Raw genomic sequence first — 57671 nt, forward strand, 5'->3', positions numbered from 1 at the left:
CGACGGTGCGCCCGTCCAGGACACGGGCCAGGGACCGTTCCAGATGCCGGGCCGCGCGCGGGTCGAGGAGCGAGGTCGCCTCGTCCAGGACCAGGGTGTGCGGATCGGCCAGGACCAGGCGGGCCAGCGCGATCTGCTGAGCCTGGGCCGGTGTCAGCGCGAGTCCGCCGGAGCCGACCTCGGTGTCCAGGCCGTCGTCGAGCGCGCGGGCCCAGCCGTCCGCGTCGACGGCGCCCAGCGCCGCCCACAGCTCGGCGTCCGCGGCGTCGGTGCGCGCCAGCAGCAGGTTGTCGCGCAGCGAGCCCACGAAGACGTGGTGCTCCTGGTTGACCAGGGCGACGTGGGAGCGGACGTCCTCGGCGGGCATCCGGGACAGTTCGGCGCCACCGAGGGTGATCCGGCCGTCCCGGGGGGCGTAGATACCGGCGAGGAGCCTGCCCAGCGTGGACTTGCCGGCGCCCGAGGGTCCGACCAGGGCCAGCCGGGTGCCCGGTTCGACCTCCAGGGAGACCTTGCGCAGCACGTCGACGCCCTCGCGGTAGCCGAAGTGCACCCGGTCCGCGTGCACCTTCCGTCCGTCGGGAGCCAGCGAGGCGTCCCCGGCGTCCGGCTCGATGTCGCGGACGCCGACCAGCCGGGCGATCGACACCTGTGCCACCTGCAACTCGTCGTACCAGCGCAGGATCAGCCCCACCGGATCGACGAGCATCTGCGCGATGAGGGCGCCCGTCGTGAGCTGGCCGACCCCCATCCAGCCCTGGAGCACGAAGACGCCGCCGACCATCAGTACGGAGGCGAGCACCGTCACATGGGTGATGTTGACGACCGGGAACAGCACCGACCGGAGCCACAGCGTGTAGCGCTCCCAGGCCGTCCACTCCTTGATGCGCCGCTCCGACAGGGCGATGCGGCGTTCGCCCAGCCGGTGCGCCTCCACGGTGCGGCCGGCGTCGACCGTCTCGGCGAGCGCGGCGGCCACCGCGGCGTATCCCGCGGCCTCCGAGCGGTAGGCGGACGGCGCCCGCCGGAAGTACCAGCGGCAGCCGACCACCAGCAGCGGCAGGGCCAGCAGCACGGCCGCGCCCAGCGGCGGAGCGGTGACGACCAGTCCGCCCAGCAGCAGCACCACCCACACCACACCGATGGCGAGCTGGGGCACCGCCTCGCGCATCGCGTTGGCGAGGCGGTCGATGTCCGTGGTGATCCGGGACAGCAGGTCGCCGGTGCCCGCCCGTTCCAGCACGCCGGGCGGCAGGCCCACCGACCGGACGAGGAAGTCCTCGCGCAGGTCGGCCAGCATCCGTTCGCCGAGCATCGCGCCGCGCAGCCGTACCTCGCGCACGAACACCGCCTGGACGGCCAGCGCGAGCACGAACAGGATGACGGTCGTCCCGAGACGCAGTTCCCGCGTTTCGTCCGAGACCCGTTCGACCAGATCACCCAGCAGCCACGGGCCCGCCATGGAGGCGAGGACCGAGACGGTGTTGACGGTGACGAGCAGCACGAAGGCCCGCCGGTGACGGCGCAGCAGCTCGCTCACGTAGGCGCGGACGGTCGACGGGGCGCCGACGGGCAGGGTGTCGGCCGTCGTCGGGGCCGCCGGGTCGTACGCCGGAGGGGCCAGGCCGATCATGCGGTCTCCTCGATCTCTTCCAGTTGTCCGAGCGCGTCCCGCAGAGAGCCCTCGCCGTTCTCCACGGGCGTCCCGGCCGCCGCGGCCTGCTCCTGGTCCGTCTCGCGGGTCACCACCGACCGGTACCGGGGCTCGGCGCGCACCAGCTCGCGGTGGGTGCCGACGGCGGCGACCGCGCCCTCGTGGACGAGGACCACGCGGTCGGCGCGGTCCAGGAGCAGCGGTGAGGAGGTGAGGACCACGGTGGTGCGCCCGGACCGCAGGTCCTTGAGCCCCTCCGCGATCCGGGCCTCCGTGTGGGAGTCGACGGCGGAGGTCGGCTCGTCCAGGACCAGCACCTCCGGGTCGGTGACGAGGGAGCGGGCCAGGGCCAGGCGCTGGCGCTGGCCCCCGGAGAGGGACCGGCCGCGCTCCGTGATGCGGACGTCCATCGGGTCCTCGGCGGCCGACGACGCCTGGGCCAGAGCCGTCAGGACGTCACCGCACCGGGCCGCCGCGAGCGCCGCGTCCGCGGTGACGTCGCCCGAGGCGGGCACGTCGAGCAGTTCGCGCAGCGAACCGGAGAGCAGCACCGGGTCCTTGTCCTGCACCAGGACGACCGTGCGGGCCCGGCCGAGCGGCAGCTCGTCCAGCGGCGCGCCGCCCAGGAGCACCGAGGCGCCGGGTTCCTCGGGGTGGCCGCCCAGCCGCTCCGCGAGGCGGCCCGCCGCGTCGGGGTCCCCGCACACCACGGCGGTCAGGACCCCGGCGGGCACCAGGAGCCCGGTGGCCGGGTCGTACAGGTCCCCGGAGGGAAGGGACGCGGCGGCCGCCGGCCGGTCCGCAGGACCGGGGAGGTCCGGCGCCGGAGCGTCGTCCTCCGCCCGCCGCGGCTCGCTGCGGGGCGCGGTCCGCTCCAGTGAGAGCACCCGTGCCGCGCGTTTGGCGGACGGGCGGGAGAAGGAGTACGCCATGGCGATCTCCTCGAAGTGGCGCAGGGGGTAGGTGAGGACCATGACGGAGCTGTAGACGGTGACGAGTTCGCCCACGGTGATGCGGCCCTCGCGGGCCAGGCGCACCCCGTACCAGACGACGGCGATCAGCAGCAGACCCGGCAGCAGGACCTGGACGGCCGAGATCAGCGACCACATGCGGGCACTGTGCACGGCCGCCCGCCGGACCTCCTGGGAGGCGCGGCGGTAGCGGTCGAGGAACAGTTCCTCGCCGCCGATGCCGCGCAGCACCCGCAGACCGGCCACGGTGTCGGAGGCCAGCTCGGTGGCGCGGCCCGCCTTCTCGCGCTGCACGTCGGCCCGCCGGGTCGCGCGCGGCAGCAGCGGCAGCACCGCGAGTGCCAGCGCGGGCAGGCCCAAGGCGACCACCACGCCGAGCGCCGGTTGGTAGACCAGAAGGGCGACGCAGACCAGCACGACGGTGACCGCCGCCGCGGTGAACCGGGAGACGGCCTCCACGAACCAGCCGATCTTCTCGACGTCGCCGGTGGAGACGGCCACCACCTCTCCGGCGGCGACGCGCCGGGTCAGCGCCGAGCCCAACTGGGCGGTCTTGCGTGCCAGGAGCTGCTGGACCCGGGCCGCGGCGGTGATCCAGTTGGTCACCGCGGCGCGGTGCAGGAAGGTGTCGCCGAGCGCATTGCCCGCGCAGACCAGGACCAGGAGGCCGCCGCTGAGGGCCAGCCGGGTGCCGGAGCGGTCGACGACGGCCTGCACGGCGACACCGACGCAGAACGGCAGCGCGGAGACGGAGCAGAAGTGCAGCAGTCCCCAGGCGAGTGCCCTCAGCTGCCCGCCGAGCTGGTTGCGTCCCAGCCACCACAGGAATCGGGGACCCGAGCGTGCGTCCGGCACACCCGGGTCGGGATACGGAAGGTCTTGAATCTGCATGATGTCCCAGTGGTTCGGGTCAAGGGCACAGCGCCGCGGTGGCGGCGGCGGGAGTCGTGACAGGTTCGCCGCGCGGAGCAGCCGACGGCAACCGGTTTTCCGCCGCCGTACCGGCCGGACAACGGGATTGACGACGTGAGAGGTGACGGGAAGCCAGTGGGACGACCGGGCGGCCCGCTCGCGCGCGGGCTCGGCTTCCGGGTCTCGCGCGGGGCCGCATCCAGTACCTTCTCGACCCCCTCTCCGGGCCCGTCCCACGCGCCCGACACGCTCCAAAGAGAAGCGAATAAGGCTATTTGGACCAATGTCGAGTGGATCGTCAGGTCCGGCGTGTCCAGCATGGGTTCATGCGAAGAGGCGGTGTAAGACGTGCGATGGTCGCTATGACGGCCTGTGGATTCTTCCTGACGACTCTGGCCGCGTGCGGCGGCGAGCGGACCGAGGTCCGCCACGGAGACGTCCCGAGGCCGGGTGGCCCTTCGGGGTCCGCCCGGCCCACTCCGACCGTGAAACCGGCCCGGGTCCCCGGCGTCGGTGAGCGGATGTGGCAGCGGGTCCCGGCAGGCACCCGCCAGATCCTGACGGTGTACGGGGACGGCAAGAACTCCCCGGACGGCACCGCCGTGCTGTACGAGAAGCACGGGAACGCGTGGCAGCGGGTCGACAGCTGGCCGACGCACAACGGCAAGCAGGGGTGGAGCACGGACCACCGCGAGGGCGACGAGCGCAGCCCGGTGGGCGTGTTCACGCTCTCCGACGCCGGTGGTCTCCTCGACGACCCGGGCACCAGGTTCCCGTACACCCAGGACGAGGACGCGTTCGCGTCCCCCTACTACTGGGACGAGGCCCACTGGCACGACTTCGACTACGTGATCGCCATCGACTACAACCGCCGGACGGGCACCCGGCCCGACGACCCGACCCGTCCGCTCGGCCAGCGCAAGGGCGGCGGCATCTGGCTGCACCTGGACCACGGCGACGGCACACTGGGATGCGTCAGCCTCCCGGAGTCCGCCATGGAGTACCTGCTGCGCACGCTGGACCCGAAGGACAGGCCCGTCGTGGTGATGGGGGACAAGGACGACCTGAAGGCGTAGCCGCCCGCGGCGGGGCGGCCGGCGGACTCAGCAGCGGTGCCCGCGTGCGGGCACCGGGCCCACGAGGGTGTCCAGCAGGTCGCCGAGGACCGCGCGCTGCGCCGCGGTGAGAGGGGCCAGGATCTCCTCGGCGGCGGACCGGCGCGCACCGCGCAGCTCGCGCAGGGCGGTGCGCCCGTCGTCGGTCAGTTCGATACGGGTCACCCTGCGGTTGGCCGGGTCGGGGACCCGGCGCACCTTCCCGTTCGCCTCCAGTCCGTCCACCAGGGTGGTCACCGCGCGCGGCACGACCTCCAGGGACTGGGCGAGATCCGCCATCCGGGGCGGCTCGCCGAAGTGCGCCAGCGTGCGCAGCAGCCGGGACTGCGCCGGTGTGATGCCGAGGGCGTGGTCCTCCAGGTGGCGTTTCTGGATGCGGTGCACCCGGCGGGTGAGCCGGAGCAACTGCTCGGCGAGGGGGCCGTCGGGGTCGGGCATGGTCATGCGGGAACAATATCAGGACGCCGCTCATTATGAGCATAGGTAACAATGAGCTAGCATCCGAAAGGCCCGCCGCCGGCCGTGGTCCGCCATCCATGACCACAGTCCGCGCGGACTGCTGGCCGTCTTGACCGCAGACCGCGCAGCCAGCCGACCGCGCGGACCGCAAACCGGCGCGGACCGCAGACCGCGGGTCCGGCCGAGCCGTACGTCGCACCCATCCCGTAGGAGCCCATGCACCCCGACCGTCATCCCTCCTGGACCCCGTCCACCGACGCGCAGGAACAGCCCCGGCAGGTCCGCCGCATCCTCGGACTGTTCCGCCCCTATCGCGGCCGCCTCGCGGTCGTCGGCCTGCTGGTCGGCGCCGCGTCCCTGGTCTCCGTCGCCACACCCTTCCTGCTGAAGGAGATCCTGGACGTCGCGATCCCGCAGGGCCGCACCGGTCTGCTCAGCCTGCTCGCCGCGGGCATGATCGTCAGCGCCGTGCTCACCAGTGTCTTCGGCGTGTTGCAGACCCTGATCTCCACGACCGTCGGCCAGCGGGTGATGCATGATCTGCGCACCGCCGTCTACGGCCGCCTCCAGCGCATGTCCCTGGCCTTCTTCACCCGCACCCGCACCGGCGAGGTGCAGTCGCGCATCGCCAACGACATCGGCGGCATGCAGGCCACCGTCACCTCCACCGCCACCTCGCTGGTCTCCAACCTCACCAGCGTGGTCGCCACGATCGTCGCGATGGCCGCGCTGGACTGGCGGCTGACCGTGGTCTCGCTGCTGCTGCTCCCGGTGTTCGTGTGGATCAGCCGCCGTGTGGGCAACGAGCGCAAGAAGATCACCACCAAGCGGCAGAAGCAGATGGCCGCGATGGCCGCCACCGTCACCGAGTCGCTGTCCGTCAGCGGGATCCTGCTCGGCCGCACCATGGGCCGTTCCGACTCGCTGACCAGGTCCTTCGCCGAGGAGTCCGAGGGCCTGGTCGACCTTGAGGTCAGGTCCAACATGGCCGGACGGTGGCGCATGGCCGTCATCACCATCGTCATGGCCGCCATGCCTGCCATCATCTACTGGACCGCGGGCATGGCCCTCAGGTTCGGCGGTCCCGAGGTCTCCATCGGCACGATCGTCGCCTTCGTCTCGCTGCAACAGGGCCTGTTCCGGCCGACCGTGAGCCTGCTGTCGACCGGGGTGCAGATACAGACCTCGCTCGCCCTGTTCCAGCGCATCTTCGAGTATCTCGACCTGCCGATCGACATCACCGAGCGCGAGCGCCCGGTCCGCCTCGGCCAGGTCAAGGGCGAGGTCCGTTTCGAGGACGTGACCTTCCGCTACGACGGCCAGGGCACCCCGATCCTCGACGGCATCGACGTCACGGTCCCGGCGGGCAGCAGCCTCGCGGTCGTCGGCCCCACGGGCGCGGGCAAGTCCACGCTGGGCTACCTGGTTCCCCGGCTGTACGACGTGAGCGCGGGTCGCGTCACCCTGGACGGCGTCGACGTACGCGACCTGGACTTCGACACACTGGCCCGCGCGGTCGGCGTGGTCTCCCAGGAGACGTACCTCTTCCACGCCTCCGTCGCGGACAACCTGCGCTTCGCCAAACCGGACGCCACCGACGAGGAGCTGCGCGCGGCGGCGGAGGCGGCCCAGATCCACGACCACATCGCGGCCCTGCCCGACGGCTACGACACCGTCGTCGGCGAGCGCGGCCACCGCTTCTCCGGTGGCGAGAAACAGCGCCTGGCCATCGCCCGGACCATCCTGCGCGACCCTCCGGTGCTCATCCTCGACGAGGCCACCAGCGCGCTGGACACCCGTACCGAGGCGGCCGTCCAGGAAGCCATCGACGCGCTGTCGGCCGACCGGACCACGCTCACCATCGCCCACCGCCTCTCCACCGTCCGCGACGCGGACCAGATCCTCGTCCTCGACTCCGGCCGCGTGGCCGAACGCGGTACGCACGAGGAACTGCTCGAACAGGACGGGCGTTATGCGGCGCTGGTCCGCCGTGACGCCCGCCTGGAACCCACGACGTGACACCCGACCTGAGCCGACGCTGTGACACCCGACCTGAGCCGACAAACTGAAGATATGCCGGGTTTGTGAACTCCGGAGCGTTACCTTTCCCGCATGCAGACGAACACTCCGTCACGGAAGACCGTCACACTGACGCGCCGGGGCCGGCTGGCCCTCGTCGTGTCCGGGGCCGTCCTGGCGGGCACCGCCGTGGCGGTGCCGCTGCTGACCCTGCGCGAGGACGGACCGGTGCGCCCGCACGCGCTGGTGATCCCGGAGGGCTGGCGGGCCGCCCAGGTGTACGCCGCCGTCGACCGGGCGCTCGCCCTGCCGTCCGGCAGCACCCGGCAGACGGCCGCCAAGGGCGGACTCGCGCTTCCGGAGGTGGCCGAGGGCAACCCCGAGGGCTATCTGTTCCCGGCGGCCTACCGGATCGACGACCGCTCGACCCCGCGGTCGCTGCTCTCCGCGATGATCGGCGCCGCGGCCAAGAAGTTCACCGCGGCGCCGCCGGGCGCGGGCCCGCAGCGCACCACGATGAACCTCCACCAGGCGGTCACCATCGCGAGCATCGTCCAGGCGGAGTCCGCCACCAAGGCCGACATGGGCAAGGTGGCCCGGGTGATCTTCAACCGGCTGGAACAGGGCATGCCCCTCCAGATGGACTCCACCCTCACCTACGGCCTGGGCCGCACCACCGTGCGCACCACCGCCGAGGACACGCGGATCGACAGCCCGTACAACTCCTACCAGCGGATGGGGCTGCCGCCGACCCCCATCGACAGCCCAGGCGAGGACGCGCTGCGCGCGGTGTACAACCCGACCCCGGGCGACTGGCTGTACTTCGTCACCGTCAAGCCGGGCGACACCCGTTTCACCGCGGACTACACCCAGCACCAGCGCAACGTGGACGAGTTCAACGCCCGCCGGGAGAGCCTCGCGCGGCAGCGCACCGGGCAGCGGCAGCAGCAGGGGCAGCCGGAGCAGGGCACCCACAGCCCGCAGCCGGCGCCGAAGTGACCGGGGACGGCGTCCGGAGACCTCAGGCGGCGACGGCCGGATCCCCGGCCGGCAGCCGCCGGATGTCGCGGACGGCGGCGCGTCCGGCCCGGTTGGCGCCCACGGTGCTCGCCGAGGGACCGTAGCCGACGAGATGGACGCGGGGATCGGCGGCGACCCGTGTCCCGTCGAGGCGGATGCCGCCGCCCGCCCCGCGCAGCCGCAGCGGCGCCAGATGGTCGAGCGCGGCCCGGAAGCCCGTCGCCCACAGGATGACGTCCGCCGCCAGCCGCTGTCCGTCCGGCCACTCCACTCCCTCGGGGGTGATCCGGGCGAACATGGGCCGGCGGTCCAGGACGCCGTCGCGCAGTCCCTGCCGTACGGCGTCGTTCAGCGGGAGACCCGTCACCGAGACGACGCTCCGGGGCGGCAGGCCCTGCCGGACCCGTTCCTCGACGAGCGCGACCGCGGCGCGGCCCGCGTCCTCGTCGAAGGGCCCCTCGCGGAAGACCGGCGGACGGCGTGTCACCCAGGTGGTGGCCCCCGCGTACGGCGCCAGTTCCAGCAGGTGCTGGGTCCCGGACGCGCCGCCGCCGACCACAATCACCCGCTGTCCGGCGAACTCCTCGGGCCCGGCGTACCGCGCGGTGTGCAACTGCCGTCCGCGGAAGGTCTCCTGCCCCGGGTAGCGCGGCCAGAAGGGCCGGTCCCAGGTGCCGGTCGCGTTGATCAGCGCCCGTGCCGACCAGTCGCCCTGCGAGGTCTCCACCAGCAGCCGCCCGCCCTCGCCCTCGCGCACGGCGCGGACGTCCACCGGCCGCCGCACCCGCAGGTCGAACACGCGCTCGTACTCGGCGAAGTACGCGCCGATGACCTCCGAGGAGGGCCGGGCGGGGTCGGCGCCGGTCAGTTCCATGCCCGGCAGCGCGTGCATGCCGTGCACCTTGCCGTACGTCAGCGACGGCCAGCGGAACTGCCAGGCGCCGCCGGGGCCGGGGGAGTGGTCGAGCACCACGAATCCGCTGTCCGGCGCGAAGCCGCCGCGCCGCAGATGATGGGCGGCGGCCAGGCCCGCCTGACCGGCCCCGACGACGACCACGTCGACCTCACGAGTGCTGTCCACGCCAGGACCAACCGCGCCGCGGGCACGGATCTTCCCCGGGATCGAGGAGGATGGGCGCATGTCACATGCCTTCACCACCCACGTGCTGAACGTCGCCTCCGGCTCGCGGGAGCGGGTCGTGGACCTCACCCGTGACTGCGAGGAGTTCCTGCGGGAGACCTCCGACGGCCGTGACGGTCTGCTCAACCTGTTCGTGCCGCACGCCACCGCCGGTATCGCCGTCATCGAGACCGGCGCGGGCAGCGACGACGACCTGCTGGCAGCTCTGCACACCCTGCTGCCCGCCGACGACCGCTGGCAGCACCGCCACGGCAGCCCCGGCCACGGCCGCGACCACGTCCTGCCCGCCCTCGTCCCGCCGCACGCCACCCTGCCGGTCGTCGGCGGCCGCCTGGAACTGGGCACCTGGCAGTCGGTCTGCCTGGTCGACACCAACGTCGACAACCCGAACCGCCAGGTCCGGTTGAGCTTCCTGGCCTGAGACCTCCGGCCTGAGCCGTCCGGCCTGAGCCGTCCTGGCCCGGGGCTGCCTGGCGCGCTCTCAGTGTGCCGGGTCCTTCTCCTGCCGTACGGTCACCACCGGGCAGGCCGCGTGCTGGGCGCAGCGCTGGCTGACCGAGCCCAGCATCGCGCGCGCGAAGCCGCCGCGGCCGCGGCTGCCCACGACCAGGATCTCCGCGCCCTGCGAGGCGCGGACGAGGACCTCCGACGGGTTGCCCTCGACGAGGTACTCGCGCATCCCGTCCGGCCGTCCGTCGGCGAAGACGGCGCGCAGCGCCTCGGCGAAGCGGTCCTTGGCCTGCTCCAGGTCGAACGTCGGGTCGATCGCGGGTCCGGTCCAGCCCGCGTCCGACGGTGTGTCCCAGGCGTGGATGGCCTCCACGACGCCGTCCACCAGTTCCGCGTACCGCACGGCCCAGCACAGCGCCGCGTAGGACGACGGCGAACCGTCGACACCGACGACCACCCGAGGTCGCGGTCCAGAGGGCTGCATGGCCACCTCACTCGAACGTCGCTGTCCTGCTGCGGGCGGCCCCGGAGTCCGCGGGCCTCACCTCAACGCTGCCCGGCGCGGCGCGAGCGCGCCAGCCGAGCGCGCGCGGGCGGAGCGGGCGCGGGGCCCGGGCGGGCGCGGGACACAGGGGGCGCGGGCCGCCGCAAAGCCGCCCCGGGATTCCGTCAGGCTTTCCCCAGTGCTGATACGTTTCCGCGCCTGGCGGTACGTTTTTTCTGAGTTGATTCACCGTTTGATTAACTTTTTGGAAAACAGCCCCCGGTCTTCTTTCCCCGCCGCAGGCTAGCACGAAGCGGAACCCGGGGTACCGCGCGTCCTGCGACCTTCACGCAGATGAGTGGACGTCCAGATCGCCCGTTTGCTGATGTTCCGGGAAGGACACTTTCCGAGGTGACGGGCGGAGGGATTTCGTGGACTGTTCTGAAGAGTTAAATCGTGCAAAAGAGTTCCAGCGGGAATTCTTCTGGGATGTCATCGCCGGCCACCGCGAACGGCTGATGCGCCTGGTGCGCCGTCGGCTGCCGAATGCCCAGGACGCCGAGGACTGTGTGCAGGAGGCGATGCTCCGGGCCGCCGCGCACGGCAACCTGGACCGCGAGCGGATCGGGCCGTTCCTGACTTCGGTCGCCCTGCGTCTGTGTGTTGATCACTATCGTGAGCAGGAAAGACGTCGTCGGCTGCTGCGGCGCGCGGCCGATGCGCGCACCCCCGAACTGCCGGACGAAGGCGTGTGCGACCAGGACTTCGGACGCTGGCTCCTGCGCCAGGCGGATCTGCTGCGCGGCCGGGAGCGCCAGGTGGTGCTCGCCCGCGCCCAGGGCATCTCCACGCTGGAATTCGCGCGCATGCACCAGATCTCCGTCAAGGCGGCGGAGGGTGCTTTCACCCGTGGGCGGGCCCGGTTGCGCCTGGTGTGCGCTCGCGCGTTGGACGGTGCGGTGGCCTGAATCGGGAAATCGCCGTGCGCCGGGCGTACCGGACCATGAAAGGCGAGACGGCCATGTTCATGAATTCCTTGTGAACAATTCGCGGAATGCGCGCGAAGCGTCCGTTCGGATTCCAGGAGAGAAATCCTGGATGTCGGAAAGAAGCCCCCCCGGATCGTGAGAGGCAGATCTTTCGGTCCGGGAGGCGAGTGAAAGGGAAGTGACCGTGGGGAAGAACAACACGCAGGACACCATCAAGGATCTGATCGGCGACATCGCCGACAGCACGAAGAAGGCCTTCGACGAGATCCTCGACCGGAAGGACGACGACCGGGACTGCCGCGACTGGTTCGGCCCGGTCAACCCGTACCAGGCGCTGAGCGGGCTGCCCGGCGACGTGCTCCGGACGGTCAGCGCGCTGTCCGCGCTCGGCGGTGTCGCCAATCCCGTCGCGGCGCTGGCCCAGGCCGCCAACGCCGCGACCGGCGGCGCCCCCCATCCGCTGGCCGCGCTGACCGGCGCCGCGGGCAACCCGCTGGCGGCGCTCGGCCCGGCGGCGGCCGCGAACCCGCTGGCGGCCCTGACCGGCGCGGCGGGCGCGGTCAACCCCCTCGGCGCCCTCACCGGCGCCGGCAATCCGCTCAGCGCGCTCGGCCAGGTCGCGGGCGGTGCGGCCTCCGCCGTGTCCGGTGCCGCGGGCATGGCGGAGGGGCTGGCCGCGCTGCCCGGTCAGCTCTCCCAGCTCACCGAGCTCGTCGCCAATCTGGCGAGCGTCCTGGAGAGTGTGCAGAAGGTGGCCGGCCCCCTCGCCGGAGCGACCACGCCCGTCGCCCGCAAGGCCACCTGAGCCCGCACCGCACCCGCGGCCACCGGCGCCCACCCGCGCCACCGGCACCCGACGGCGTCCACCAGGCGGGGCGGCTCTTCCGCCGCTCCGCGAGGCCCCGCCCGGTGGCCGTTCCCCGGGCCCGCCGGTCCGCCCGGAGCCTCCGGGCGGACCGGCCGGGACACCGCAGGACGGACCGGCCGGGACATCGCCGGACGGTGGCACGCGGACATGCGGCGCACATGACACATGCGGCACATGCGGCACATGCGATCCGGCGTGCCCTGCGGACTCACCCCGTCACGCGGACACGCAGACACGCGACATCAGGAGGAAGTGGCACATGAGTGCCCCGCTCGGCAGCCGGCTCCGGCTGGTGGTGAAGGTGCTGGGAAGCCTGGTCACCGACGAGGTCGGCCAACTGGCCCGGACCAGGAAGCAGTTCGGCCGGGGCTCCCCGCCGCAGGACGCCCCCTCGGCGGGGGAGGGCGCCCGCCGCGCACGAGCGGTCCGCCGGGCACTGGAGAGCCTCGGCCCGTTCTACGTGAAACTCGGGCAGATCCTGTCCACCCGGCCCGACATGGTGCCGCCCGCCATGATCGCGGAACTTCAGAACCTCCACGACCAGGTCGACGTCCAGCCGTTCTCCGTCTTCGAACCCGTCCTCCGGGAGGAACTGGGGCCGGACTGGAAGCTCTGCTTCGACGACGTCGACACCACCCGTCCGCTCGGCGCCGCCTCACTGGCCCAGGTGTACCGCGTGCAGCTGCCCGGCGGACGGCCCGCCGTGGTCAAGGTCCAGCGTCCCGGGATCCGCGACACCGTCCGCGCCGACATGGCCCTGATGCGCAAGGCGTCCCGCATCCTGGCCCGCACCGCACCCCGCTTCAACGAGGTCATCGACGTCGAGGCGATGCTCGACTCCATCTTCGACGCCATGGAGCCCGAGCTGGACTTCACCGGCGAGGCCCGCAACATGGACGAGGCCCGGGAGCACATCCGCCGCTACCCCAATCTCGCCGTACCCCGCGTGGTGCACGCCACCCCCAAGGTGCTGGTGCAGTCGCTCGCTCCCGGCACCTCCGTACGCCACGCGGACCGGGGCGCCTTCAGCGACCGGGAACGCATGGACATCGGCAAGGACCTGCTCCGCTTCATGTACCGGGGCTACTTCGTCGACCGGATGTTCCACGCCGACCCGCACGCGGGCAACGTCTTCGCCCAGCCGGGCGGCCCGGCCACCCTCATCGACTGGGGCATGGTCGGCCGGCTCGACCGGCGCACCAGCCTGCGCCTGCTGCCGCTGCTCATGTCCATCGCCCAGAACGACGGCCACGGCCTGGCCTGGGCCTGGGCCGACATGGGCCGCGTCACGGCCTGGTCCAACCTGCCCGCCTTCGCCTCCGACATGGCCGCGCTGGTACCCAAGGTCGCCACGGCCTCCCTGGAGGACATCAACTTCGGAGTGTCCCTGACCACCGTGCTGGAGAAGGCCACCCGGCGGGGCATCGGCTCCGCGCCGGCCATCTCGCTGCTCGGCAAGTCCTTCGCCAACCTCGAAGGATCGGTGCGCTGCCTGGCGCCGGACATCGCCCTCGCCGAGGTCTTCAAGTCCGAGGTGCGCGGCATCATCCTCGCCCTGCTGCGCGAGTACTTCTCCCTCGACCAGGTCGCCCGCAACACCATGGACCTGCTCACCGCGGTGACCTCCGGGCCCGAGCAGTGGCGCGGGGTGCTCGCCGACGCCGCCAACCGCCGCTTCGCGCTCCAGGTCAACGAGCCGTACACCCCTTCCTCCATGGGCGGGCAGCGCCCCTGGGCTCCCTCCCGCGCGCTGATGGCCCTGGGCGCCGCGGCCCTGTTCCTCGACCGGCGCCGCGCCCCGCGCTGACCTCGTACACCACGCGGCCCCGCATCGACGTGTCGATGTGTCGACGCGTACACCGCACCGGTCCGCCGCCCCGCGGCCCCGCCCGGTCCCGTCCGGCTCCGCTCCCCACCTCCTCCGCTCCGCACCCTGTTTCCGCTCCTCACCTGTTCTCCGCACCCGGCCGCGCTCCGCCGCCCGGCGTGCGCGCCGTCTCCGACACCTCCGACGAAGGAATCCCGACCGATGCCCATGTTCCTGCCGCACGACGACACCCACCACGAGACGGACCCGGCGTCCGCCGCGCTGGACGGTGTCTCGGGAACGGCCCTGTGGACCGTACGGATGCGGGCCCAGGAGTCCGCCCGCGCCGACGCGCTCTTCGACGACCCGCTGGCCGCCGAGTTCCTGACCCGCTCCCGCGAGGCCGGGACCCCGCCCGGCAGCGGTCTGCTCCAGCAGGTGCTGCCCGACTGGCTGGCCGTGCGGACCCGGTTCTTCGACGACCACCTGCTGTCCGCCGCCCGCAACGGCTGCCCGCAGGTGGTGCTGCTGGGCGCCGGGCTCGACACCCGCGCCCACCGGCTGGACTGGCCCGCGGGGATCGACCTCTTCGAGGTCGACCTGCCGGCCGTGCACGCCTTCAAGGAACGCATCCTGGCCGGGCACCCGCCGGCCGTCGCCCGCCGTGTCCCGGTCGCCGCCGACCTCCTCGCCGACTGGTCCGGGGCCCTGCTCGGCGCCGGGTTCGACCCGGGCCGGCCCACCGCCTGGCTGTGCGAGGGGCTCCTGTTCTACCTGGCGCCCGAAGCAGTGGACCGCCTCGTCGCCGCCGTGGGCGACCTGTCGGCGCCCGGCAGCACGCTCGGCGCCGAATGCCTGAACGCCGACGCCGCCGACTCGCCCTTCGTCCGCCCCTGGCTCGAAGCCCTCTCCGGCTCGGGCACCCCCTGGGTGTGGCACCTCGCCGACGCCGAGCACTGGTTCGGCGAGCGCGGCTGGGACGCCGAGGTGGCCGATCTGCTCGCCCTGCCGTACGCCGTCGAGCGCTTCGCCCCCCACCTCGCCGCCCACCCCGGCCTGGAGAAGCAGAGCATGCTCCTGGTGACCGCCGCCCGGCCCGCCGCGGGGCGGTGAGCGCGATGGACGGCCACAACCTCTGCCAGACACCGACCACCTACCGGCTGCTGCGCCTGGAGTATCTGTTCGGGCTGCTCGTCGCCGCCGGGTTCTTCCTCGCGCACCTCACCGAGGTCCGCTGGTGGGCCGCCGCCGTGCTCTTCCTCTACGTCGACCTGATCGGCTATCTGCCCGGTGCCGTCGCGTACCACCGCAGCCCCGACCGGCGCATCTCCCGCGTCTACTACGTGCTGTACAACAGCATGCACAGCCTCAGCGTCCAGGGTGCCGTCCTCGGCGCCTGGGTGCTGGTCCACGGCTGGGAGTGGGCGCTGCTCGTCCTGCCGATCCATCTCTTCGGCGACCGTGCCCTGTTCGGCAACTTCGTCAAGTCCTTCACCGTCTCCTTCGAGCCCCTCCCGCACCCCTCGGTCCAGTCCGCGCTGCGCGACTTCGCCTCCGTGCCCTGGCACCAGGCGGCCACCCGATGAGCACCCGGCAGGCCCGCCAGCCGTCGCAGGGACCCCCGGCGGCACCCCGCAGCGCCGACGCCCTCACCGACGACGAGGCGTACGCCATGCTGGGCCGCCACGCCGGGCACAGCAGCGCCTTCCTCGCCCTGAACGCGGGCAACCGCCGCTTCCGCACCGACGGCGTCGACGGCTTCGTCCCCTACCGGGAGGGCGGTCGGCGGCACCTGTTCCCGCTGGGCGGGCCGGTCTGCGCCACCGGTGACCAGGACCGGCTGCTCACCGCGCTGCTGGCACGGGCCGAGAGCGAGGGCCGCCGGGTCACCGCCGTCCAGCTCGCGCGCCCGGCCGCCGAACTCCACGCCCGCCACGGCTTCACCGTCAACCAGTTCGGCGCCTCCTTCAGCATCCGCCTCGACGGCTACGGCCTGGGCGGACAGCGCATGGTCAAGGTGCGCAACATGGTCAACCGGGCGCGGCGCGAGGGCGTCACCGTCACCGAGGTGACCGCCGAGGAGCGGGCCGATCCGGAGATCCGCGCGGCCCTCGACGCCGTCGACCGGGCCTGGTTGCGCGACAAGGGCCGGCACGTCAAGGAGCTGGACTTCCTGATCGGCGAGCGTGGCGGCCCCGGCGCGCCCCACCGGCGGCTGTTCACCGCCCGGCACGCCGGACGGACGGTCGCCTACGTGTCGTACTCACCCGTCTTCGGCACACGCGCCGGCTGGCTCTACGACCTGACCCGGCGGCTCCCGGACGCGCCGCCCGGCACGGTCGAGCTGGTCTTCGCCACCGCGCTGCGCCGCTTCCAGGACGAGGAGTGCGGCTGGCTCCACCTGGGGTTCACCCCGTTCGTCCAGCTCCGCCCGGACGCGTGCGCCTTCGCACCGACCAGCGGCGCGCTGCGGCGCTGCGTGGAACTCATCGCGGCCAAGGGCCGGGCCGTCTACCCGGCGGCCACCCAGGAGTCCTTCAAGCTCAAGTGGCGCCCGCAGCACATCGAGCCCGAGTACCTGGCCTTCCAGCGCGGGGTCACCCCCGGGGCCGTGTGGCGGCTGATGCGGCTGACCAAGGCCGTATGACCCCCCCGCCGCACGGCCTGCACGACGCGTACGGCTCGTGCGGTCCGTACCCGAACCCGCACGGCAGCCCCGTACGAACAGACCCGAACCCGCGACGCCGACCGGCGTGAACAGCGCGAACAGAAAGGCAGAGATGACCACCACCGTCGCCCACGGCCCGGACCGCACCACCGAGATCCCCGCGGAGGCCGACCGGCACCGCGCCCCGAGCCTGCTCGACGGCGCGCTGCACACCGACCTGACACCGGAGGGCTGCGACCTCGGCTACTGGTTCCGCGCCGTGCCCGAGGGCACCCTCGCGGGCGACCCGATGGGCCGCACCCCGGACGTCACCGTCCCCGGGCACATGCTGAGCGAAGGACCGCTGCGCCGGGCCGTGATGCAGGAACTGGCCTTCCGCTCCATGGCGGAGGAGAAGGCGGCCCGCGCCATCTCCTACCTGGTCGCACAAGCCCCCGACCTCAGCGGCATGGACTTCTACACCACCCAGCTGATGGACGAGGCCCGCCACGCCTACGCCTTCCGCGGCCACCTCCTCGAACTCGGCGTCGAACAGGCCGACCTGGAGAACACCATGGAGGAACTGGCGGGAGCCGACCGGGACGCGGTGCTCACGCCGCTGGAGGAGTTCGGCCTCGACGTCCTGCGCGAGCAGCGGGACTACATCGGCGGCGTCATCACCCTGACCGTGCTGGTCGAGGGGGTGCTCGCGCCCACCGCCGAACTCAGCGAACGCAAGTGGTGGCCCTTCGACCCGGCCGCCGCCCAGATCGAACGGGCCGCCGGCATCGACGAGATCCGCCATCTCTCGGTCGGCACCACCATCGTCCGGCGCCATCTGGAACAGCGACCCGAGGAGCGCGAGCGGATCGGCGCGCTCATCGCGCGCGGCACCGAACTCTGGGCCCGGCTGCCCGTGCGCGAGCTGACCCTGCGCCGCGAACAGCTCTACCAGCAGGGCCTGGAGGAGCACCGCGACCTCGCCGGCGACTACGAGGTGTGGCCGGGCCGCAGGCTCGCCGACACCACCGCCGAGGAGCGGATGCTGACCGCCGCCCAGTGGGCCGAGAACACCCAGCGCGCCCGCCTCGCCGATATGGGGCTCGCGCCGTGAGGCGACCCTCGGCACCCCGAACCGCACCGTGAACGAAAAGGCTGGTGGCACCCCCATGACCGACATCCCGGCAGTCGACTCCGCGCCGCGTGAACCGGGCGCCGCGGAGGAGGACTTCCGCGAACTCACCCGGCGCGTCACCGCGGCCGGACTGATGCACCCCCGCAAAGGGCAGTACGCCGCCGCCATCGCCACGGTGTGGCTGATGAACGCCATCGGCTGGGCCGCGCTCGTCCTGGGCGACGGCCGCTGGTGGCAGGTGGTCCTCGCCGCGCTCTGGCTGGCCGTCTGGCACGAGCAGCTCGCCTTCCTGCTGCACGACGCGGGGCACCGGCAGATCAGCCGCTCCCAGAAGACCATCCGGGCCCTCGGCCTGATCCACGGCAACCTCATGCTCGGTGTCTGCTTCGGCTGGTGGGTCCAGCACCACAACCGGCACCACAACCACCCCAACCACCTGGAGCTGGACCCGGACATCCTGCGCCGGGTGGCCATCTTCGCCCCCGAACAGGCCCAGCAGCGCACCGGGTTCGCCCGCTTCCTCGCCGCCAACCAGCGCTATCTCTTCTTCCCGCTCCTCGGTCTGGAGTCCGTCGTGCTGCGCATCGCCGGGGTCATCGCGCTGCGCCGGCGCGCGGTGCGCAGGCCCTGGCTGGAGGGCGGTCTGATGGCGCTGCACGCGGTGCTCTTCTTCGGCGCGCTGTTCTGGCTGCTGCCGTGGCAGGGCGCGCTGCTCTTCATCGCCGTGCACCAGGTCCTGCTGGGCTATCTGCTGGGGCTGGCCTTCGCGGTCAACCACAAGGGGCTGCCCACCCGCACGGGCGGCGAGTGGAGCTGGCTCGAACGCCAGGTGCTCACCTCCCGCACCCTGCCCACCGGCCTGATCGGCGACTTCTTCTACGGCGGCCTCAACTACCAGATCGAACACCATCTGTTCCCCGGCATGCCGCGCTCCGCGCTCCGGCACGCCTACCCCCTCGTCAAGGAGTTCTGCGCCGAGCGCGGCGTCGCTTACACCGAGACCGGAGTCCTGGAGTCCTACCGGGACCTCTCGCGCCACCTCGGTTCGGCGAGCGAGGTCCTGCGCTCGGGGACCGTCACCGCCTGACCCTCGCGCACCCCCGGCACCCCCGGTGCCCCAGCACAACCCCGGCACATCCGAGAGGAACCCGCTCATGAGGAACACCCGCAGCACCGCCCCCGGCGCCGCGTCCCCCGCACGCCGCCGTTCCCGCCCGCGTGGGGCGCTGCTGTCCGCCGTCCTGCTGGCCTGCGCCGGTCTGCTCGCCCCGGCGGCCGCGGCCGCCCCGGCGGCGGCCCCCGGACCCGTGCCCGACCTCGTCTGCCGCCTGGACGCCGAGGTGGACTTCAGCCCGTCGCTCGGCGTGCTCAGCCGACAGGCGCAGGTGACCGGGTACATCGGCTACCGCGACTGCCGCTCGCCCGACGGCGCCGCGCCCGAGCTGACCGACATCGTCTTCCATGTCCTCGGCACGGGCCGCTTCGGCGCCCTGCCGGTGCCGACGTTCTCCGTGGAGGGCACCGGAACCGGCGCCTGGAACACCGGTGAGGAAGGCAGCCTCTACTTCAACGGCGAGCTGAAGAAGGGCAGTCCGGTGCCGGAGCGTACCGTGACCAGCGGCCCGCTCACCGGCGACGGCATCAACGGCCTCCAGATCCCGGTGCCGCGCTTCGACAAGATCGACCCGAACGGGGTCGCGGGCTTCGACGTGGTCGGCCAGGTCTGCTTCTGGAACGGCGAGAAGGGCCGGTGCACCGCGTACTGATCCGCAGCGCACAAGGAGGTGGGGTGAGTCCCGAGAAGGGACTCACCCCACCTCCTTGCGCGCCGACCCGGTCAGCCGTCCAGGGCCCGCATCGTCTCGCGCAGCACGACGGGGTCGTACGGCATGGCCATGTGCGTCGTCCGGCTGTCCGGGGACAGCTCCTGGAGGCACAGGTTGGTGACCTCGTGGCCCGGCTCGCTCGGTGTGAGCCGCTGGGAGGTGGGCGGCTGGACCACCTCGTCGCGCGTGGACCAGATCACGGTGTACCGCACCCCGGGCACCGTGTCGCCGGTCGAGGTCAGCTCCCGCACGAACTCCGAGTCGTGCAAGAGCTGGACGAACGCCGGGCTGACCCGGAACAGCAGCTCCTCCTCGACGATGTCCCGCACGCCGATCGCCTGCCGGACCAGGGCCGTCAGGCCCTCCACGGTGACCCCGTGGCTGCTGGGCGCGATGCCGACGACCCGGCGCACCTTGTCCGCGCCGCCGAGGAACTTCAGGTAGTAGTGCGGGATCATCCCGCCCTGGGAGTGCCCGACCAGGTCGACCTTGTCGGCGCCGGTGTCGGCGAGGACCCGGTCGACGAAGGCGGCCAGCTCCCGCGCGGAGAGCCGGATGTCGCCGAGTCCGTACAGCCGCGGCAGGGTGGGCAGCTCGCCGTAGTTGAGCCGGAAGACGCGGTGTCCGGCGGCCTTGAGCGCCGGTGCCGCCTCCCGCCACACGTACTGCCGGTCGCCCAGCGTGCCGTGCACCAGGACGACGGGGCAGGGGCGCCGCGGATCCGGCGGGCGGCCCCAGTCGTCGGTGGCGGCCTCGGCGTCGAAGGTGCCGGCGACCATGTGGCCCCCGGCCGTGGCGTTGCCGGAGAGCCGCTCGGGCGCTCGGGTCACTTCGGTCCGGGCGTCGTCGGCGTCGACTCCGGGGGGCGGAGTTCCGGGGAACGGAGGGACGGCCCCGGGGCGCGGGGAAGGCGGGGGAGGGGATCCGGGAACGGGGGGCAGGGACATACGACCTCCTTGAACGGTCCTGTCGGTGAGCGGATGCGCGGACGCCCGGCCGTTGGGGCTGGTGGCCGGGCGTCCTGGGGAGGGAGAACGGTCAACTTCCCTCGGTCTGTGGTGGGAGCGGGGTGAGGAGCGGGGTGAGGGTGTGGAAGGCCCGGCCGTGCCAGAGCAGCGGCCGGCCCTCGCCGGCCTCGACCGCCCGGACCCGGCCGACGACCGCGTCGTGGTCGCCGTAGCGGCGTACGTCCTCGACGACGCACACCGCCCAGGCGAGCGCGTCGGAGACGACCGGCACGCCGAGCACGTGCCGTACCGGGACGCCCCGGAAGCGCGCTGCGGGGGACAGGGCGGGATCGGCGAACCGCTCGGCGACGGAGCGCTGCCGCTCCGTCAGGAAGCTGACGGCGAAGGCGCCGTGCTGCCGTACGGCGGTCAGCGTCTGCGAGCCGCCGCGCAGGCAGGCCAGCAGCAGCGGGGGCCGGGCCGACACCGAGGTCAGGGCCGAGACCGTCAGCCCGGCGGGCCGGCCACCGGCGTCCAGCGCGGTGACCACCGTGACGCCCGCCGCCAGTCTGGTGTAGAGACCGAGGCAGCGGACCGCGTCGGGGCCGGGTTCGTCGCGCAGGGGGTCCCAGTCCGCGGTGCGCGGCGGGCCGGTTCTGCGCGGGGCCAGGGCGAGTTCAGCCACGGGCGGGGGCCGCCGTCCGGGCCGGGGCGGCGGCGGGCGCCGCGCTGACGGGGCCGAGCAGCCCGGCGAGGATCAGTTCGATGTTGGTGCGCAAGGTGGACTCCGCGACCGGATCCAGCAGCTCGGCCAGGGTCGGGATGCCCAGGTCGAACGCCGCGTCGAAGGTCACGACGGTGCCGTCCCCGGCCGGTGCGCACCGCCAGGTGCCCTCGAACACCTCGAAGTCCCCGCGCAACTGCGTGAAGCCGAGCGTCAGACGCTCGGGATGGAACGAGTCGCGTTCCGACCAGCGCATCAGGCCGTTGCGGAACCGGACGGTCCAGTCGGACACCACCGTGCCGTCGGCACCGGGCGGATGCACCACCACCTCGCGCACGGTCTCGGTGACGTCCGGATAGCGGCCGAAGTCGCGGATCCGCTCGTAGGCGGCCTCGGGACGCACGTCCTGGGCGTTCACCCGTACGGTCACTTGACGCATGAGAAGCACCTTTCCGCAGTCGTGGGACGGCTCGGCCGTTCGGCCGGCGTCGGGCACGGAGTCGGGATCAGGGAAATGATCAGGGAAATGGGGAATCAGGGAAGCGGGGCCAGGGGGCCAGGAGGACGAGGGGACGGGGGGACGGCGCGGCCGGTCAGCCGACCCGGGCCGCCACGGCGTGCAGCGCCTCGGTCAGGGCGGTGAGGAAGAGCCGCAGCTCGTCGTCGGTGACGACGGCGGGCGGGGTCAGGCGCAGTACCCGGCCCGCGTTGAGGGAGTGGTTCACCAGGACGCCGCGGCCGACCAGTTCGAGGATCATCTCTCCCACGGCCTGCTCGGCGCCGAACTCCAGACCGATCAGCAGCCCGCGCCCGCGCACCTCGCGCACGAGCCCGCCGGTGTACGGCGTACAGGCGGTGCGCACCCCGTGCAGCAGCCGGAATCCGAGGGTCCGGGCGCGGCCGGGCACGTCCTCCTGCTCCATGGCCTCCACCGCGGCCAGTGCCGCCGCGCAGGCGAGCGGGGAGGCGGCGAAGGTGGAGGTGTGCAGATAGGGATCGCGGGAGAAGGGGGCGTAGGCGTCGTCGGTGGCCACCATCGCGGCGACCGGCACCACGCCTCCGCTCAGCCCCTTGCCGACGAGCAGCACATCGGGGCGGACGTCTTCGGTGTCCACGCCCCACCAGGAGCCCAGCCGGCCCAGACCCGTCTGGATCTCGTCGACGATCAGGAAGGCGCCGTGCGTACGGCACAGCCGCCCCACGTCCGCCAGATAGCCGGGCGGCGGGATCCGCACCCCGCCCTCGCCCTGCACCGGCTCGACGATGACACAGGCCCGCTCCCCGAACCGGGCGAGCACCTCCGCCAGTGCCTCCGGGTCCCCGTACGGCACCGCCGCGCTGTCGGGCAGCAGCGGCCGGAACGGATCCTGGTACGTCGGATTGGCCGTCGCGCTGAGCGCGCCGAGGGTCTTGCCGTGATAGCCGCCCACGGTGCTGACCAGGGCGGTACGGCCGTGCGCGCGGGCCAGCTTCAGCCCGGCCTCGGTGGCCTCCGCGCCGGAGTTGACGAAGTGCACCCGGTCGAGGCCGGCCGGGGTGTGCGCGGCCAGTGCCGCGGCGGCCAGAGCTGCGACCGGCTCCAGGAACACCCGGGTGGCCAGCGGATGGGCGTCGATCTGCCGGTGCACGGCGGCGGTCACGGCGGGGTGCCGGTGGCCGAGGATGAAGACGCCGTACCCGCCGAAGTCGAGGTAGCCGCGGCCGTCGGAGGTGTGCACCCAGGCGCCTTCGGACCTGGTCTCCACCATCCCGCCCAGCACCTCGCCGAGCACCGCCCGGCCCACGGACAGGTGCTCGCGGTACAGGCGCGCGGTGTGCGCGTCGCCTGCCGGGTGTGCGTCGCCCACCGAGGAGGCCGGCTCAGAGGGGGCCGGCTCAGAGGAGGCCGACTTCGGGGAATCCGGCCCCGGGGAATCCGGTTGCGCGGCGTCCGGTTCCGGGGCGTCCGGTTCCGGGGTGTCCGGGCTCCGGCGGGGCGCCGTCTCGGTGGCCGGGAGGGCCGTCATGACGCCAGTTCCCTGGGCGCGGCGGAGTCCTGGAGCGCCGGACGCGTCCGGCGCTGCCGCCGCGGACCGGCGGACCCGGCCGCCCACGCCTCCAGATTGCTGAACAGCGCCCGGCGCAGCTCGTCCTTGGCGACGGCCGCACCGCAGTGCGGGGCACCGAGGGAGGAGTCGAAGGGCAGGGCGCGCTGGAAGACCAGCAGCAGTTCGGCGTAGGTGTGGAAGCGGCGGCGCAGCGACTCGGGGAAGGACGGGCCCTCGATCAGCGGGAGCAGCAGCCGGTGCACCGACTCCAGCGGGATCAGGCGCGGCGGGTGCGGGCGCGGGCCGTAGCGGTCCGCGAACTCCAGGCAGATGTCCACCACTTCGCTCTGGAGCAGCGCCTGCGCGCCCGCCGTCAGCCAGTACTCGCCCTCGGTGACGCCGCCGCGCAGCAGCGCGCCCACGGCGCGTGCGACGACGTCCTGGGGCACCATGTCGATGCGCGCCCCCGGCTCGCCCGGCAGCACCGGGACCTGGCCCTTCACGATGGCGCCCAGCGCCCGGGTCAGCCCCTGGGCCCCGGCGATCCGGCCGGTGACGGAGTCGCCCATCACCACCGAGGGGCGCAGGATCGTCCCCGGCACCGGCGCCTCGCGCACCGCCTGCTCCGCCGCGGTCTTGGAGGCCAGATAGGCGGCCGCGCCGGGGAAGCGCCGCTGCTCCTCGGCGGCCAGCGGGTTGGCCACGAAGGCGGTGCTGATGTGATGGAACGGTGCCTGCGCGCGGGCGGCCAGGGCGAGCATGGTGGCGGTGCCGTCGAGGTTGGCCCGCCAGATCGCCGCGGGCTCCGCCTTCCAGTTGGTGGCCGCCGCGGAGTGCACGACGAGGTCCACGTCGGCGGCGAGCCGTGTGAACTGCGCCCGGGGCAGACCGAGGCCGGGTTCCAGCAGATCGGCGGGGATCTCCTCGACCCTGGGGTCGTCCACGGGAGTGCGATGGCGCAGGCAGATGATCCGGAAGTCGGACGAAAGCTCCTCGATCAGTGCCCTGCCCAGGACACCGGAGCCTCCGGTGAGCAGGAGCACCGGGCGTCGGCGCGGCGGTGGCGGGGGCAGATGAGGCATGCGGAAGATCCCCTCGGTCGGAGACGGGACGGCGCTGGTCGGCAGGGAGGGCTCGATGCGGCGGGCGCGCGGGCACGCGGGCGTGCCGGGCGGTGCGGCCGGGGCGGAGCCGGGTGCGGGTGAGGTGATGCGGCGGCGGCGTGGTGCCGCGGTGCCGGGATGTCGGAATGCTGTGGTGCTGTGGTGCTGGAACGCTGGGGCGCTGTATCGCTGGTGTAGCTGTGTCGCTGGTGTGCTGTGACGTTCAGGCCACGGTCAGCGGCGCGTCGGCCAGATAGGCGGCCAGCGGACCGGTCATCCGCGAACGGGACGGCGGGTGCAGGGCCAGGCCGTTGGCACAGGCGGCGAGGTAGCCGACCTCGTCGGAGGTCATGAAGTTCAGGCCGCCGAGCAGTTCGACCGCGCGCGGCACGATCCGGGACAGCGCGTCCTGCACGCCGTAGCGGACGAAGAGCGACTCGGCGAGCGTGGACTCGTCGGGGCTGCTCTCGTCCATCCGGCGGGCGAGGCCCTCGACGGAGGCGGCGGCGCTCTCGGCGGCGACCAGCAGCGCGACGCGCTCGCTCTCGGGCACCCGGTCGTTCAGCAGCACGCGCTCCACCAGAGCGCTCGCCGCTCCCAGGTAGCTGCCGGTCATCAGCAGCTCGAACCAGACCAGGCCGATCGTCTGCACCTCGTCCAGCCGGGCGCCGGGCGGACACGCGGTGCGCACCATGAGGTCGGGCGGCACCAGCACCCCGTCCAGGGTCACCTGGTCGCTCTCGGCCCCGGCCAGGAAGCCGCTGGACCAGAAGCCGCTGACGCTCAGGCCCTCGCTGGCCGCGGGGACCAGGGCCACGGCCAGTTCCTGGCCGGCGCCGTCCTCCCGGGGCACGAGCACGCTCGCGGTGAGCAGGTCCATGGAACGGGCCAGGCTGCACGGGCGTTTCACCCCGGTGATCCGCAGCCCTTCGGGCGTCGGGGTGGCGGACATCGACGGCGACAGGATGCCGGCGCCGCTGCGCCCCTCGGCGAACCCCGAGGCCATCAGCTGGTTCTCCGTGGCGACGGCCTGGACGAGCATCCATTCGAGACCCTCGCCGGAGTTGCTGAGCCCCACCAGGGTGGCCATCGAGAAGTGGTGCATGGTCGTCGCGACGGCGAGCGAGGGCGAACGGCTGCCGAGGGCGCGCTGCACCCGTACGGCGTCGAGTGCGCAGGCGCCCCGGCCCTGGAGGGACGCCGGGGCCAGCAGCCCCGGGCCGCCGCTGTCCCGGAAGAGCCCGATCCCGGGGCCGCCGGGCCGCTCCAGGGACATCAACGGCACGGCCCGCAGGCTGTCGTCGAGCCCCGGCAGCAGTTTGGTGAGGGCCGCGCGTTCACGGTCCAGGAATCTCATGTCGTCCCCTGCTCCTTGGTCCTCGGGCGCTGCCGGCGGCGACCTGTCCGCGGTGTCGCTGGTGTCGCTGTCGTGGCAGCGTCACTTGTGTTTACGCACGGGGCACCAGGACCCCTCGGCACGAAATGAGGGACACGCGAAGGGCGCGGGGAGGCATGAGCGGTGGACACGGGGAGGTGCGCGCGGAGGGCATGCGACGGGCATGCGGAAGGTCCGGAGGTTGGGAATGGGGGAGGGGGTCAGCCGCGGCCGGGCGCTCCCACCCGTAGGCCGTCCATGACGAGGTCGAGCAGACGGCTCGCGCGGGACTGCCAGTCACCGTGCGGATCGAGCTGCCAGATCCCGGCGATGGCGAGGACGAAGTCGTCGGAGCTGACGCCGGGCCGGATGGCACCGGCCTCCTCGGCGGCGCGCAGCAGGAGGTCGGCGGCGGAGGCCAGCGGGGTGTGCCCCGGCTTCGCCGGGCTGCCGGGGGCGGCGGTGGCCTGGCGGATCGCGTCCGCGAGACCGGCCTTGGTCATGGCGAACCGGACGAGCCGGTCCATCCACTCGCGCAGCGCCTGGTCCGGGGAGCGGCACTCCAGCAGCTCGGTCGCGCTGTCGGAGACCTGCTGCATCTCGTGACGGTAGATCTCCAGGACCAGCGCCTCGCGGTTGGGGAAGTTGCGGTAGAACGTGCCCTGGCCGACGCCGGCCTTCCTGGCGATCACGCTGAGCGGGGTGTCGGCGCAACGGGTCAGCTCGGCCACCGCCACTTCCAGGATGGTCTCGCGATTGCGTTGTGCGTCCGAGCGCTGAGGCGTGTGCTTCTTCTGCTGCACTCGTCCTCCTTTCGGGTACGCCGCCGAACCCGGCCTTGCTAAGCGGACAACTGTCCGGTAGTTTCGCGAATAACGGACAACTGTCCGCTTCGTGTCCACTCTAGCGGTGGGCAGTGCTTTTCCGCCACGCACGGTGCCCTGTTCCGATCCCCGGAGCCCTCGTCCCCGACGCCACTTTTCCTGATTCATCGTCTGTCAGGCCGACATCTCGACGTGTTTCCGCCGCATATGCGAAAGAAGCTGATCATGGACCCAGCCACCTCGTCGACGCACAGCCCGATCACCTTGAACATCAACGGCGAGAAGCACGCGCTGTCCGTCGACCACCGCACCACCCTGCTCGACGCCCTGCGCGAGCGGCTTGATCTGACCGGTACCAAAAAGGGCTGCGACCAGGGACAGTGCGGTGCCTGCACCGTCCTGCTCGACGGCCGCCGGGCCGTCTCCTGCCTGCAACTGGCGGTCGCGGCCGAAGGGCGCGAGATCACCACCATCGAGGGCGTCGCCGAGGGCGACCGGCTGCATCCCGTGCAGCAGTCCTTCCTCGATCTCGACGGCTTCCAGTGCGGCTACTGCACACCTGGCCAGATCTGTTCGGCCGTCGCCGTGATCGAGGAGCACGCGGCGGGCTGGCCGAGCGCGGTCACCGACGATGTGCGCCCCGAGGCCGGACCGCCCCCGCTGACCGCCGACGAGATCAGAGAGCGGATGAGCGGCAACCTGTGCCGCTGCGGCGCCTACGCGTCGATCGTCCAGGCGGTCGAGCAGGCCGCGGCGACCGTGCGGTCCGGCGGCGCGTCCGCCGTGGAGAGCACGCAGGGCACACCGAGCACACCGAGCACGCAGAGCGCACCGAGCAAGGAGGCCGTGGCATGAGGGAGTTCGGCTACGAGCGGGCCCATGACGTCGCCGGTGCCGTCGCCCTGCTGGGCGCCGACCCCGACGCCCGATTCCTCGGCGGCGGCACCAACCTCGTCGACCTGATGAAGACCGGCGTCGAGCGGCCCGCCCGCCTCGTCGACGTGCGCGAGCTGCCGCTCGACGGCATCGAGCCCACCGACGACGGCGGTCTGCGCATCGGCGCCACCGTCACCAACAGCGACCTCGCCGCCCACCCGGACGTGCGCCGCCGCTACCCGGCGCTGACCCAGGCGGTACTGGCCGGTGCCTCGGGACAGCTGCGCAACATGGCGACCGTCGGCGGCAACCTCCTCCAGCGCACCCGCTGCGGGTACTTCACCGATGTCACCCGGCCGTGCAACAAGCGCGTCCCCGGCAGCGGCTGCCCCGCGATCGAGGGGGAGCACCACAACCACGCGATCCTGGGCGCCTCCGAGCACTGCGTGGCCGTCCACCCCTCCGACATGGGTGTGGCCCTGACCGCCTTCGACGCCGTCGTCTCCTACGAGACCGCCGACGGAGCGGGCTCCCTGCCGATCGCCGACCTCTACCTCCCCGTGGGCGACACCCCGCACCGGGAGACCGCCCTGCCGCCGGGCGCGCTGATCACCGGCGTCGTCCTGCCGCCCGCGCCCGTCGCGGCCCGCTCGCGCTACCGCAAGGTCCGCGAGCGCGCCTCCTACGCCTTCGCCCTCGGCTCCGTGGCCGCCGCCCTCGACGTCCGGGACGGCGTGGTGCACGAGGCGCGCCTCGCCCTCGGCGCGGTCGCGTCCCGCCCCTGGCGGGCCCGCACCGCCGAGCGGCTGCTGACCGGTGCCCCGGCCGACGCCGCCGGCTTCGCCGCCGCGGCGGACGCCGAACTGGCTGCCGCGAACCCGCTGCCGCACAACGGCTACAAGGTGGCCCTCCTGCGCAACCTGACGGTGGCCGTGCTGACCGAACTCGCCGAGGAGATGTCCCGATGACCACCGCCACCGGAACACGTACGACCAGGAAGGGCGCCGTCGGAACCGCGCACACCCGCGTGGAGGGCCTCGACAAGGTCACCGGAGCCGCCCGCTACGCCGGTGAGATCCCCTTCGCCGACCTCGCCCACGGCTGGCTGGTGCTCTCCACGGTGGCCCGCGGCCGCATCCGGTCCCTCGACACCGCGCCCGTGCTCGCCATGCCCGGCGTGCTCACCGTCCTCCACCACGAGAACGCGCCACGCCTGGACACGGACTACATCGGAATGCTGGGCGTTCCCCCGGACCCCACCTGCGCCCTCTTCCAGGACGACCGGGTGGCGCATCGGGGCTGGCCGGTGGCGATGGTGGTCGCCGAGACCTCCGAACAGGCCAGGGAAGCGGCCGAATCCCTCGTCGTGCACTACGAACAGGAGCCGCACGACGTCGACTTCTGTGCCGACCACACCGACGCGTACGAGCTCCAGGGCCATATGCCGGCGGTGACGGAGAAGGGCGACCTGGCGGCCGAGCTCGCCGCCTCCGCCGTCACCCTCGACGAGGAGTACACCACCCCCGAAGAGCACCACAGCATGATGGAGCCGCACGCGGCGACCGCCCTGTGGGACGGCGGACGGCTCGAACTCGTCGACTCCAACCAGGGCGCCACCTGGATCGTCGGCGAGCTGGCCAACCTCTTCTCGCTCGACCCGTCCGCCGTGCGCGTGCGCTCCGAGCACGTCGGCGGCGGCTTCGGCAGCAAGGGCGTGCGCGCCCACCAGGTGGCCGCCGTGATGGGCGCGACCGTCCTGCACCGCCCCGTGCGCGTCGTCATGACACGCCGTCAGATGTTCTCGCTGACCGGCTACCGCAGCCCCACCGCGCAGCGGATCAGGCTCGGCGCGGACACGGACGGCCGCCTGCGCGCGCTGGAGCACCTCTCGCTCAGCCAGACCTCCACCGTCCACGAGTTCGTCGAGTCGTGCGCCGCCCCCTCCCGGGTGATGTACGACGCCGACGCCCACCACACCGTCCACCGCGTCGTCCGGCTGGACGTGCCGACCCCGACGTTCATGCGCGCACCGGGGGAGGCCCCGGGCTCCTTCGCCCTGGAGTCGGCGCTCGACGAACTCGCCGAGAAGTGCGGCCTGGACCCGATCGAGCTGCGCCTGCGCAACGAACCGGAGCGGGGCCCGGTCTCCGGACTGCCCTTCAGCAGCCGCAATCTGGCCGCCTGCTTCCGCGAGGGCGCCCGCAGGTTCGGCTGGGCCGACCGCGACCCGCGCCCCGGCGTGCGCCGCGAGGGACGCTGGCTGCTCGGCACCGGCACGGCGGCCGCGTCCTTCCCCTCCAACGCCGGACCGTCCACCGCGGTCGTCACGGCCGAGGCGGACGGCACCTTCACCGTGCGGATCGCCGCCGCCGACGTCGGCACCGGCGCGCGCACCGCGCTGCTCCTGGTCGCCGCCGACGCCCTGGAGACCACGACGGACCGGGTCCGGGTGCGCATCGGGGACAGCGACTTCGGACCGGCGATGATCTCCGGCGGTTCCATGGGCACCCGCTCCTGGTCCTGGGCGGTCACGGCCGCGGCCCGGGAGCTGCGCGAGCGGCTGGCGCTGGGCGCCGACATCCCCCCGGAGGGCATCACCGTACGGTCCGACACCACCGCGGCCGTGCGGGCCCTGACCGGCAAGGAACGGCACTCCTTCGGCGCCCAGTTCGCCGAGGTCGCCGTGGACGTCGCCACCGGCGAGGTACGGGTGCGCCGGATGCTCGGCATCTTCGCGGCAGGCCGCATCGTCAACCCGCTCACCGCCCGCAACCAGCTCGTCGGCGGCATGATCTGGGGCATCTCCATGGCACTGCACGAGGCGGCGGCCCGCGACCGGGCCGACGGCGGCCTCTACGGCCCCGACCTCGCCGGGTACCACGTCACGTCGCACGCCGACGTCCCCCCGTCCATCGAGGCCGACTGGGTCGACGACCCGGACCCGGACGACCCGGTCGGCATCAAGGGCATCGGTGAGGTGGGCATCGTCGGAGCCGCCGCGGCGATCGCCAACGCGGTGTGGCACGCCACCGGTGTCCGCCACCGCGACCTGCCCGTCCGCCCCGACCGCGTCCTGGAGGCAGCCGCGAGGGAGCCGCATGCTTGACATCGCCGAGGAGCTGCACCGCTGGACCGAGGAGGGCCGGGCCTACGCCGTGGCCACCGTGGTCACCGTCGGCGGCAGCGCGCCGCGCGGTCCGGGCGCGGCCCTCGCCGTCGACAGCGAGGGCACCGTCATCGGCTCGGTCTCCGGCGGCTGTGTGGAAGGAGCGGTCTACGACCTGTGCCGACAGGCCCTCCAGGACGGCACCACCGTCCTGGAGGAGTTCGGCTACAGCGACGAGGACGCCTTCGCGGTCGGCCTGACCTGTGGCGGGACCATCGGCATGATGATCACCCCGGTCGGCGTGCGGGCGCCCGTGCGCACGGTGCTCGGGGCGGCGCTGGCGGCCGCCGCCCGGGACGAGCCGGTGGCCCTCGCCCGGATCGTCCGCGGCCCGGACCGGCTGCTCGGCGCCACGGTCCTGGTCCGGGCGGACGGCACCGGTGAGGGCGCGCGGGACGGCGGGTTCGGTGACCATCCGGAGGCGGCCCGCACCGCGGTGGCCGAGGCCGGGGCGCTGCTGGAGGCCGGCCGCACGGGGACCGTGGAGCTGTCCGAGGACGGCTCGCACTGCCCCGGCGGACTGACCCTGCTCGTCGAGGTGACCGTGCCACCGCCGCGCATGATCGTCTTCGGGGCGGTCGACTTCGCGGCGGCACTGGTCAGGGCGGGCAAGTTCCTCGGCTACCACGTGACGGTGTGCGACGCCCGGCCCGTCTTCGCCACCCGGGGCCGCTTCCCCGAGGCCGACGACATCGTCGTGGACTGGCCGCACCGCTATCTGCGGGACACCCCGGCCGACCCGCGCACGGTGCTGTGTGTGCTCACCCATGACGCCAAGTTCGACATCCCCCTGCTGACGGTCGCCCTGCGGATGCCGGTCGCCTTCGTCGGCGCCATGGGCTCGCGCCGGACCCACGAGGACCGCAGGCGCCGGTTGCGCGAGGCGGGCGTGAGCGAGGAGGAGCTGGACCGGCTGCGGTCCCCGATCGGCCTGGACCTCGGCGCCCGTACCCCGGAGGAGACGGCCCTGTCGATCGCGGCGGAGATCGTCGCCGCCCGGCGCGGCGGGACGGGCGCCCCGCTGACCGGCTCCGGAGGTCCGATCCACCACGACCGCGGTCCGGGCGGCACCCGGGCCGCGTAGGCGACAGGCCGGGGCCCGGGAAGGAGAGCGAGGAGGTCACGGGCAGGGGCGGGGATAGGTCGCCAGTGTGGTGGCGAGCCCCGCGGCGTCGGTGCCCACCTTGCGGTACACGGAGGAGAGGAGCTGGCGCACCCCCTGCTCGGTGAGCCGCAGTTCCTTGGCGACCACCGCCACCGGATGCCCCTGCGCGGCCTGTTCGGCGGCCCTGCGTTCCTGCGCGGTGAGCGTGTCGGTCTGCGCGTACCGCAGCGGCAGCGGGCGCAGTCCGGCCGCCGACAGCTCCGCCCTGGCCCGTACGGCAAGGGGCTCGGCCCCGCAGTGGACCGCGGTCTCCAGGCCCCGGTAGAGCCGGTCGGCCGCGTCCGCGAGCCGGCCGTTGCGGGCCAGGGCGGCTCCGTGCCCGACCAGCGCGCGGGCCAGTTCGTACCCGGCCGGGGATCCCTCCAGCAGGCAGACCGCCTCGGCGTGCAGCTCCAGCGCCGCCGGGCCGCCGGTGACCTCGGCCATCGTGCGCAGCGCCTGCCCGGTGGCCGAGGCCGCGCCGAAGGCCCGCGCCCGCTGGACCGCCTCCCCGGCCAGGCAGACGGCGCGCTCCGGTGCGACCGGGGCCAGCGCCGTCGCCAGGTCGAGCTGCCAGGGGCACCACGCGGGATTGCGCCAGGCCCGGGAGTCCTGCCGGTCGCCGACGGCGGACAGCAGCCGTGCTGCCTCCGCGTGGCGGCCCTCCGCCAGCAGCAGTTCGGCGTACACGGTGCGCGGGTCGGGATAGATCACCGCGTTCGGGACGGTCTCGCCGAAGGCGTGGTCGTCGGCGACCTGCCGGGCCTCCGCGATCCGGCCCCGGGCCAGCAGCGTCTGGATGAGCACACCGATCGCGAACCACTGCGCCGGAACCGCGCCCTCCACCCGGTCGGCGATCCGCAGCCCCTCGCGGACGTGGTTCTCCGCCTCGGCCAGGCCGCCGCGGTGGTAGTGGATGTAGCCGAGCAGCGTCTCGCCCAGGGCCAGATGGGAGCCGCGCCAGCCCTTGGCGTTGCACTCGGCGATGCCCCGGCCGAACAGTTCCTCGGCCCGCCGGGGCTGGTCGCAGTACATGAACAGCAGGGCGACCGAGGCGGGCACCTCGAAGCCGCGGTTCTCGTCGGTCCAGCTCATCCCGCCGCGCAGCGCACGCTCGGCATGGTCGAGGACCGTCTGCCGCGCCTCGCCGCGCACCATGGCGTCCCAGGCGCGCAGCCCCAGGATGTAGCGCTCCTCCAGGGTGCGGCCGGTCAGCCGTTCGGCCAGGCGGGCGAGTTTGCGGGAGCGGGCCGGTGAGTCGGGTTCGTCGGTGCGGAAGGCGCTCCACACGAAGTGGTCGGCCTGCATGCGCAGCCGGGTCCGCGGATCGGTGGCCTTGTGCGCCTCCTCGGCGGCCACGCTCGCGGCCTCCGCCATCCGGTCGGTGTGCGCCAGCGCCTGTGTCAGCCGGTAGACGATGGAGGCGCGCAGCCCGGGGGAGAGACCGGGTTCGGTGAGGGCCTGCCGCAGATGGGTGACGGTGGCCGCGGGTTCGATGAGGAAGGTCGAGCAGGCCAGTTCGTGCAGCAGCGCGGCCCGGTCCTCGGGCGGCGGCGGTTCCTGGAGGGCCCTGGCCAGCGCCCGCCGGGCGGCCTCCGGAGCCCCCGCCCGCAGATACTCGCGGGCGGCCTCCCGCAGACAGGCCACGGCCTCGGGCCTGGCCTCGCACGGCACCTCCAGCAGATGCCGTGCGGCGGCCGTGGGGCCGAGCCCGGCGGCGCGGACGGCCTCGGTGGCGGCGTTGTGCAGACCCACCCGCAGGCCGGGCGGGATGGACCGGTAGATCGCGGTGGCGATCAGCGGGTGCGTGAACTCCAGATTGCCGCCGGTGCCGGGACTGTCGGTGAGGATCCTGGCGGCGCGCAGCTTCGCCGTCTCCTGCGCGGCCTGCTCCACCCCGACCACGGCGACGGCGGCGGCCAGGTCCGGTGGGACGGAGGTGCCCAGCACGGCGGCGGCCGAGGCGAACATGACGGTGCCGGGGCCGAGCCGGCGCAGACGGTCCAGCAGACCGGGCCCCTTGATCGCGGAGGCCACGTCGCGCATCACCGGCAGATCGGCCCCGGTCCCGCGCACCTGCCGTTCGGCGAGCTGGATCGCCAGCTCCACCGCCTCGAAGGGGCGGCCCTCGGTGACCGTGCAGCACTCCTCGCAGAACGCGTCCTCGGCCGACTCGCCCACGTGTTCCCGGATGATCCGGGCCACGCCCGTGGCGGAGAGCGGCCTCAGCGCGTGCGGGCGGTTCTCGTGGTGCTCGACCAGGGCACGGAAGGCGGTGGCCTCGGGCGGCAGTTCGCCGGGACGGTAGGCGACGACGATCAGCAGGGGAAGGTTCTCGATGCGGGGCGCGAAGGAGGCGAGCCAGCTCAGCGACTCCGCGTCGGACCAGTGCGCGTCGTCCAGGAGCAGCACGACCGGCGCCCGCGCCACGGTGAGACGTGTCATCACCCAGTCGAGACCGTCCCGCACCCCGGCCGGATCCGGCACCCGGGCGCTGTCGGACGCCTCCAGACCGAGCGCGGTGGCGACGATGTCGTACCAACTGCCCAGGAACTCGCGGCGCTCGGCCTCGGGCATCGCCGCCAGCGGGGGCTGCACCAGTTGCCGGACCACGTGGAAGGCCAGCTCCTGCTCGTTCTCGCCGCCCCGGGCCGACAGGACCGTGCAGCCCTGGGCCAGGGCCCGCGCGCGCAACTGCGCCATGAGCGTCGTCTTCCCCAGCCCGGCGGGACCGGTGAAGGCCAGCAGCCCGCCGCCGCGCAGGGACCCCTCGGCGGACGCGGCCAGGGAGGCCAGCGCGTCGTCCAGCACCCGCAGTTCCCGCTGCCGTTCCAGCAAGGGCCGGTGTCCGGTGTGCGACTGCCACGGCTCATCTGCCATGTGCCCTACCGCTTCCTGTGCTTCGGCCGTCCGAGGAAGCCAGAGCGTACGCCCGCGTGGTCCCCGGACGGCCGAATGGGGCATGGAAGAGGCAAGGAAGGGTGAATCGTCCCGCCCGGAGGTTTGACACTCCTTCCTGATGGGTAGCGCGCCAGCGCCTCGGATGTCGCGCTACCGGGTGGGGGCCTGGGCGGAGTCCGCGTACCGCGGCACCGTCCGGGACCAGTGGTAGCAGCCGCGGATCCAGCCGGTCATGCCGTCCACATAGCCGGCACCGGCGGAGCTGAGCTCAGGGGCCAGTTCCGCGCGGAGCCGTTCGAACTCATGGATGGTGCCGTTGATCCGGCCGATGGCCGACGTCACCGCCTCCGGCAGCGAGCAGTCGTGGGCCCGCTGGTAGCCGAGGGCCAGATTGATCAGTCCGCCGGCGCGCTGCTCCTTCACCGCCGAGTAGAGGTCCGGTATCCACACCGCGGCGTCGGAGGACAGCGCCGTCAGCCGCCGCATCAGCGGGTGGTGGAGTTCGCCCGGGGCCAGTTCGCCGGTCTGCGCGGCCTCGCACAAGGGGTAGAACGGCTGCACCCCCGCCGTCAGCGACCGGATCGACGTGCACACCCCGAGGCGCGGCGCGGCGGACCCGTGCTGGGCCACCGCCTCGTACATCAGCCCGTGCACGTACTCCTGGCCGTACCAGGCCCAGCGCGCCGCCTGGGCGGGGGTGCAGCGCCGCCGGACCTGCCGGTGGAGGTCGCAGAGCGCCGCCCCGAGAGGCGTCGTCGGCGGCGTGCCGTCGCGCAGGATCGCGACGCTCTCGCACAGCATGGGCAGCAGCCGGTCCGGTCCCTGTTCACCGACCTCCTCCGCCCGGTCGTCGAAGACGAACTGGTAGGCGATCTGGAGGGCGACGATCCGCAGGATGTCCGCGTCGACGTCCGGGGTGGTGTACGAGGCGAGCTGGGCCGGCCGGGTCCGGACGATCATGTCCGCGACGTCCGGGTCGGCGGTCAGACCGCGGTCGTCCAGCCAGTCGTCCGTGGCCGCCACCGCCTCGGCCTCATGGCGGTTGCTGCGGAAGGGGTAGGGCATGTGGAGGCGGGCGTCGATCAGATCGTTGAGCGAGGCGGCCGGGTCGGAGAGCGCCTCGGCGGCCGGGACTGCCTGTCGTGGTACGCGTTCCTCTTGGCGCGTCGCCACCTCGGTCACCTGCCCTTCGGGTCGGAGTGGTCCTGCCGGCGGGCCGGGCACGGCGCGGCCCCGCCCGGTCCGGGCGGTGCCGGTTCGGGGGACGTCGGTTCGGCGGAGGCCGCTGCGAGCGGCGCCGGTGCGAGCGACGCCGGGCGGGAGGCCGCCGGGCAGGTCCGGCCCGCGCCCGGCTGCGGCGCGTCCGGCCGGGCCGGGCCCGCGCGGACCGGCCGCGGCTCGCAGGTCATCACCAGCGACCGGGGGCCCAGCGTCACGGCCGGACGCACGGGCGCCACCGGCCCCGGCGGATGGCGCAGCCGCAGCCGTCCGGCGATCGTCGCGAGAGCCACCGTGGCCTCCGCCACCGCGAGCGCGTCGCCGATGCACTTGCGGTTGCCCGCGGCGAACGGCAGCATCGCGCCGTGCGGCACGGCCGCCGCCCGTTCCGGCAGCCAGCGGTCCGGCAGGAACCGCTCCGGCTCGGGGAACGACACGGGATCGTGGTGCAGCAGATACGGGCTGTAGAGGACGGTGGCGCCCCGGGGGATCCGGCAGCCGCCCAGCTCGGTCTCCTCGGTGGTGACCCGGGTGAACAGCCAGCCGGGCGGGGAGTGCCGCAGCGTCTCGGTCACGGCATTGCCGGTGTGCACCAGCAGCGGCAGTTCGGCGGCGGTCGGCGCGCGTCCGCCCAGCACCGTGTCGACCTCGTCGTGCACCCGGCGCTCGGCCTCCGGATGCCGGGCCAGCAGACCGAAGAGGGAGGCCAGCAGGAGAGCGGTGGTCTCCACACCGGTGAGCAGCAGGGTGATGAGATGGTCGTGCACCTCCTGCCCGGTGATCGCGGGCCCGTCCTGCCCGCGCTCGGCGGCCAGCAGGGTGCCCAGCAGATCGTCCCGCGGAGCCTGCGTCCGCCGCCGTGCGACGGCCGTGTCGATCAGGCGGTGCAGGCGTTCGAGGGCGTCGCGGTAACGGCGGTTCGCGGGCAGGGGCACCCGGAAGGGCCCGTCCAGCGGCACCACCGTACGGACGAACAGCCCGCGCACCACCGTGGACAGACACTCCCTCAGCTCGGCGGCCGCAGCCTCGTCGAGGGTGTCCGAGAGCAGGACCCGGCTGGTGACGCGGGTCGTCAGGGCCATCGTCGCCGCGCTCACGTCGACGCGCTGTCCCGGCCGCCAGGTGTCGCACAGCGCCGCGGCCTCGGCGCCCATCAGGTCCGTGTACGCGGCCACGCGCGTGGCGTGGAACCGCGGTTGCAGCAGCCGCCGCTGTCTGCGGTGGGTCTCCTGGCGGCTGGTGACCAGGCCGTCCCCCATCAGGGTCCGGAGCCGGTCGTACTGGGAGCCGCCCTTGTCGAACGTCCGGGTGTCCACGAGCATCCGGTGGACCAGCTCCGGATGGCACACGATCCAGGCGGGCACCGGGCCCAACCGGATCCGGACGATGTCCCCGCGCCGCGGCAGAGAGTGGAGAAAAGCCAGCGGACGGCGGAACAAGGCGATACCGTGGCTCAAGAAAGGGAATATGCCCGGCGCAGTACCCACGGTCCAGGACCGGTCGGATCGGTCGGTCGTGGATACGGCACCGGTTGACGCACCGCTCATCGAATACCACCTGCCTCAGTCGGCACACAAAAATGGGGCGGTCTTTCAGGGCTTGGCGCTCGAACCATGTCCTGCCCAGTTCAACGTGTGCGCCGTCCGCCCTCCGCTGTGCACGGGGGGCGCACGGGAGCGCGCGGAAGCGTGGGACGAACCACCTGTGCGACGTACCGAGGCGGCCGGGCCGCCCCCGCGTCAGGCGTCCGGGGAGTCACCCTCCCCGGCCCGCTCGGCGTTCCGCTTCTTCAGCCGCGCCGCCTCCTTGCGGACCTCGGCCTGCGTGGCGCGCTCCTTCTCCAGCCACCCGGGCCCCTCCTGCCTCAGGGCCTCGATCTGCTCGGTGGTGAGCGCCTCGGTGACCCCGCCGCGCGCCAGGCCCGCGATGGAGACACCCAGCTTGGCCGCGACCACCGGACGGGGGTGCGGGCCGTCGCGCCGCAGCTCACGCAGCCACTCGGGCGGCTCGGCCTGGAGCTGCTCCAGCTCGGCGCGCGAGACGACGCCCTCCTGGAACTCGGCGGGCGTGGCGGGCAGGTACACACCCAGCTTCTTCGCCGCGGTGGCGGGCTTCATCGTCTGGGTGCTCTGGTGCGACTTCATGGTGTCCAGACTATCCACCGGCGGGGCCGGGTCCCGACCACGCCGGGTGACCCGGCCGGGTAGCCTGGCCGGGTGACAGGCTCGGAGACATCCCCCACGTTCCGGCTCGCGTACGTCCCCGGGGTGACGCCCGCCAAGTGGGTGCGGATCTGGAACGAGCGCCTGCCCGACGTCCCTCTCGCCCTCGTCCAGGTACCGGCCGCCGACGCGTCCGCGGTGCTCGGCGAGGGCCGCGCGGACGCGGGCGTCGTACGCCTGCCCGTGGACCGTACGGTCTTCAGCGCGATCCCCCTCTACACCGAGACCACGGTGGTCGTCGTCCCCAAGGACCACCTGGTGACGGCGGCGGACGAGGTGTCCCTCGCCGACCTGGCCGACGAGGTCGTCCTGCACCCCCAGGACGACGTCCTCGGCTGGGAGCGGCCCCCGGGCGAGCCCGCCTTCGAGCGCCCCGCGACCACCGAGGACGCCGTGGAACTGGTCGCGGCGGGGGTGGGCGTGCTGATCGTGCCGCAGTCGCTGGCCCGGCTGCACCACCGCAGGGACCTGACCTACCGGACCGTCGCCGACGCCCCGCAGTCGGGTGTCGCGCTGGTGTGGCCCGAGGAGGCGACCACCGACCTGGTCGACGACTTCATCGGGATCGTGCGCGGCCGGACGGCCAACAGCACCCGCGGCCGCGCCCGGCCCGAGGCGCAGGCCGGGACCGGACGCGCGCAGGACACGGGGACCGGCCGCAAGGCCGCCTCCGGCAAGGGCTCGGGCAAGGCCCCGGGCAGGTCGGCGGGCAAGGGTGCGGGCGCGGGCGGCGGCGGCAGGACGGCCCAGAGCCGAGGCGGCTCCGGCCGCACCGGCGGCGCGCGCGGCGCCAAGGGCGCCCAGGGCGGAGCCAGGGGCGCCAAGCGGGGCCGGCCGCGCCGCAACTCCTAGCCTCCCGAAGTCCCGGTCCCGGTCCAAGGCCAGGTCCAGGTCTTGGTCCAGAGCCCGGCCTCGATCCCGGCCCCGATCCCGGTCCAGGCCCGCAGGCAGGTGCCCGGTTCACCTGCCGGACGTACGCCCGATCGACTCCACCAGCGGGAGCAGCCGGTGCGGGACGCGCTCGCGCAGGGCCACCTCGGTACGGGTGCGGACCACGCCCGGCAGGCTGATCAGCTTCTGGATCACGTCCTCCAGATGGGCGTTGTCGCGCGCCACGACCCGGGTGAGCAGATCGCCGCCGCCGGTGATGGAGAACGCCTCCACGATCTCCGGCACCCCGGCCAGCGCGTCCCCCACGTCGTCCAGGTGCCCCTGGGTGACCTCGATGTGCACGAACGCCAGCACCGGGTGGCCGAGCGCGGCGGGGGAGAGGGACGGACCCGTCCCGGTGATCACACCGTCGCGTTCCAGGCGGTCCAGCCGGGCCTGGAGCGTGCCCCGGGCGATGCCGAGGACGCGCGCGTACTCGCGCACGCTGGTGCGCGGCTGCTCCAGGAGCAGCCGCAGGATGCGGGTGTCGAGTTCGTCCACGGCCATGGCGGCGCCGGTCTCCTCGGGAAGGCGTCGTTCGGCCTGACTGTACCAATGGCCCACTCCCGCCCCCGGCCGGTGAGCCAGGCGCGCCCGTCCATTGGCCTGCCGCCAGCGCTGTTGCCCAGGCCCCTGCTGTGCCAATGGCCCAGTCATTCCGGAGCCACTTGAGCCAGAGCCCCCGGGGATGCTCTGATGGACGGGTCGATGGCGCTGCGGATCTCCGCGGCGCCTTTTTCATGCCGGTCCCGGCGGGCGGTTCGTGCCGTGCCGGGTCCACACGTCTGCCGAGGGGGCGGTCATCAGTGCTCAAGAGGGTGTTCGCGGCTCCGGATCCCGGGCGGGCGCGGCTGCGGTTCGCCTCCCGCGCCGTGCTCGGGATCGGCCTGGCGACCGCCGTGTGCGGGCTGGCCGGACATTCCCTGCACGGTGCCGTGACCGGCGGGCTCGCCGCGCTGCTCGCCCTGTTCACCGTCACCGACCCCACGGTCCGCGGCCAGGCGGTCACCACCGCGCTGCTGCCCGTCGTCGGCGTCCCGGTCCTGGGCGCCGCGGCGGCGCTGCACGGCGTCCCGGTGGCCCGGGACCTCACCTTCCTCGCCCTCGTCGGCGCCGGCGTCTACGCGCGCCGCTGGGGGCCGCGCGGCCACAGCCTGGGTGTCTTCGCGTTCATGACCTTCTTCGTGGCCCAGTTCCTGCACGCCACGACCGGGCAGCTGCCCGAGCTGTCCGCCGCCCTCGTGCTGTCCGTGCTCACCGCCGCCGCGGTGCGCTTCGGGCTGTGGTGCTACGAGCGCCGCAGCTCCCCGGCCGCCCCGCCGCTGCCCCCGGACGGCACCGGCCTCGCCCGGGTGACCACCCGGCAGGCGGTCCAGGCGACCGCCGGTGCCGGATTCGCGCTCGTCGTCGGCCAGCTGGTGTCCGGGCAGCGCTGGTACTGGGCGGTCGGCGCCACCTGGTGGGTGTTCGTGAACACCGCCTCACGCGGTGAGACGCTGGTCCGCGGCTTCCGCCGGGTCCTCGGCACGGTGCTCGGCATCGGCCTGTGCGCCTTCCTCGTCGCCCCGCTGCACGGAGCCGTGCTGCCCACCGCCGTGCTCGTCGCCGTCAGCGTCTTCGGCATCTTCTACACCGCCGCCGTGTCCTACACCTGGATGATGCTCTGGGTCACCCTCCTCGCCACCTCGCTCTACGGCCTGCTCGGCGTCCTCACCCCCGGGCTGCTCTCCCTGCGGCTGGGGGAGACGGCGGTCGGCGCGCTCGGCGCCTGGCTCGCCGTGCTGTTCGTGCTGCCGGTCAGCACCCACGCCGTCACCGGCGCCTGGATCCAGCGCGCCCTGCGCTGTGTGCACACCTGCACCGCCGAGGCCGCCGCCCGGCTCGCGGGCGCCACGGACGCCGACCCGGCGCCCCGGGTGGCCGAACTGGAACACCTGCTGGGCCGGGTCCGGCTCTCCGTCGCCCCGCTCGTCCACCCGCTGAACCCGATGCTCGGCCGCAAGCTCCGGGCCCGCCAGGTGCTCGCCCTGCTGGACGACTGCGCCCGCGAGATCCGCGGCCTGGTCGCCGTGGCCGCCGATCCCGTGGCCTCGCACGACGCGCGGCTGGCCGCCGCCTGCTGGCGGGTGGAGGCCGCCGTCGAGGCGCTCACCGACGGCGGCGGTACGCCCCTCACCGCCCCCGGCACCGCCCACCCGGCCGCGGAGGCACCCGCGCTCGCCCACCTGCACGGACTGGAGCGGGCCCTCGCCGAACTGGCCGCCCCGCTGCGCGCGCCCACCGGTTCGCCGCTGGTCGGCGCCCGCTGACGCGAACCGCCCCGGGGACGGGCGCGCCGCGCCCGTCGCACGCTCCCGCACCTGCGCGCGCCCCTCGCGTCTCCGGTGCACGACCGGCACGCGCGACGCGCGTCCGGACAGGGGCGCGGCGCCATCGGAACACTCGTCGCCACCATGGTCTAGACCGTTCTTGATCGGCTGCTACCGTCACCCCGAACGGGTCGACGGAGAGGGGACAGCGGTGGCAGACGAGGGCGGCAGGCGGCAGCGGGCGTTCATCGGGTCGTTCACGGCGGCGGGAGGCCCCGGCGTGGTCACCGCGGCCGTCACCGAGGGCGGCGCGCTGACCCCGCTGAGCAGCGTGGACGGCGTGCTGGACCCCTCCTACCTCGCGCTGTCGGCGGACGGCGGCACGCTCTACGCGGTCAGCGAGACCACCGAGGGCGCGGTGGCCGCGTACCGGGTGAAGGGCGAGACGGTCGAACTCCTCGGCCCGCCGGTCCGCGTCGGCGGCAGCGGCCCCACCCACCTCAGCCTGGCCGACGGGCACGTCCTGACGGCCAACTACGACTCGGGCAGCGTCAGCGCCGTACCGGTGCGCGCGGACGGGCGCCTCGCCCCGAGCGTGTCCGACGTGCTGGCGCACACCGGTTCCGGACCGCACGAGCGCCGCCAGCGCGGCCCGCACGCCCATCAGGTGCAGCCCGACCCGAGCGGCCGGTGGGCCGTCAGCGTCGACCTCGGCACGGACTCGGTGCGGGTGTGCACCCTGGCGGACGGCGGCCTCGCCCTGCACCGCGAGATCGCGCTCCGCCCCGGCTCCGGCCCCCGCCACCTGGCCTTCCATCCGGACGGCCGCCATGCCTACGTCGTCAACGAGCTGACCCCGACCGTCACCGCCTGCCGGTGGGACGCGGAGACGGGCTCGCTCAAACCGCTGGCGGAGACCCCGGTGCTGCCCACCGCCCCCGCGGGCGACGCCTACCCGTCGGGCATCGTGGTCTCCCCCGACGGCCGGTTCGTGTGGACCGCCACACGCGGCGAGGACGTCCTGTCGGTGTTCGCCGTCGAGGCGGACGGCGAGCGGCTCGAACCGGTCGGCACCGTCCCGTGCGGCGGCCACTGGCCCCGCGCCCTCACCTGGGCCGACGGTTACCTGTATGTCGCCAACGAGCGCTCCGGGGACGTCACCTGGTTCGCCGTGGACCCGCTCACCGGCCGCCCGGAACGGGCCGGTGCCATCAAGGTCGCGGCCGCGTCCTGCGTGGTCCTCGGCTGACCGCAGCACCCGCTCGCACCACCCGCCCGCGGCACCGCCCCGGGCCTGTGGCGACACGACGGAGGGCCCGCTCCCGGACATCCGGGGGCGGGCCCTTCGCGGCAGTCGTGCGGCAGCCGTACGGCAGCCTCTGCGGCAGGCGCACGCACCCGTGCGCGGCGGTCGTACGACCGGCGTGCGCCGGCGCGTACGTCAGCGGACCGGGGTGCCCTGCGCCTGCTGCGGGGCGATGCCCAGCGCCGTCGTGTACTTGGCCAGGGCGAGCTTGCCGATCGCCGGGTACGCGCCGAGCGCCTCGGCGGCGGGACAGTCGGCCTCCTTGGCGGCGGCCTCGACCAGCTCCGCGTCGATCTCCGGGCCGACCAGGTACGGCGCCAGCGCGAGCTGCTGGGAACCGGAGGAACGCAGCTGCTCGGCGACGCCCGCGATCGAACCCTCCTGGTCGAGGGCGGCGGCCATCACCGGCACGGCGAGCCGTGCCGCGAGCAGCATGCCGGTGATCCCGGCCGCCTGCACGGCCTCCTCGCCGCCGACCGACGCGAGGATGATGCCGTCGGCGGCCGTCGCCACGGTGAACAGCCGGGCACGGTCGGCGCGGGCCAGACCCGCCTCGGACAGCCGCACGTGCAGGGCCTCGGCGAGCAGCGGGTGCGGGCCGAGCACGTCGGTCAGCTCGGCGGCGACCCGGCTCTCCATGACGGCCTGGCGCAGCCGCCGCAGCAGCGCGTTGTCCGGACCGGCGAGCAGCGGCACGACGACCGCGACCGGACCGTCGGGCTCGGCGGCCTCCCCACCGGCGGCGAGCGCCTGCTCGTAGCGGGCCGTCCGCTCGTCGGCCGCGCGCGCGAGCACGGACTGGACCGTCGGGAACTCCCCGTCGTCCCCGTCGAGGAACCCGATCAGCGCGTCCAGGCCGGGAAGCTCGGAGCGGGCGATGCTCACGACCTCCTCGGCGAGGCTGCGCGTGGCGGCACCGGGCGTGCCCGGCACCGCGAGGACGAGCGCGGGCGCGCCCTCGGGAGCCGCCAGCGGTTCGGGTCGGCGGTGCCGTCCGGGCTGGCGGGGGCGCGGCATTCGTACAGGCAGGCCGGACGCGGGCCCAGTGGGGGAGCTCATGGCGCCGCATGTTACTGGCTTTCGGGCTCCCCCTGTTCGGGGAGGGGGCGGGTGAGCGGTTTCCGTCCTGTTTTGTCGCTTGAGTGACAAGCCGATCGGAATTGATCGATGTGTGCAATCGGACGGGACACGACAACTCGCCCAGGACGTACGGGTACTTGTCCGGCACAAGGCGGACATGTACTGGTTCGGAGTGATCGGTTCCCGGCCTCAGGGGCGGTCCTCAAGGGACGTACAGCATCTTCCCGTCCGCCGGGAGGGCGAGCGTGCCCCGAGCCAGATCGGTCGCGATCCGCACCGCGCCGTGCAGCGGATCCCCGTCCGCGACCACGCGTCGCGCGTGCGGCAGCCGCGCGGCCAACTCCTCGTCCAGCGGCCCGAGAAGGGGCTCGCCCATCTTGAACAGACCGCCGGTGAGCGCGATCGACGGGGCACCCGAGGCCGGGCAGACCGCGGCGGCCGACTCGGCCATGTGCCGTGCCGCCGCCCGCAGCACCCCGGCCGCGACCGGATCGTCCGGGGCGCAGGCGGCCACCTCGGGAGCGAACGAGGCCAGGACGGCGGCGCGGTCGGTGCGCGGATAGAGCAGGCCGGGCAGCTCGGGCAGCGGACCGAACTTCTCCTCGGCGCGGGCGAGCAGGGCGGCCGAGCCGCCGTCCCGTCCGTCGTGGGCGCGCAGCGCGGCCTCGAGACCGGCCCGGCCGATCCACGCCCCGCTGCCGCAGTCGCCCAGCAGATGGCCCCAGCCGTCGGCTCGGCGCCAGCCGCCCAGATCGGTCCCGACCGCGATCAGTCCGGTACCGGCGGCGACGACGGCACCGGGCCGCGGCCCCAGCGCGCCGACGTACGCGGTGACCGCGTCGGCCGCGAGCGCGACCCTGCGCGCCCCGAAGTCCCGGGCGAACGCGCCGGGCAGCTCGGCGCGCAGCGCGTGCCCCATCGTGGCGAACCCGGCCGCCCCCACGACGGCCGTCTCCAGCCGCCCGAGTCCGGCCTCTGCCGCCAGGTCCCGCGCGAGCGGGGTGAGCTGGGCCAGCAGATGCCCGGGATCGATCCCCCCGGCGCCGGTGCGCACGGGTTCCCGGGACTCGCGCTGCGCCAGCGGCCCGCGACCGGGCACCCCCACGGTGACCCGGAGACCGGAGCCGCCGGAGTCCACGGCGAGGAAACCGGCCGCGCCGGTGTCCTCCCGGGCCGTCACCGCCGCCTCCGGACGGGACGGACCGGGCAGCGCGGCCTGACCACTGGGCGCATCGGGCGTGCCTCCTCCACCGGGGGTCCGCACGGCCCCGGCGGGCGCACGCGGACCCCGCCGGATGTCGACGGGACGGACGAGACGGAAGGGTAGCGCCGCAGGCCGCGCACCGCAGGAGGTCCCGGTGCGGGGCACCGGCGCGTGCCAGTAGAGTGACGCGCCGTGGCACCACGACCGTTGCATGAACTCGTCGAAGCGGGCTGGGCGAAGGCCCTCGACCCCGCGGCCGAACGCATCGCCTCCATGGGGAACTTCCTCCGGGCGGAGATAGCGGCCGGCCGGACCTATCTGCCCGCCGGAGCGAACGTCCTGCGGGCCTTCCAGCAGCCGTTCGACGACGTCCGCGTCCTGATTGTCGGGCAGGACCCCTATCCCACACCGGGCATGGCCATCGGGCTGAGCTTCGCGGTCTCGCCCGAGGTGCGCTCGCTGCCGGGCAGCCTGGAGAACATCTTCCGGGAGCTGCACACCGACCTGGGCCTGCCCAGGCCGTCCAACGGGGACCTCACGCCGTGGACCCGGCAGGGCGTGCTGCTGCTCAACCGGGCGCTGACGACCGCGCCGCGCAAACCCGCCGCGCACCGGGGCAAGGGCTGGGAAGAGGTCACGGAGCAGGCCATCCGGGCCCTCGCGGCCCGGGGCAAGCCGCTGGTGTCGATCCTCTGGGGCCGCGACGCGCGCAATCTGCGACCGCTGCTCGGGGACCTTCCGGCGATCGAGTCCGCCCACCCCTCGCCGATGTCGGCGGACCGGGGGTTCTTCGGCTCGCGCCCGTTCAGCCGGGCCAACGACCTGCTGGTGCAGCAGGGCGCGCAGCCGGTGGACTGGCGACTGCCCTGAACCGGGGCCGCCGTCCCTGAGCCGTTGCTGAGCCAGCGGCCCGCCCCGATCCGGGGCGGGCCGGGCCGGTACGCGTCCGTGTCCCGCCGCGCTCGTCCGTGCCGCCGCGCCCGGCCACCGAGGACAGGCGGTCAGGTCAGCGGCGACGGGCACAGGCGCGGTGGCCGCCGCTTCCTCCCGCCTGTCCGCCCTGTCCGGCCTGCCCGACGCGTTCCGGCCCGGCGGTCCGCGGGGGCGGCACCGTGTCCGGGCCGTCGTCCCGCTCCGGGCGGTACGGAACCGGCAGGGTGAACGCCACCTCGAAACCCTCCCCGGGGCCGGGTCCGGCGCGGAAACTCCCGCCGTAGAGCCGCACCCGCTCGTGCATGCCGACCACCCCGTGCCCGGTCCCCTTGACCGTGACCTCCTCCGCCCCGCCCGCCGCGGTGCTCCCCGTCGTGTTCCCCGCGGTGCGGGCGGCTTCCGGGCTGCGCCGACCGGCTCGCGCGGTGCGCCCCGCCGGTCCCTTGCGCCCACCGGCCGCACGGCCGTCGGCTCCCGTGGTTCCCGCCGCGCCGCGTCCGGCGGCACCGACCGGGACCGGGACCGGGCCGTCGTCCCCGGTCGTGGCCGACGGGTCGGGCGACCGGCCCCCTCCGTCGTCGGACACCGTGACGGACAGCAGCTCGGCCTCGTACACCAGCGATATCCGGACCCGGGCGTGGGCACCGGCGTGCTTGAGCGTGTTGGTCAGGGCCTCCTGGACGATGCGGTAGGCGCACAGGTCGGCTCCCGGAGCGAGCGGCCGGGGCGTGCCGGTGACCTCGGTCTCCACGACGAGGCCCGCCGCGGCCGTCCGGGCGGTCAGCTCGCCCAGCCGGGCGAGGCCCGCGTCGGGTCCGGTGGGCGGCCCGGACACGGCCTCGGTGCCGTCCGGGCCGACCCGCAGCACCTGGAGCAGGCCGCGCATCTCCTCCAGCGTCTCGCGCGCGGTGTCCTCGATGACACACAGCGCGGCGCGTGCCCTGGCGGGGTCCGAGTCGAAGACGTACCGGGCCAGACCGCTCTGCACCGAGACGACCGACAGATGGTGGGCGACCACGTCGTGCAGCTCGCGGGCGATGCGCAGCCGCTCCTCCGTCACCGCGTGCCGGGCGCGGGCCCCCTCCTCGGCGCGCAGCCGCGCGGTCAGCCGGTCCAGCTCGGTGTTCTGCTTCTCCAGTCGGCGCAGGTTCATGCCGAACCCCCAGGCGAGCAGCAGCACCACCAGTGTCTGCGCCACGGCCACCAGGGGGGACATCGCGTGGGAGGCCAGCGCGTTGTACACCCAGACCGCGACGACCGGTACCGCCGAGAGCGCGGTGCGGCGGGTCGGCTGGGCCGAGGCGATCGTGAAGAACGCCAGCATCGGCGACCACACGTTGACGGACGGCTGGTAGCCGAGCGCCGTGTACAGCACGAGACCGGCGCAGGTGGCGCACAGCACCGGCCACGGAGCCACCCGGCGCACCGCGAGCGGCAGATGGACGGCGCAGGTCAGGGCGATCGCGCGGGCGTCGAAGGGCGGCCAGCCCGCTGGTCGGTACCCGATGGCGAAGCCCAGAGTGGCCCCCAGCAGCGCGAGCGCGATCAGGGTGTCCAGAAGGAGGCGTTGACGGGGCGTCACCCATAGGCGCATGCCCGCAGGGTAGTCAGACACCTCCGGCACGTCAGCAGCGTCGGGGGACAGGACCCCAGCAGCATCGGGGGGCAGGACCCCCGCACCTTCGGACAGAGCCCGCACCACGCACCCCCGTTCCTCGTCCCGCCCGTCCCGTCCCGTCCCCGCGCCTCAGCCGATCACCGCCGCGCGGACGCACAGCACGTCCGGCAGGTGCGAGACCAGTTGCTCCCAGCTGTCGCCGTCGTCGGCCGAGGCGTACACCTCGCCGTTGCGGTTGCCGAAGTACACGCCCGCCGGGTCGGCGTCGTCGGTGCACAGCGCGTCGCGCAGCACGGTCCCGTAGTGGTCCTGCTGCGGCAGCCCGGCCGAGAGCGGCTCCCAGCTCCGCCCGGCGTCCGCCGTGCGGAACACCCGGCAGCGGTGTCCGGCGGGCACCCGGTCCGCGTCCGCGTTGATCGGGAACACGTACGCCGTGCCGCCGCGGCGCGGGTGGGCGGCCGCCGCGAAGCCGAAGGTGGAGGGCAGGCCCTCGCCGATGTCCGTCCAGTGCCCGCCGCCGTCGTCGCTGCGGTACACGCCCCAGTGGTTCTGGAGGTAGAGCCGGTCCGGGTCGACCGGGTCCTGGGCGACCTTGTGGACGCACTGGCCGAACTCGGGATCGGGGTCCGGCAGGAACACGGCGGACACCCCGGAGTTGGCCGGCGCCCAGCTCGCCCCGCCGTCGGCCGTGCGGAACACCCCGGCGGTGGAGACGGCGACCGTGACGGCCTTCGGGTCGCGCCGGTCCGTGACCACGGTGTGCAGGCCCTCACCGCCGCCGCCGGGCACCCAGCGGGAGCGGGTGGGATGCTCCCACAGCGGCCGGACCAGCGCGAAGCTCTCGCCGCGGTCCTCGGAGCGGTACAGCGCGGCCGGTTCCGTGCCCGCGTACACCACGTCCGGTTCCGCGGCGGCCGGGTGCAACTGCCACACCCGCTCCAGCGACGCGCCGGTGTCCCGGGGGAACCGCACCGCGGGCCGGGCCGGCTCGGTCCAGCCCCGGCCCAGGTCGTCGGAGTGGAAGACGGACGGCCCCCAGTGCGCGCTGTCCCCGGCGGCCAGCAGCCGCGGGACCGCGCCCCTGGTGTCGACGGCGACCGCGTACACCGCCTGCGCGTTGAAGTGGGGGCGGTCGCCGAACTCCCAGACGCCGCCCCGTCGCCGCCCGATGAACAGACCCTTGCGGGTGCCCACCGCGAGCAGTACCTCGGTCATGCCGGTCACCTCCGCGACACATCGGCCCAAAACGCCGTCGTCCCAGGCACCGGCCAGTCTGCACCCCACCACTGACAGTCACCTCCGCGGCGACGTCACCGCAGGTCACACCGGCCTGTTCGGCCCCGGGGCGAGGCGGGCGAGGCGGGCGAGGCGGGCGAGGCGGGCCGGCCGGTGCGGCGGGGGGCGGGGCGCAGGCATGCGCCGCGGCGGTGCCGGAGCCGCCCGGCACGCGACTGCGGCACCGCCGTCAGTGGCTCACCCGAAGTCCGGCAGCGCCCGTCCCAGGATCGCGCCGAGACCGGCGGTGTCCGGCAGGGTGCCGAAGGAGTGGCCCCAGTCCCCGCCCAGCCGCGTGGCGCAGAACGCGTCGGCCACCGCGGACGGGGCGTGCCGGACCAGCAGGGACGCCTGGAGGGTCAGCGCCATCAGCTCCACCAGTCGGCGCGCGCCCACCGGGGACGCCTCGCCCAGCCCCTGCCGGAGCCGGGTCACGGCCGCGTCCAGCCGGGTGTCGGCGCCGCGCGCGAGGGCGAGTTCGGCGAAGAGCGCCTCGGCGGCGCCGGGCTCGCGCTCCAGGGCCCGCAGCACGTCGAGCGCGTTGACGTTGCCGGAGCCCTCCCAGATCGAGAGCAGCGGCGCCTCCCGGTAGTGCCGGGGCATGCCGGACTCCTCGACATAGCCGTTGCCGCCGAGGCACTCCAGGGCCTCCGCGGTGAAGGCCGGGCCCCGCTTGGTCACCCAGTACTTGCCGACGGCGGTGGCGATGCGCCGGAACGCGGCCTCCTCCGGAGCCCGCGCGCCGCCCCGCACCGCCCGGTCCGCGGCGCCCGCGAGCCGCAGCGTGAGCGTCGTCGCGGCCTCCGACTCCAGCGCCAGGTCGGCCAGCACATTGCGCATCAGCGGCTGATCGGCGAGCAGCGCGCCGAAGGCCCTGCGGTGCCGGGTGTGGTGGCCGGCCTCCACGAGGGTCTTGCGCATCAGGGCCGCCGACATCATCACGCAGTCCAGACGGGTGCAGTTGACCATCTCGATGATCGTCCGGACGCCCCGCCCCTCGGGGCCGACCGCCCAGGCCACCGTCCCGTCGAACTCCGGTTCGCACGAGGCGTTGGACCGGTTGCCCAGCTTGTCCTTGAGGCGCTGGATCCGGAAGGCGTTGCGGGTGCCGTCCGGCAGGACGCGCGGCACCAGGAAGCAGGTCAGACCGCCCGGCGCCTGCGCGAGCACCAGGAAGAGGTCGCACATGGGAGCCGAGGTGAACCACTTGTGCCCGCGCAGCGTGTACACGCCGGGCTCGGCGGTCGGCGCGGCCGTCGTCGTGTTCGTACGCACGTCCGAGCCGCCCTGCTTCTCGGTCATGCCCATCCCGGCCAGCAGACCCGCCTTGGCGGCCGGTGCCCGCAGGCCCGGCTCGTAGACCCGGCCGGTCAGCAGCGGTTCGTAGACCGCGGCCAGTTCGGGCTGGGCCCGCAGGGCGGGTACGGCCGCGTACGTCATCGACGTCGGGCAGCCGTGCCCGGCGTCGGTGTGCCCCCACACGAGCCCGCCCGCCGTGCGCGCCACATGGGCGCCGGGCCGCTCGTCCGCCCAGGGCGCGCCCGCCAGGCCCTCGGCGACCGCGGTCCCGATCAGGTGGTGCCAGGCCGGGTGGAAGTCGACCTCGTCGACCCGGTGCCCGTAGCGGTCGTGGGTGCGCAGCTCCGGCTCGTGGCGGTTGGCGAGTTCCGCCCACTCCTGCGCCTGGTCGCTTCCCGCCCGCGCTCCGAGCCGCCGCACGTCCTCCTCGGCCCATCCGGCGCCCTCCCGGTGCAGCCCCTCCAGCAGCGCCACGTCGTCCGACGCGTCGTAGGGCGTCAGGGGAGGGGGCTGGTTCGTCACGTCGTGGGTCGCGTACGGGCCGGAGGCCGGGGGCGTCGGCGCTGTCGGATCTGTCGGGGAGGCCGGGGGTGTCGGCGGCGTCGTCCGGGCGTTCGATGCGTGTGCGAGTGTCGAGGCCATGACGCAGTGTTGCACTATCGGTTCAGTCGCAGCAATAGTGCAACATGAACGGTCCGTACAGTACGTGACCATGAACGCCTCCCAGGAGCCCGCCCCGCTCGACCTGCGTCCGCTCTCCGCGCGGTCCGTCGTCCTGAGCCTCCTGCTGGGCACCCACCCGCCCGAGCTGCCGGTGAAGGACCTCGTGCGGGCCGTCGAACCCTTCGGCGTCGGCGGATCGACCCTGCGCGCCGCGCTCAGCCGCATGGTGGCCGCCGGTGATCTGCGGCGCGCGGACGGCGTGCACGGTCTCAGCGACCGGCTGCTGGAACGCCAGCGGCGCCAGGACGCGGCCGTGCATCCGCTGACCCGCTCCTGGGACGGCACATGGGAGACGGCCGTCGTGACCGCGACCGGCCGCGGACCGGCCGAACGCGCCGAACTCCGTGCCCGGCTGGCCGCCCTCCGCCTCGCCGAACTGCGCGAGGGCGTATGGCTGCGGCCCGCCAACCTGCGCCGCCCCTGGCCCGGCGCCCTCGACGGCGTGGTCCGGCGCTTCACCGCCCGGCCCGAGGAGGACGCCCGCGCCCTGGCCGCCGGTCTGTGGCCGCTCGACGCCTGGGCGGCCACCGGCCGCGCGCTGCTCGCCCATGTGGCGGAAGCGGACCGCCCGGCCGACCGCTTCACCGCCCTGGCGGCCGTCGTACGGCATCTGCTGGACGATCCCGTCCTGCCCGCCGCGCTGCTGCCCGCCCACTGGCCGGGTGCGGAACTGCGCGCCGCCTACACGCGACGGCAGCGGGAACTGACCGAGGAGGTGCTGGGCGGCACCGGGCGGTGACCCCCGCTCCGCTTCCTCTTCCTCCCTCCGGCGCCGTCTCCTGTTCTTCGCCGCCGGTCGCCCCTCCTGGGGACCCCGTGACTCCCCGAGGACCCCGGTGGCCCGGTCCCGGTGGCGCGTGCGCGGGCCCTGGAGTTCCCTGGGTAGAGCGGGTACCGGCACGGTCGCGGGCACCCGGCGGGCACGGACGCGATCTCACGCAGGCGAGGAGAGTCATGGCTGAGCAGAAGTCGTCGGTCCTCATGCTGCCCGTGCACGGCGCCACCTCGCTGCTGGGCAAGGTGCCCGGCGCCGGGACCCTGGGCAGGGCCGCGCAGGGCACGCTGCGCAGGATCGGCGCCGTGTCGCCGAAGGGACGGCGGCTCGCCGTCTACACGGGAGCCGGGGTGCTCGGCGTCGCCGGGGTGGTGGAGTGGCCGGTGGCGGTCACCGGTGCCGCGGTCGCCTGGCTCACCCGGCCCCGGCCGGAGCGCACCGGACAGGCCGGCACCGCCGGGGACCACGCGAAGGGCGCGCGGCGCGCCGCCGCCGGGTCGTCCGGCACGCGGGCCGCCCGCGCCACGGCCCGCCGCACACCGCGCAGGCAGCACCCCGACGACCGGCCCCCCTCGTCCTCGGGGCTGCCGGAGGTCTCCGGGGGCCGGGGTCCGAGCAGGTCCGCGCTGGCGAAGAGCACGACCGCCAAGGCATCGGCCACGGCGGCGTCCGCCGTCAATGTGAGCACCGGCCGGGCAGCCGCGGCCAAGGCGACCGCCGCCGGGACGGCCGCCAAGAAGGCGGCCCAAGCGCCCGCGGCCGGAGCCGGGAAGCCCGCGGCCAAGGCCGGGAAACCGGCGAGCGGAACGCCCGCCGCCAGGACGGTGAAGGCCGGGACGACCGCGGCCACGACACCGGCCGCCGAGGCACCCGCGGCGAAGACCACCGCCCCCAAGTCCGCGAAGGCCACGGCTGCCACCGGCCGCACCGCCTCCGGCCGGGCGGGCGCGGCCCGGCCCGCCGCGAGCAAGTCCTCGGCGGGCAACACGGCCACGCGCAGGGCGACCACCGCCGCCCGCAAGGCGACGGCCGCCGGGACCCCGGCGGCGGAGCCCGCGGCCGTCAGGTCCCCGAAGGCCGCCAAGACAGCGAAGTCGGTCAAGGCAGTCAAAGCAGTCAAGGCGGTCGAGGCGGTTGCAGCCGCCAAGAACGCCAGAGCCACGAAGGCCACGAAGGCCACCCCCGCCGAAGCCGCCGCGGGCAAGCAGGCCAAGGGGAAGGCCGCCTCCGCCGGCCGGCTCGGTCCGACGGCGCGGCCCGGCCGCACCACCCTCTGACGGCGCGAAGGCACACGATGCTCGCTCTGCTCACGGCTCCCTCGGCCGTCGTACGGCTGCTGCCGAAGGCACCCGCTCTGCTGGCCCAGGCGTCCGCACGGGCGGCCGCCCCGGCGATCGGCGCGGCCGCCGGGGCACTGGCCGGAACCGCGCGCGCCGGTGTGCGCGGCGCGGACTCGGCAGCACGGGTCGTGCGCGTCGCCCGCAACGCGCTGCCCGGCGCACGCGACCACTGGCGCTCCGGCGCGCGCGCCCATCTGGCGCTGCGCGCCGCCGACCCCGAACAGGTGCGCCGGGCCGGTGGCAGGGAGCACCTGGCGCGCCGGGTGGCCGCCGCCCTCGCCGAGCGGCCCGACGTGCTCTTCGCGTACTGGGACCAAGGACTGGCGCGGCTGGTCGTCACCGTGACGGAGGACGAGGCGGCCCAACGGGTCGTGGACCGGGCGGCCGATCTCGCCGCCCGGCACGGACTGGTCCTCCAGGGCGGCGACCCCGAGGAACCGGCGCACCCGGCCGACCCCGCCGGGGTACGGGCCGCCACCGCGACACTGGCCGCCGACGCGCTCGGCATCGCGGCCGGTGTCACCGCGTCCGTGCTGCGGCTGCCGCCCTCGCCCCGCCTGGCGACCGCCGCGGTGACGCTGCTGCGGGAGAACCCCCGGGCGCGCGCCTGGCTGCGGGCCCGGCTGGGCCCCGCCCGCACGGACTTCGTGCTGGCCTGCGCGAACGCCGTCGTCCACGGGGCCGGACAGACGCCCACCGCGCTGCTGCTCGACGGCGCGCTGCGCGCCTGCCAGCTCACCGAGACCGTGGCACGCGCCACCGCCTTCGACACGGTGCACGACGAGCTGTGCTCGCCCGGCCGGGCCGGTGCCGCCCTCGACCCGGCGTCCCGCCCCCCGCTGCGGGAGTCGCCCGCCCAGGAGTACGCCCGGCACGCCTCGGCGGGCAGCCTGGTGGGCGCGGCCGTGACCCTGCTGGTCAAGCGCGACGGCGCCGAGGCCGCCGAGGCGCTCCTCGCCGGTTCCCCCAAGGCCGCGCGGTACGGCCCCGCCGCCTTCCACGCCGTGCTCGGCACGGCACTGGCCAGGACCGGTGTCCTGGTCCGCGACCCGGAGCGGCTGCGGACGCTGGAGATGGCGGGCACCGTCGTCCTGCACCCGAGTGCGCTGCGCACCGCGCGGGGCGACGCCGACCCCTGGGCCGAACCCGTGCTGGACGCCGCCCGCCGCGCCGGACTCCGGGTGATCGTCATGGACGATCCGGCCCTGGAGGACGTCATCCCGCTCGCCGACCAGGTGGTGGACGCCCGGCGGCCCCTGGACGACGTGGTGTACGGGCTGCGCGCCGAGGAGGACGCGGGCTTGGTGGTCACGGTCGCCCGTGCCGCGTCCGCCGACGACCAGGACGTCCTGGCCGGTCTCGGCGGCAGCGATGTCGCCGTGGCCCTCACCGACCACGGCGGTGCCGTCGTCTGGGGCGCCGACGTGCTGGCCCTGCACGGGCTGTGCGACGTCTGGCGGCTGCTGAGCGCGGTCCCCGTCGCGCGCACGGTGGGCCGCCGGGCGCAGACCCTGGCCCGCTCCGGCGCCGCGCTGTCCGGTCTCCTCGTCGCCGTCGGCGAGTCGCGCCGCCGCAGGGGGCGGCTGTCCGTGCTGCCCGGTCTGCGGCACGCGCCGGTCGACCTGAGCGCCGCCGCCGCCCTGTTCTCCGGGACCCGGGCCGCTCTCGGCGTGGCGCTGGCCCGCGCCCCGCATCCACGCGCGCGCGTGCACTGGCACGAACTGGGTTCGGACGAGGCCAGGGAGCGGCTGGAGCACGAGGAGCGGGACGAACCGGGCCCGCTGGCACGGGCCGTCGGCGGGGTGCGCCGGGCGGCGGGCGGCGCCGTACGGCATCCCGCGCTCGCCCCGGCCCGCTGGACGTTCGAACTGGGCCGGGCCGTACGCGGCGAGCTGCGCGACCCGCTCACCCCCGTCCTCGCGGTCGGCTCGGCGGCCTCCGCCATCCTCGGCTCCGTGATGGACGCGCTGCTGGTGGTCGGCGCCCTCGACCTGAACGCCCTGGTCGGCGGCGTCCAGCGGCTGCGCGCCGAACGGGCCCTGTCGGGGCTGCTCGCCGACCAGAAGCGCAAGGCGCGGCTCGCGCCGCCGCCCACCGAGGCACCGGCCGGGGGTACCCGCACCGTCGAGGCGGGCAAGCTGCGGCCGGGCGACGTCATCGAACTCATGGCGGACGACGTGGTGCCCGCCGACGCCCGGCTGCTGTGGGAAGAGGGCCTGGAGGTCGACGAGTCCGCGCTCACCGGTGAGTCGCTGCCGGTGCAGAAGCAGCTCGCGCCGACCCCGCACGCCGTCGTCTCCGACCGGTTCTGCATGGTCTTCGAGGGCACGACGGTGGTGGCGGGCCAGGCCCGCGCGGTGGTGGTGGACACCGGTGAGCGCACCGAGGCCGCCCGCGCCGTGCACCTCGCCGCCCGCACCCCGCCCGCGGCCGGTGTGCAGGCCCGGCTCCAGGAACTCACCCGCGAGGCACTGCCGTTGACGCTGACCGGCGGAGCCGCGGTGACCGGTCTCGCGCTGCTGCGCGGCACCCCGGTGCGGGAAGCGGTCAGCGGCGGTGTGGCCGTCGCCGTGGCCGCCGTCCCCGAGGGACTGCCGCTGGTGGCCACGGTCGCGCAGCTCGCCGCGGCCCGTCGGCTCAGCCGGTATGGCGTGCTGGTGCGCACCCCGCGCACCCTGGAGGCGCTCGGCCGGATGGACACCCTCTGCTTCGACAAGACGGGCACGCTCACCGAGAACCGCCTGCGGCTGGTGCGCGTCGGCGACGCGGACGGCGGGATCCACCCGGTGGGCGACGCGGCCTGCGCCGCCACGGTGCGCGCGGCGGCCCGCGCCTGCCCGCGCGGCAACGGCGGCTCGGGACGGCCGGTGCACGCCACCGACGAGGCGGTCCTCGACGCGGCCGGACCCGACCCGGACTGGAACCAGCTCGAAGGGCTCGACTTCGAGGCCGGGCGCGGCTACGCGGCGGCCGTCGGCCGGACCGGGGACGGCCCGCGCACACTCGTCGTCAAGGGCGCCCCGGAGACGGTCCTGCCCGCCTGCGCGGGGCTGCCCGCGCACGCCTTCGGCGCGGCGCAGTCGCTGGCCGGCGACGGGCTGCGGGTGCTCGCGGTCGCCCAGCGGCGCCTCGCCGAGGACGAGCAGGAGACGGACGTACTGGAACGGCCGCCGGGCGACCTGGAGTTCACCGGTCTGCTCGCGCTGTCGGACGTGCCGCGCGAGACCTCCACCGCCCTGGTGAGCGGCCTGTACGAAGAGGGCGTACGCCCGGTCATGCTCACCGGGGACCACCCGCAGACCGCCCGCGCCATCGCCACCGAACTGGGCTGGCCGCAGGACACGGTCGTCGTCACCGGCGACGAACTGGCCGCCGCCGACCGCTCCGCCCGCGCCCGGATGCTGCGCGACGCGGGCGTGGTGGCCCGGGTGGCGCCGGAGCAGAAGCTCCAGGTGGTGGAGGCGCTGCGGGACGCCGGCCGGGTGGTGGGCATGGTGGGCGACGGCGCCAACGACGCGGCGGCGATCCGGGCCGCCGACATCGGGGTGGGCATCAACGCCCGGGGCTCGGCCGCCGCGCGCAACGCCGCCGACATCGTCCTCACCGCCGACGACCTCACCGTCCTGATCCACGCGATCGGCGAGGGCAGGGCCCTGTGGCACAGCGTCGCCGACGCCATCGCCATCCTGATCGGCGGGAACGCGGGCGAGGTCGGCTTCGGCATCCTCGGCACGCTGGTGTCGGGCCGTGCGCCCCTGTCCACCCGGCAGATGCTCATGGTGAACCTGTTCACCGACCTGTTCCCGGCGATGGCGGTGGCGGTGACCCCGAAGGGCGCCGCCGGGGCGACTCGGGCCGCCTCGCCCGAGGACGCGGCCGGCGGGGTGCTCGGGGGACCGCTCGTCCGGCAGATCCGCCACCGGGCGCTGACGACCTGCCTGGGCGCGCTCACCGCCTGGCTGATCGGGCGGTTCACCCCGGGCACCGCCCGCCGTTCCGGCACGATGGCCCTGTGCGGGGTGGTCGGTACCCAGCTCGCCCAGACCCTGCTGGACCGCCGGGACAGTCCGCTGGTACGGCTCACGTCCGTCGGCTCGGCCGCCGCCCTCGTCGCCGTGGTGCAGACGCCGGGCGTCAGCCACCTCTTCGGCTGCACCCCGCTGGGCCCGGCCGCCTGGGCCGGGGTCGCCGCCGCCATCGCCCTGGCCCTCGCGGGCCAGCGGGCGCTGCCCCGCTTGGAGGACACGGTGCGCCGCCTGCTGCCGGCCGGGGCCGTCTGACCACGCGCCGTGCCACGCGCCCTGTCCCGGTGACGGCGAGCGGGCCGCCGGGACAGTCCCCGGCGGCCCGCTCGCAGCGTCGCTCAGACGGACCGGTGGTACTGGTCCGGCACATGCACCGGGGCGGCCAGCTCGCGGGCCGCCTGCCGGGCCCAGGACGGGCTGCGCAGCAGCTCGCGGCCGAGGAGCACCGCGTCCGCCTCGCCGTTGGCGACGATCTTCTCCGCCTGCTCCACCTCGGTGATCAGGCCGACCGCGGCCACCGGCATCGGCGTCCCGGCCTTCACCCGGGCCGCGAACGGCACCTGGTAGCCGGGGCCGACCGGGATACGGGCGGCGGAGGCGTTGCCGCCGGTGGAGACGTCCAGCAGATCGATGCCGTGGGCGTGCAGCTCGGCGGCGAGGCGGACCGTCTCGTCGGCCGTCCAGCCGCCCTCCTCCAGCCAGTCGGTCGCGGAGATGCGGAAGAACAGCGGCTTGTCCTCGGGCCACACCGCCCGCACCGCGTCGACGACCTCCAGCGCGAAGCGCACCCGGTTCTCGTACGAGCCGCCGTAGGCGTCGGTGCGGTGGTT

47 protein-coding genes (2 of these 47 only partly in view) are annotated in these 57671 nt (G+C 74.3%); 24 read left to right on the plus strand and 23 right to left on the minus strand.

The genetic code is table 11. The features are described 5' to 3' along the window. Both ACWDYF_RS25685 and ACWDYF_RS25690 read right to left on the minus strand, forming a co-directional pair. Positions 1–1633, minus strand: the 5' portion of a protein-coding gene (locus ACWDYF_RS25685; RefSeq protein WP_389474282.1) for an ABC transporter ATP-binding protein. 149 nt of this gene lie to the left of the window's left edge; only the first 1633 of its 1782 coding nucleotides appear in the window; its start codon is at positions 1631–1633; the stop codon falls past the left edge of the window. Next, entirely contained in the window at positions 1630–3516 is a 1887-nt protein-coding gene (locus tag ACWDYF_RS25690) for an ABC transporter transmembrane domain-containing protein (RefSeq protein WP_389474284.1), read from the minus strand. Before ACWDYF_RS25690 ends, ACWDYF_RS25685 begins: the two co-directional genes overlap by 4 nt. Positions 3517–4022: 506 nt before the next feature. Here ACWDYF_RS25690 and ACWDYF_RS25695 point away from each other — a divergent pair. Continuing rightward, complete coding sequence (locus tag ACWDYF_RS25695) at positions 4023–4613, plus strand: L,D-transpeptidase family protein (protein ID WP_381737848.1); 591 nt, start codon at positions 4023–4025, stop codon at positions 4611–4613. 27 nt (positions 4614–4640) lie between these two features. On the opposite strand, the gene ACWDYF_RS25700 is transcribed toward ACWDYF_RS25695, so the two are convergent. Beyond that, positions 4641–5096 carry a MarR family winged helix-turn-helix transcriptional regulator gene (locus tag ACWDYF_RS25700; RefSeq protein ID WP_381737849.1) on the minus strand — a complete coding sequence of 152 codons (456 nt, stop codon included), beginning with the start codon at positions 5094–5096 and terminating at the stop codon, positions 4641–4643. Between the two features lie 231 nt (positions 5097–5327). Between ACWDYF_RS25700 and ACWDYF_RS25705 the strand changes: the two genes are divergently transcribed. After that, positions 5328–7130: an ABC transporter ATP-binding protein gene (locus tag ACWDYF_RS25705; RefSeq protein ID WP_381737851.1), complete on the plus strand. Its 1803-nt coding sequence runs from the start codon at positions 5328–5330 to the stop codon at positions 7128–7130. A 93-nt stretch (positions 7131–7223) separates the two neighbouring features. Continuing rightward, positions 7224–8129 (plus strand): endolytic transglycosylase MltG, encoded by a 906-nt coding sequence (gene mltG, locus ACWDYF_RS25710; RefSeq protein ID WP_389474287.1) that lies wholly within the window; start codon positions 7224–7226, stop codon positions 8127–8129. 22 nt (positions 8130–8151) lie between these two features. Here mltG and ACWDYF_RS25715 read toward each other — a convergent pair whose 3' ends face one another. Next, the gene (locus ACWDYF_RS25715; protein WP_389474289.1) at positions 8152–9231 is read right to left on the minus strand and encodes an NAD(P)-binding domain-containing protein; all 1080 of its coding nucleotides are present in this window, start codon (positions 9229–9231) and stop codon (positions 8152–8154) included. Positions 9232–9289: 58 nt separating this feature from the next. Between ACWDYF_RS25715 and ACWDYF_RS25720 the strand changes: the two genes are divergently transcribed. Next, positions 9290–9712, plus strand: a complete 423-nt coding sequence (locus ACWDYF_RS25720) for a YjbQ family protein (protein WP_381737857.1) — start codon at positions 9290–9292, stop codon at positions 9710–9712. A gap of 60 nt (positions 9713–9772) precedes the next feature. On the opposite strand, the gene ACWDYF_RS25725 is transcribed toward ACWDYF_RS25720, so the two are convergent. After that, entirely contained in the window at positions 9773–10225 is a 453-nt protein-coding gene (locus tag ACWDYF_RS25725; protein ID WP_037874376.1) for a universal stress protein, read from the minus strand. 431 nt (positions 10226–10656) lie between these two features. Here ACWDYF_RS25725 and ACWDYF_RS25730 point away from each other — a divergent pair, with 431 nt between their 5' ends. The 9 genes from ACWDYF_RS25730 to ACWDYF_RS25770 all read left to right on the plus strand — a co-directional run bounded on the left by ACWDYF_RS25730 (position 10657) and on the right by ACWDYF_RS25770 (position 19437). Further along, positions 10657–11193 carry an RNA polymerase sigma factor gene (locus ACWDYF_RS25730; RefSeq protein WP_381737859.1) on the plus strand — a complete coding sequence of 179 codons (537 nt, stop codon included), beginning with the start codon at positions 10657–10659 and terminating at the stop codon, positions 11191–11193. A 205-nt stretch (positions 11194–11398) separates the two neighbouring features. Beyond that, positions 11399–12019, plus strand: coding sequence for a hypothetical protein (locus ACWDYF_RS25735; RefSeq protein ID WP_389474292.1), 621 nt, complete (start codon positions 11399–11401; stop codon positions 12017–12019). Between the two features lie 322 nt (positions 12020–12341). Next, positions 12342–13889, plus strand: a complete 1548-nt coding sequence (locus ACWDYF_RS25740) for an ABC1 kinase family protein (protein WP_389474118.1) — start codon at positions 12342–12344, stop codon at positions 13887–13889. Between the two features lie 222 nt (positions 13890–14111). Continuing rightward, positions 14112–15002, plus strand: a complete 891-nt coding sequence (locus tag ACWDYF_RS25745; protein ID WP_389474121.1) for an SAM-dependent methyltransferase — start codon at positions 14112–14114, stop codon at positions 15000–15002. 5 nt (positions 15003–15007) lie between these two features. Next, entirely contained in the window at positions 15008–15475 is a 468-nt protein-coding gene (locus ACWDYF_RS25750; RefSeq protein WP_381737863.1) for a hypothetical protein, read from the plus strand. Next, on the plus strand, positions 15472–16536 hold the full coding sequence (locus tag ACWDYF_RS25755; RefSeq protein WP_389474126.1) for a phosphatidylglycerol lysyltransferase domain-containing protein: 1065 nt from the start codon (positions 15472–15474) through the stop codon (positions 16534–16536). The genes ACWDYF_RS25750 and ACWDYF_RS25755 overlap by 4 nt, the downstream gene beginning before the upstream one ends. Before the next feature lie 133 nt (positions 16537–16669). Beyond that, complete coding sequence (locus ACWDYF_RS25760) at positions 16670–17650, plus strand: ferritin family protein (RefSeq protein ID WP_381737866.1); 981 nt, start codon at positions 16670–16672, stop codon at positions 17648–17650. A 55-nt stretch (positions 17651–17705) separates the two neighbouring features. Further along, entirely contained in the window at positions 17706–18758 is a 1053-nt protein-coding gene (locus ACWDYF_RS25765; protein WP_389474129.1) for a fatty acid desaturase family protein, read from the plus strand. Between the two features lie 67 nt (positions 18759–18825). Next, on the plus strand, positions 18826–19437 hold the full coding sequence (locus ACWDYF_RS25770) for a hypothetical protein (RefSeq protein WP_389474131.1): 612 nt from the start codon (positions 18826–18828) through the stop codon (positions 19435–19437). Positions 19438–19508: 71 nt separating this feature from the next. Here ACWDYF_RS25770 and ACWDYF_RS25775 read toward each other — a convergent pair whose 3' ends face one another. The 7 genes from ACWDYF_RS25775 to ACWDYF_RS25805 all read right to left on the minus strand — a co-directional run bounded on the left by ACWDYF_RS25775 (position 19509) and on the right by ACWDYF_RS25805 (position 26476). Beyond that, complete coding sequence (locus ACWDYF_RS25775; protein WP_389474133.1) at positions 19509–20327, minus strand: esterase/lipase family protein; 819 nt, start codon at positions 20325–20327, stop codon at positions 19509–19511. Positions 20328–20535: 208 nt separating this feature from the next. Beyond that, positions 20536–21129: a flavin reductase family protein gene (locus tag ACWDYF_RS25780; RefSeq protein ID WP_389474135.1), complete on the minus strand. Its 594-nt coding sequence runs from the start codon at positions 21127–21129 to the stop codon at positions 20536–20538. After that, positions 21122–21607 carry an SRPBCC family protein gene (locus tag ACWDYF_RS25785; protein WP_026253079.1) on the minus strand — a complete coding sequence of 162 codons (486 nt, stop codon included), beginning with the start codon at positions 21605–21607 and terminating at the stop codon, positions 21122–21124. Before ACWDYF_RS25785 ends, ACWDYF_RS25780 begins: the two co-directional genes overlap by 8 nt. 154 nt (positions 21608–21761) lie before the next feature. After that, a complete protein-coding gene (locus ACWDYF_RS25790; RefSeq protein WP_389474137.1) occupies positions 21762–23015 on the minus strand; it encodes an aspartate aminotransferase family protein in 1254 nt (417 codons plus the stop codon). 155 nt (positions 23016–23170) lie between these two features. Next, positions 23171–24277 (minus strand): SDR family oxidoreductase, encoded by a 1107-nt coding sequence (locus ACWDYF_RS25795; protein ID WP_389474139.1) that lies wholly within the window; start codon positions 24275–24277, stop codon positions 23171–23173. Between the two features lie 244 nt (positions 24278–24521). After that, positions 24522–25655 (minus strand): acyl-CoA dehydrogenase, encoded by a 1134-nt coding sequence (locus tag ACWDYF_RS25800; protein ID WP_381737879.1) that lies wholly within the window; start codon positions 25653–25655, stop codon positions 24522–24524. 239 nt (positions 25656–25894) lie between these two features. Beyond that, the gene (locus tag ACWDYF_RS25805) at positions 25895–26476 is read right to left on the minus strand and encodes a TetR/AcrR family transcriptional regulator (protein WP_018571019.1); all 582 of its coding nucleotides are present in this window, start codon (positions 26474–26476) and stop codon (positions 25895–25897) included. Positions 26477–26722: 246 nt separating this feature from the next. Here ACWDYF_RS25805 and ACWDYF_RS25810 point away from each other — a divergent pair, with 246 nt between their 5' ends. The 4 genes from ACWDYF_RS25810 to ACWDYF_RS25825 are packed head-to-tail and all read left to right on the plus strand — an operon-like array spanning position 26723 to position 31623. Further along, positions 26723–27352, plus strand: a complete 630-nt coding sequence (locus ACWDYF_RS25810) for a (2Fe-2S)-binding protein (RefSeq protein WP_389474142.1) — start codon at positions 26723–26725, stop codon at positions 27350–27352. Beyond that, positions 27349–28341, plus strand: coding sequence for an FAD binding domain-containing protein (locus ACWDYF_RS25815; RefSeq protein WP_389474143.1), 993 nt, complete (start codon positions 27349–27351; stop codon positions 28339–28341). The genes ACWDYF_RS25810 and ACWDYF_RS25815 overlap by 4 nt, the downstream gene beginning before the upstream one ends. Next, complete coding sequence (locus ACWDYF_RS25820) at positions 28338–30479, plus strand: xanthine dehydrogenase family protein molybdopterin-binding subunit (protein WP_389474145.1); 2142 nt, start codon at positions 28338–28340, stop codon at positions 30477–30479. The genes ACWDYF_RS25815 and ACWDYF_RS25820 overlap by 4 nt, the downstream gene beginning before the upstream one ends. After that, positions 30472–31623 carry an XdhC family protein gene (locus tag ACWDYF_RS25825; RefSeq protein WP_389474147.1) on the plus strand — a complete coding sequence of 384 codons (1152 nt, stop codon included), beginning with the start codon at positions 30472–30474 and terminating at the stop codon, positions 31621–31623. Before ACWDYF_RS25820 ends, ACWDYF_RS25825 begins: the two co-directional genes overlap by 8 nt. Positions 31624–31659: 36 nt before the next feature. Here the strand turns inward: ACWDYF_RS25825 and ACWDYF_RS25830 are convergent, their stop codons facing one another. The 4 genes from ACWDYF_RS25830 to ACWDYF_RS25845 all read right to left on the minus strand — a co-directional run bounded on the left by ACWDYF_RS25830 (position 31660) and on the right by ACWDYF_RS25845 (position 37946). Beyond that, positions 31660–34563 (minus strand): ATP-binding protein, encoded by a 2904-nt coding sequence (locus ACWDYF_RS25830; protein WP_389474149.1) that lies wholly within the window; start codon positions 34561–34563, stop codon positions 31660–31662. A gap of 171 nt (positions 34564–34734) precedes the next feature. Then, the gene (locus tag ACWDYF_RS25835; protein WP_389474151.1) at positions 34735–35757 is read right to left on the minus strand and encodes a (-)-alpha-amorphene synthase; all 1023 of its coding nucleotides are present in this window, start codon (positions 35755–35757) and stop codon (positions 34735–34737) included. A gap of 5 nt (positions 35758–35762) precedes the next feature. Beyond that, a complete protein-coding gene (locus tag ACWDYF_RS25840; RefSeq protein WP_389474153.1) occupies positions 35763–37166 on the minus strand; it encodes a cytochrome P450 in 1404 nt (467 codons plus the stop codon). A 375-nt stretch (positions 37167–37541) separates the two neighbouring features. Beyond that, the gene (locus tag ACWDYF_RS25845; protein WP_381737892.1) at positions 37542–37946 is read right to left on the minus strand and encodes a DUF5997 family protein; all 405 of its coding nucleotides are present in this window, start codon (positions 37944–37946) and stop codon (positions 37542–37544) included. A 72-nt stretch (positions 37947–38018) separates the two neighbouring features. Here ACWDYF_RS25845 and ACWDYF_RS25850 point away from each other — a divergent pair, with 72 nt between their 5' ends. Continuing rightward, entirely contained in the window at positions 38019–38876 is an 858-nt protein-coding gene (locus ACWDYF_RS25850; RefSeq protein WP_389474156.1) for a LysR family substrate-binding domain-containing protein, read from the plus strand. Positions 38877–38984: 108 nt separating this feature from the next. Here the strand turns inward: ACWDYF_RS25850 and ACWDYF_RS25855 are convergent, their stop codons facing one another. Next, positions 38985–39461: an Lrp/AsnC family transcriptional regulator gene (locus ACWDYF_RS25855; protein ID WP_389474158.1), complete on the minus strand. Its 477-nt coding sequence runs from the start codon at positions 39459–39461 to the stop codon at positions 38985–38987. A 299-nt stretch (positions 39462–39760) separates the two neighbouring features. Between ACWDYF_RS25855 and ACWDYF_RS25860 the strand changes: the two genes are divergently transcribed. After that, the gene (locus tag ACWDYF_RS25860) at positions 39761–41263 is read left to right on the plus strand and encodes an FUSC family protein (protein ID WP_381737896.1); all 1503 of its coding nucleotides are present in this window, start codon (positions 39761–39763) and stop codon (positions 41261–41263) included. A gap of 211 nt (positions 41264–41474) precedes the next feature. Next, positions 41475–42512, plus strand: coding sequence for a lactonase family protein (locus tag ACWDYF_RS25865; RefSeq protein WP_381737898.1), 1038 nt, complete (start codon positions 41475–41477; stop codon positions 42510–42512). A 192-nt stretch (positions 42513–42704) separates the two neighbouring features. Here the strand turns inward: ACWDYF_RS25865 and ACWDYF_RS25870 are convergent, their stop codons facing one another. Both ACWDYF_RS25870 and ACWDYF_RS25875 read right to left on the minus strand, forming a co-directional pair. After that, positions 42705–43628 (minus strand): sirohydrochlorin chelatase, encoded by a 924-nt coding sequence (locus ACWDYF_RS25870; protein WP_086024362.1) that lies wholly within the window; start codon positions 43626–43628, stop codon positions 42705–42707. A gap of 223 nt (positions 43629–43851) precedes the next feature. Next, on the minus strand, positions 43852–44829 hold the full coding sequence (locus tag ACWDYF_RS25875) for an N-acetylglucosamine kinase (protein WP_389474161.1): 978 nt from the start codon (positions 44827–44829) through the stop codon (positions 43852–43854). Between the two features lie 216 nt (positions 44830–45045). Between ACWDYF_RS25875 and ACWDYF_RS25880 the strand changes: the two genes are divergently transcribed. After that, positions 45046–45723, plus strand: coding sequence for a uracil-DNA glycosylase (locus ACWDYF_RS25880; RefSeq protein ID WP_389474163.1), 678 nt, complete (start codon positions 45046–45048; stop codon positions 45721–45723). A gap of 136 nt (positions 45724–45859) precedes the next feature. Here ACWDYF_RS25880 and ACWDYF_RS25885 read toward each other — a convergent pair whose 3' ends face one another. The 3 genes from ACWDYF_RS25885 to ACWDYF_RS25895 all read right to left on the minus strand — a co-directional run bounded on the left by ACWDYF_RS25885 (position 45860) and on the right by ACWDYF_RS25895 (position 50620). Next, positions 45860–47380, minus strand: coding sequence for a sensor histidine kinase (locus ACWDYF_RS25885; protein ID WP_389474165.1), 1521 nt, complete (start codon positions 47378–47380; stop codon positions 45860–45862). Positions 47381–47533: 153 nt separating this feature from the next. Continuing rightward, positions 47534–48691: a WD40/YVTN/BNR-like repeat-containing protein gene (locus ACWDYF_RS25890; RefSeq protein ID WP_389474167.1), complete on the minus strand. Its 1158-nt coding sequence runs from the start codon at positions 48689–48691 to the stop codon at positions 47534–47536. Positions 48692–48877: 186 nt separating this feature from the next. Beyond that, positions 48878–50620 (minus strand): acyl-CoA dehydrogenase family protein, encoded by a 1743-nt coding sequence (locus ACWDYF_RS25895; RefSeq protein ID WP_389474169.1) that lies wholly within the window; start codon positions 50618–50620, stop codon positions 48878–48880. Between the two features lie 70 nt (positions 50621–50690). Here ACWDYF_RS25895 and ACWDYF_RS25900 point away from each other — a divergent pair, with 70 nt between their 5' ends. The 3 genes from ACWDYF_RS25900 (at position 50691) to ACWDYF_RS25910 (ending at position 57096) form a co-directional block, all read left to right on the plus strand. Next, a complete protein-coding gene (locus ACWDYF_RS25900) occupies positions 50691–51440 on the plus strand; it encodes a PaaX family transcriptional regulator C-terminal domain-containing protein (RefSeq protein WP_389474171.1) in 750 nt (249 codons plus the stop codon). A 215-nt stretch (positions 51441–51655) separates the two neighbouring features. Further along, positions 51656–52753, plus strand: coding sequence for a hypothetical protein (locus ACWDYF_RS25905; RefSeq protein WP_389474173.1), 1098 nt, complete (start codon positions 51656–51658; stop codon positions 52751–52753). A gap of 17 nt (positions 52754–52770) precedes the next feature. Continuing rightward, on the plus strand, positions 52771–57096 hold the full coding sequence (locus ACWDYF_RS25910; protein WP_389474175.1) for a cation-translocating P-type ATPase: 4326 nt from the start codon (positions 52771–52773) through the stop codon (positions 57094–57096). 83 nt (positions 57097–57179) lie between these two features. Here ACWDYF_RS25910 and ACWDYF_RS25915 read toward each other — a convergent pair whose 3' ends face one another. Then, a protein-coding gene (locus ACWDYF_RS25915; RefSeq protein WP_389474177.1) for an NADH:flavin oxidoreductase/NADH oxidase crosses the window boundary here: on the minus strand, positions 57180–57671 show its final stretch. It continues 588 nt past the right edge of the window; 492 of the gene's 1080 nt are visible here — the last part of the coding sequence; its start codon lies off the right edge, out of view; the stop codon is at positions 57180–57182.

It is taken from the genome of Streptomyces sp. NPDC003284 (genome assembly GCF_053589675.1).

Coding starts and splice junctions, on each gene's coding strand:
- ACWDYF_RS25750 (WP_381737863.1), top strand. CDS start 15,008: ATGGACGGCCACAACCTCTGCCAGACACCGACCACCTACCGGCTGCTG.
- ACWDYF_RS25720 (WP_381737857.1), top strand. CDS start 9,290: ATGTCACATGCCTTCACCACCCACGTGCTGAACGTCGCCTCCGGCTCG.
- ACWDYF_RS25765 (WP_389474129.1), top strand. CDS start 17,706: ATGACCGACATCCCGGCAGTCGACTCCGCGCCGCGTGAACCGGGCGCC.
- ACWDYF_RS25795 (WP_389474139.1), bottom strand. CDS start 24,277: ATGCCTCATCTGCCCCCGCCACCGCCGCGCCGACGCCCGGTGCTCCTG.
- ACWDYF_RS25820 (WP_389474145.1), top strand. CDS start 28,338: ATGACCACCGCCACCGGAACACGTACGACCAGGAAGGGCGCCGTCGGA.
- ACWDYF_RS25910 (WP_389474175.1), top strand. CDS start 52,771: ATGCTCGCTCTGCTCACGGCTCCCTCGGCCGTCGTACGGCTGCTGCCG.
- ACWDYF_RS25885 (WP_389474165.1), bottom strand. CDS start 47,380: ATGCGCCTATGGGTGACGCCCCGTCAACGCCTCCTTCTGGACACCCTG.
- ACWDYF_RS25725 (WP_037874376.1), bottom strand. CDS start 10,225: ATGCAGCCCTCTGGACCGCGACCTCGGGTGGTCGTCGGTGTCGACGGT.
- ACWDYF_RS25690 (WP_389474284.1), bottom strand. CDS start 3,516: ATGCAGATTCAAGACCTTCCGTATCCCGACCCGGGTGTGCCGGACGCA.
- ACWDYF_RS25905 (WP_389474173.1), top strand. CDS start 51,656: ATGGCTGAGCAGAAGTCGTCGGTCCTCATGCTGCCCGTGCACGGCGCC.
- ACWDYF_RS25900 (WP_389474171.1), top strand. CDS start 50,691: ATGAACGCCTCCCAGGAGCCCGCCCCGCTCGACCTGCGTCCGCTCTCC.
- ACWDYF_RS25745 (WP_389474121.1), top strand. CDS start 14,112: ATGCCCATGTTCCTGCCGCACGACGACACCCACCACGAGACGGACCCG.
- ACWDYF_RS25800 (WP_381737879.1), bottom strand. CDS start 25,655: ATGAGATTCCTGGACCGTGAACGCGCGGCCCTCACCAAACTGCTGCCG.
- ACWDYF_RS25815 (WP_389474143.1), top strand. CDS start 27,349: ATGAGGGAGTTCGGCTACGAGCGGGCCCATGACGTCGCCGGTGCCGTC.
- ACWDYF_RS25700 (WP_381737849.1), bottom strand. CDS start 5,096: ATGACCATGCCCGACCCCGACGGCCCCCTCGCCGAGCAGTTGCTCCGG.
- ACWDYF_RS25755 (WP_389474126.1), top strand. CDS start 15,472: ATGAGCACCCGGCAGGCCCGCCAGCCGTCGCAGGGACCCCCGGCGGCA.
- ACWDYF_RS25825 (WP_389474147.1), top strand. CDS start 30,472: ATGCTTGACATCGCCGAGGAGCTGCACCGCTGGACCGAGGAGGGCCGG.
- ACWDYF_RS25760 (WP_381737866.1), top strand. CDS start 16,670: ATGACCACCACCGTCGCCCACGGCCCGGACCGCACCACCGAGATCCCC.
- ACWDYF_RS25705 (WP_381737851.1), top strand. CDS start 5,328: ATGCACCCCGACCGTCATCCCTCCTGGACCCCGTCCACCGACGCGCAG.
- ACWDYF_RS25870 (WP_086024362.1), bottom strand. CDS start 43,628: ATGAGCTCCCCCACTGGGCCCGCGTCCGGCCTGCCTGTACGAATGCCG.
- ACWDYF_RS25895 (WP_389474169.1), bottom strand. CDS start 50,620: ATGGCCTCGACACTCGCACACGCATCGAACGCCCGGACGACGCCGCCG.
- ACWDYF_RS25740 (WP_389474118.1), top strand. CDS start 12,342: ATGAGTGCCCCGCTCGGCAGCCGGCTCCGGCTGGTGGTGAAGGTGCTG.
- ACWDYF_RS25785 (WP_026253079.1), bottom strand. CDS start 21,607: ATGCGTCAAGTGACCGTACGGGTGAACGCCCAGGACGTGCGTCCCGAG.
- ACWDYF_RS25770 (WP_389474131.1), top strand. CDS start 18,826: ATGAGGAACACCCGCAGCACCGCCCCCGGCGCCGCGTCCCCCGCACGC.
- ACWDYF_RS25855 (WP_389474158.1), bottom strand. CDS start 39,461: ATGGCCGTGGACGAACTCGACACCCGCATCCTGCGGCTGCTCCTGGAG.
- ACWDYF_RS25845 (WP_381737892.1), bottom strand. CDS start 37,946: ATGAAGTCGCACCAGAGCACCCAGACGATGAAGCCCGCCACCGCGGCG.
- ACWDYF_RS25810 (WP_389474142.1), top strand. CDS start 26,723: ATGGACCCAGCCACCTCGTCGACGCACAGCCCGATCACCTTGAACATC.
- mltG (WP_389474287.1), top strand. CDS start 7,224: ATGCAGACGAACACTCCGTCACGGAAGACCGTCACACTGACGCGCCGG.
- ACWDYF_RS25830 (WP_389474149.1), bottom strand. CDS start 34,563: ATGGCAGATGAGCCGTGGCAGTCGCACACCGGACACCGGCCCTTGCTG.